A 54,561-nucleotide genomic window follows, 5' to 3' on the forward strand; every position below is an offset into this window, starting at 1 on the left:
ATGAGGTCTCGGCCTATGGCGTGGCGAACTCGGTCTATTCCGTGCAGGATCAGGCTACGTTCCAGGCCCAGAAGAAGTCTCTTGAGCCGTCCAAGGCGTGGGTCTATCTCGGCGGCTATCGCTATACGTCGAAATACCTTCAGGCGAACGCCACCGTCTATCACGCCAGCCTGATCCATCCGATCCTGGCGGCCGCGGTCGGCTCCCTGACCAATCCGGTCTCGCAGGTCATTGATTTCGGCCATATCTCCATGACGGGTGCGAATGGTGACATCACCATCACGCCGATCGACGGCCTGAGCATCAGCAACAACCTGAGCTACAACAAGGGGACGTACGACCGGAACGTTGATACGGTCGGCGGCTATTACGCGCTGGCTGGCAAGAATATCGTCAACTATCCGGCGTGGATGTACAAAACATCCGTGGCCTATAGCTGGAAGGGCATGACGGCGCATTTCGACGCAAATTACTACAGCCGCCGCTACTACAGCTTCATGAATGACACTTCGATCGGCGGTTACTGGCTCGCCAACGCCGGCGCACAGTACCGTTTCGGCAAGTTGAGCGTCCTCAAGGACGTCACGGCAAGCTTCAACGTCTATAACCTGTTCAACACCAAATACATCTCCATGATGGGTGAGAACGACAATCCTGCCGTAGGCGATTACCAGTCCATGGAACGCGGTCCCGTCCGCGAATTCTTCGGTACCATCAGCGCGTCGTTCTGACAGGCGCATAACAAAAACGGCGGGGTCTGTGCCCCGCCGTTTTTTGATTCAAACCAACTGTTTTTCATCCCTGAGGAATACCTAGTTCGGCGCTCAGATCGCTGATGAACTGCGAGGCCACACGACCCGAGCGGCTGCCTCGCGCCATCGCCCATTGCAGGGCTTTCCGGCGGAGCTCATCGCGCGGAACCGGCAGCTTGTAATAAGCCGCATAGGCTTCGACGATCGCCAGATAATCGTCCTGCGTCGCACCATACAGCCCGATCCACAGGCCGAACCGGTCCGAAAGCGAGACCTTTTCCTCAATCGCCTCGGATGGATTGATTGCGCTTCCCGTCTCGTTCTCGATCATGTCCCGTGGCATCAGGTGACGCCGGTTCGACGTCGCATAGATCAGGACATTTTCCGGCCGGCCACCGATCCCGCCATCGAGAACGGATTTGAGCGACTTGTAATCCGCATCCTGGCTTTCGAAGGAAAGGTCATCGCAGAACAGGATGCAGCGGCGTTTCGTGGTGCGCAGGACGGCCAGCAGCTTCGGCAGCGAAGACAACTCGTCCCGCTGGATCTCGATCAGCGCGAGTGTGCCCCCGCCCTTTGCCCGCTGCTCTTCGTTCACTGCTGCGACGGACGCCTTCACCAGCGAGGACTTGCCCATTCCGCGCGCGCCCCAGAGCATCACGTTATTGGCGCTGAAGCCTTCCGCGAAATGCCGGGTATTGGTCATGACCTGATCCATCTGCCGTTTCACGCCCTGAAGCAGCGACAGTGGTACGCCCGAAACTTTCTCCACCGGTGTCAGAACACCCAGAGCGGCCTGCCACAGGAAGGCGTCATGTTTATGCAGGATGTCCGCACTCGGCGGGGGCGGGCTCATCCGCTCCAGACTGTCGGCAATACGTTCGAGAACACTAAGCAGGGCATGGTCGGTCATGGAAAACGGTCCCGAAACGAAAGGAGTTGAGATCAAAAGACATCGGCGCCGTGCTTGACGGGCAGCCCCCGGACGATATGGTCCCCGCCAGCTTCACTCAAGACTGGACCCTTACATCCATGAGCAGTCTGTTCATTTCTTCCGCCCAGGCCGCCGATGGTGGTGGCCTGCTGTCCAATCCGCAGGTGCTTCAGTTCGCCCCGATGATTTTCATCTTCGTGGTGTTCTATTTCCTGCTCATCCGTCCCCAGCAGCAGCGCGCCCGCAAGCTGCGTGACGAGCAGGGCTCCCTGCGCCGCGGTGACCGGATCGTGACGGCAGGCGGTATCGTCGGCGTCGTACAGGCCACCCGTGATGACAGCGACGAAGTGGATGTCGAGATCGCCCAGGGCGTACGTGTGAAGATCGTCCGCAGCACGATCACGAACATCATGCCGCGCGACAAGCCCGCCAACGATTCCTGATCCGGTCTTTCAAAAGGCCCGTTCATGCAAAACGCCCCGCCCGGAAAACCGGACGGGGCGTTTTTTTTATTCTGATGGACCCGGAAGGGATCAGGCAGACTTCAGCTCGGCTTCCGCGAACTCGTAGTTGGCGAGCTTGTCCAGATAGTTCGTGATGTAGTCCGGACGACGGTTGCGGAAATCGAGGTAGTAGGCGTGCTCCCACACGTCGAGGCCCAGCAGCGCCTTGCCCTGACCTTCGGCCAGCGGGTTGGAGCCGTTTGCCGTCTTCGTGACAGCCAGCTTGCCGGTCTTGTCCAGCACCAGCCAGGCCCAGCCGGAGCCGAACTGCGTCGTGGCGGCCTGCTTGAAGAGCTTCTTGAACTCTTCGACGGAACCGAAGTCTTCAGCGATCTTCTTTTCCAGACCGGTCGGGATCTGACCGCCCTTGGGGGACAGGTTCTTCCAGAACAGGATGTGGTTCCAGTGCTGGCCTGCGTTGTTGAAGACCGGAGCGATCTCGGGCTTGCCGTAGGAGAACGCGATGATCTCCTCAAGCGTCTTGCCAGCCAGTTCCGGCTTGCTCTCGACGAAACCGTTCAGCGCCGTGACATAGGCCTGATGGTGCTTGTCGTGGTGCAGTTCCAGCGTTTCCTGGCACATGCCGGCACCGGCGAGAGCGTTTTCTGCGTAGGGCAGGGGGGGAAGTTCGAAAGCCATGATGTCACTCCTTGGCAGAATAAGACGAGGAGACCGTCCTCAGGGACGGTCGCTCCTGCATATCGTTCTCATTTATGGGGAAGATTGGCAACGCTGTGTTCCATCGCACCGATGAGGGCCGAATAGTCCTCATTTGCATGCTGACGGTTTGAAAGGGCCAGCGCCTGATCGGCAACCGCCATGCCCGGCATGAATGCGCCGACCTTGCGTCCGGCATCCAGCAGCAGTCCCATATCCTTGGACATGAGGCGGGTCGGGAACTGGGACGGGAACTCGCGGTTCTGGCCCATCTTCAGCTTGCGCTTGTGATGCGGGCTGACAACGGCCACCTGCTGAAGCGTCTCGAACACGACATCGCGATCCAGCCCTGCGGCAAGTCCGTAGGTCACACCTTCTGCGATGATGTTGAGCGTGGCGCCCATCACGCCGTTCACAACCAGCTTCAGTCGGGCGGCAGAACCGGCAGGACCGGCATGGATCGTCAGTTTTCCAATCACGTCCAGGACCGGCTGGGCGCGCTTGACCACGGCATCATCGCCGCCGACCAGCATGACCAGATCACCCGTCTCGGCTTCAGGCGTGCTACCGGACATGGGAGCGTCGAGCAGTGAAAACCCATGTTCGGCAGCAAGCCTTGCAAAAGCGTCGGCCTGATCGGGAGAAACAGTGGAGGTATCGAGAACGAGCTTGTCGGGTGTCAGTCCGGCAAGGGCACCGTTCTCACCATGAAGCGACTGGTTTTCCGCAGCGTCATTCGGCACACAGAAAATGATGACATCCGCTGCCTCTGCGATGGCGCGTGGCGATGGCAGCATTTCCGTCTCGTCTTTGCCGCCCGATGGGGCAAACGCCACAACCGGATAACCGGCTTTCCGAAGATTGGCCCCCATACGCTGGGCCATGGCACCGTAACCGATAAAACCGATCTTTGGACTGGACATGGAAACTGGCTCCTTGTGATGCGTTGCAACAGACTCACGCATCATGGGTGCCAGAGTTTCGCAAAATCCGGAAATTGATCATGGTGCTTTTTCGCTATCCCCGTCCTCTGCCATCCGAGATCACTCCAAAGGAGATGTATCTCTCCCGGCGCAGTCTCATTGGCGGGGCTGCAGCCTTTGGGGCTCTGACGACTGCGGCGCGTGCCGCCGCGCTTCAGACGCATCCCGGGCCCTATTCGGGGGGCCTCACGCCAACGCCTCACGATGACGTGACCCACTACAACAACTTCTATGAATTTGGCATGGACAAGGGCGATCCGGCTGCACATTCGCAGGACTTTCATCCCCTTCCATGGACGCTCGAAATCACCGGGCTGGTCCGAAAGCCCGTTCGGCTGGACATCGACCAGCTTTTGCATTCTCCGGCGATTGAAGAGCGCATCTACCGCATGCGCTGCGTGGAAGCCTGGTCCATGGTGATCCCCTGGGATGGCATTCCGCTTGCATCTCTTTTGAAAGACGCGGACCCGGACCCCAGAGCCACGTATGTCGCTTTCGAGAGCGTTCTGCGCCCGTCAGAAATGCCCGGTCAGAACGAAGGTCTCTCAGGCATCCAGTGGCCGTATGTCGAGGGATTGCGGCTGGACGAGGCCATGAACCCGCTGACTCTGTTGGCGCTCGGTATCTATGGGGAGACCCTGCCGAACCAGAACGGCGCGCCCATCCGTCTCGTTGTCCCGTGGAAATATGGCTTCAAGGGCATCAAGTCGATCCAGCGCATCCGCCTGCTGGACCACGAGCCCCCGACAACGTGGAACAGACTTGCTTCGGACGAATATGGCTTCTACGCCAACGTCAATCCACAGGTTGATCATCCCCGCTGGAGCCAGGCGACAGAGCGCGTTATCGGGTCACACTCCCTGTTCGGTGCTACGCGACAGCCAACCCTGATGTTCAATGGTTACGGTGAACAGGTCGCAGATCTGTATCGCGGCATGGATCTGCGGAAAAACTTCTGATGCCGACTGACGGAGTGCGCGTCATTTCTCCTATGGGCGCAAAGCTGAAGAAGCACTGGCGTGTCGTTTTTTATCCGCTTGGCATGACACCAGCGGTCTGGCTTGTCTGGCAGGGTCAGCACGGCGCACTTGGTGCGGATCCGGTCAATGTCTTTGAGCGGTCACTGGGCCTGTGGGCTTTCCGATTTCTGCTAGTCTGTCTGGCTCTCGCACCCTTGCGGCGTTTCACTGGCCTGAACCTGCTTCGGTATCGGCGTCTGACCGGCCTGCTGGCCTTTTTCTATGCCACCCTGCATCTGCTGGCCTATGCAGGGCTGGACCATGGATTTGACTGGGCTGTGCTGTGGACGGATGTCACGCACCGCTATTTCATCATTTTCGGAATGAGCGCGCTCATCATGCTCATCCCCCTGGCGCTGACATCCAACCTGTTCTCCATGCGTCTGCTAAAGCGGCGCTGGAAGCTCCTGCACAGTCTGATTTTTCCCGCTGCCGTTCTGGCCGGGATACATTTCTTCCTGTCCTTCAAGACGCTGAACAGTGTCTCCGCACCATACCTTGCCGCATTGGCCATCGTCCTGCTGAGCCGCTTCCTGCCGCGTTTGCAGGCAGGAAGCAGGATCTAGACAACAGTTTTTCAGCAGAAAGGTTCAGGTTGTTGGACGTAATGCTGCGCGGATCTTGGGGGACAGTTCCGTCAGCGCCGAACGACGCTGGGCCAGCATGTCGGACGGGAACGGCTTTGTTGGGAAATGACACCCATCTGCCAGAAGCAGCCCATCGGGCAGGTGGGTAATTTCGCCGGGCCGGAAATCAAGTCGCGAAAGCGGAATTCCGCAAGCACCCAGAACGGCAATATGGGCGCTGATCCCGAGCGTCAGGACCAGTTTGAGTCTGTGCATGTTCTGCAGCTCCTTACAGAGCGCGGTGCTGCAAGTTTCCAGCTCGGAAGGCAGAGCTAAAGGCTGGGGAGAAAGCGGCTGCATGACGGTCGTAATTCGCCCTATGATGGAGTCCGGCCCGGCGTTCGCAGCATCGAAAACGATCTGGTTGGCTTTAAGGAAGGACCCCAGGGTGCTCGTGGCTTCTTCCGGATCAAGACAGACGATCAGCAGTTCTGCCGATAGTGGCCCGATGCCCGGCCGTACACCTTCCGACGCGGCAGGAGGTGGAGGCGGGGCGGTGATCGTTCCGGTAGAAGCCCGAGGTGTCATGAATCGCTGGTCTCGTCACTGTTGATATCGGCCGGATGACGAACGGGCCCCTGCCGCGGGGAATTGCGCGGCTCTGCCTGACGGCGTGTGAACGACGGTGCAATATCTGCCAGTTCAACGAACTGGTCTGCCTGACGTCGCAGGTCGTCCCCGATCATCGGGGGCGTCGAGCGCATCGAGGAAATGACCGTAACCCGGACCCCGCGCGCCTGCACCGCTTCCACGGCGCGCCGCAGGTCAGAGTCACCACTCACGATCACGGCGTGATCGAGGCGGCCGGCCTGCTCCAGAAGATCCACTGTCAGTTCGACATCCATGTTCCCCTTGATACGCCGTCTTCCTGAATGATCCGTAAACTCCCGCGCATTTTTCAGCACGAGATGATAGCCGTTATAGGCCAGCCAGTCGGTCAGGGGACGGAGCGGGGAATAATCGTCCGTCTCGGGCATGGCAGCGTAATAAAAGGCACGCTGGAAAAGACATTCGGATTCAAACAGTTTGCGCAGGCTGCGGAAATCGACTTCGAAACCCAGGTTGCGGGCTGCGTGGTGGAGGCTGGCGCCGTCGATGAAAAGGGCTGTGCGTTCGTTCTGGCGCAGAAGCATAATGGTAATCCTGGTATGTAAAATGTTTTCCCCTGTGCGACAGGGGCAAAAGCTGCCTTCCAGCTGCGAACGAGCTTGGATACACTCAGGTTCAATTCCGGAGGTGAGGCAGGTGCGGATTGCAATCGCATGAACCGCATGTTATTGCCAGCATTCTCTCTTATTTTATTCCTTAGTCTTACCCGAAGGGGGCCTGTCGCATGGCGCGCGTAACCGTCGAAGATTGCATCGAGAAGGTTCCTAACCGTTTTGAACTGGTTCTGCTCGCTGCCCAGCGTGCACGCGGCCTGTCGCGCGGTGAGGAAATCCGTCTGGATCGTGAAAACGACAAGAACACGGTCGTTGCCCTGCGCGAAATCGCCGAAGACAAGGTAAGCCTGCCCGTTCTTCGCGAAGGTATCATCCGTTCCCTGGCCCGTGCGCCGGAGCCGGAGCCTGTTGACGAAGAAGTGCTGGATCTTATCCCGACGGACCAGAATATTTTCGGTCTGCAGGATGTCTCCACCGAAGAAGAACACGCCCATATGGCCGAGAACATGTCCGCTGACGAAGCGGCAGCCATCGAAGCCGAACTGGGTGGCCGGGGTCGCCGCTGATTTCTGCCAGGGTTCATTGAAAGGAGGACATGCTTCATGCCTGATGCATCTCCTCCAAATGCGCTCTCGCCCGTGGCATCCGGCGATTTCAAACCGTCCATTGCCGGACTGCTCAGACGGATTGAAAGCTACGATCCGTCAGCCGATCTGTCCCGGATCGAAGCCGCCTATGATGTTGCGGCCAATGCTCACAATGAGCAGCGTCGCGACAATGGCGACGCCTACATCACCCATCCCATCGCTGTCGCCAATATCCTTGCCGGTTTCCGCATGGACGCGACGTCCATCATGGTGGGTCTGCTTCACGATACTGTTGAAGATACCGGCGTCTCCTGTGACTCCTTGAAAGCCCGTTTTGGCGAAGATGTTGCAGCGCTTGTTGATGGTGTAACCAAACTTACACGTCTTGAGCTCCAGTCCGACCGTACCAAGCAGGCCGAGAACTTCCGCAAGCTCGTTCTCGCCATGTCGCGGGATATCCGTGTCCTGATCGTCAAACTGGCCGACCGTCTGCACAACATGCGCACGCTGCATTACGTGCAGCGCATGGATCGCCGGCAGCGTATCGCGCGCGAGACCATGGATATCTATGCGCCTCTGGCCGAGCGCATCGGTATGGATCGCGTCAAGACGGAGCTTCAGAACCTTTCCTTCGCCCAGCTTGAACCCGAAGCCGACGCGACGATCCGTGCCCGTCTGAACTTCCTGCGGGGGCAGGGGGCAGATGTCATCGAGCAGGTCCGTCAGGAACTGATGGCCCTGTGCGCCGAAAGCGGGATCGACAAGGTCGAAGTAACAGGGCGCGAAAAATCGCCCTATTCGATCTGGGAAAAAATGCAGCGCCGGAACGTGGCGTTCGAGCAGCTCTCGGACATCATGGCGTTTCGTCTGCTCGTTCCCACACGCGACGCCTGTTACATGGCGCTGGGCGCGATCCACGGCGCCTATCCCATGATCGCCGGGCGCTTCAAGGATTACATTTCCACGCCCAAGGCCAACGGATACCAGAGCCTTCATACCGGCGTGACTCTGCGTCATCCGCGCAACCAGAAGATCGAGGTCCAGATTCGGACCGCCGAAATGCACGATCTGGCTGAAAACGGTGTGGCGTCGCACTGGGCTTATAAGGAACATGCGACCCCGAGCGAGCGCGAAGCCGCGGCCCTGTCTTCGGCCTTTGGCGCACCGACCCGCAAGCTGCGTTGGGTGCAGGATCTGCTGGAAATCCTCGAGGATAGTCAGGCGCCTGACGAATTCCTCGAAAACACCAAGCTTGAACTCTATCAGGACCAGGTTTTCTGCTTCACCCCCAAGGGGCAGCTGATTTCCCTGCCGCGTGGCGCAACGCCCGTTGACTTTGCTTATGCCGTGCACAGTCAGGTCGGCGATACCTGCGTGGGTGCAAAGGTCAACGGTCGTCTGATGCCTCTGCGGCACGAGCTACAGAACGGCGATCAGGTCGAGATCATGACGGCCCGTGGCGGCACGCCATCCCCGTCCTGGGAGCGGTTCGTCGCAACCGGCAAGGCGCGTGCCCGTATCCGGCGCTTCGTGGCGCAGCAGCAGCGTCAGGTCCATCTGGATAATGGCCGCGCTGCCATTGCCAAGGCGTTTCGTCAGGAAGGCGTGGACGGCTCTGAAAAAGTTCTCGACGGCATCCTCAAGGAACTGCGTCAGGCGTCGGTGGAAGACCTGTACGTCTCAGTTGGAAATGGTCAGCTCGGCCCCAAGGATGTGGTCAATACGGCCTATCCGGAACTGCGTCAGAGCGTGCGTGCGCCGAGAATGGTGCCGGGCCTGTCCCCGCGTTTCGGCCAGTCCCTTATGCTCGGCGCAGGGCATGCCGGTTCCAAGAATACGGCGGCCCATTCGGGAAGTACGATCAAGGGAATCGGTTCGGGTATCGCTGTCAGCTTTGCGGGATGCTGCCGTCCACTGCCGGGTGATCCGATCGTCGGGATCATTGCACAGGGCAAGGGCGTGACCATCCATCGTCGTGGCTGCCAGAACCTGTCCAGCTTTGCCGATACGCCCGAACGCTTTCTGGAAGTGGACTGGGATTACGAAGCCCTTGGCCGCCGTCAGGGTGCAGAACCCTATACAGCCCGCCTGTCTGTCGTGGCTGCCAACGAGCCTGAAGTTCTTGCGACGCTGACCAATGTTGCGGCCAAGCATAATGGCAGCGTCATCAACCTCAAGATCGTGAACCGCCAGCTCGATTTCATGGAAATCCTCGTGGATCTTGAAGTGAAGGACCTGCGTCATCTGTCGTCTCTGATCGCAGCGTTCCGCACGGCCGTGGGTGTCATGCAGGTCGAGCGCGCCAAGGGATGAACACGTGATCCTCGGCATGGGAACGGACCTGTGCATGATCTCGCGTATTGAACAGAGCGTTGAACGTTTTGGTGACCGCTTTCTCAAACGTGTTTTCACTGAAGCCGAGCGAACCCACGCTGATCGTCTTTCGGGCGCTGCGCGGATGGGCAGCTATGCCAAGCGCTGGGCTGCGAAAGAAGCCTGTGCAAAAGCGCTGGGAACCGGTTTTGCGGACGGCGTTCAGCTTCAGGACATCGGGATCTGCAATGGCCCGAGCGGCGCCCCGGAACTGCGTCTTTCGGGAGGCGCGCAGGAAGCCCTTCAGCGACTGACGCCAGCAGGACAGGGCGCACAGCTTCTTGTCAGTCTGACCGATGATCCTCCCTTCGCACTTGCGCAGGTCATCATCCAATCCGTTCCTCCGGGATCGGCTGCGCCGATTGAAGCGCTCGCCAATGCCGTCAAGCTGCGTTAAGAGCGTCTCATGACCAAGGAGAACAGGCCCGTGCAGGGTTCAGAAAGCGCTGGCGACAAGCCCGCACGCCGCGAAGAGACGCTGGGCGAGAGCATCCGCTATTTCTGCGTGCTGCTTCTGGCTGTCTTCGCCGTGCGGTCGCTTGTGGTGGAGCCTTTCAACATCCCGTCCGGCTCGATGATCCCAACGCTTCAGATTGGCGATTTCGTACTGGTTTCGAAGTTCAGCTACGGGTACTCGCGCTTCTCGTTTCCGTTCTCCCCAAACGTCTTCAGCGGCCGGATTCTGGGTTCCGAGCCTCATCGCGGCGATGTTGCGGTCTTCCGTTTTACGCGTGATACGTCCGTGGATTACATCAAGCGTATCATCGGCCTGCCCGGCGACCATATTCAGGTTACGGGCGGCAAGCTGATCCTCAACGGTATCGAAGTCCCCCGTACGTCACTGGGTCACTACGAAGTTCTGGACGAGAACAACCGGCTTCTCAGCGGCGACCGCTACCGCGAAAGCCTTCCCGGAAGCGCCGGACGTCCGACCGTCGAGCACGACATCCTCAAACTGACGGATGAGGGCTTTGCCAACGACACGCCTGAATATGTCGTGCCGGAGGGATCGTTCTTCGCCATGGGCGATGACCGTGACGACAGTGCCGACAGTCGTTTCCAGGGCGATGGTCCGGAGGATCTGGGTTTTGTCCCCATGCAAAATCTCGTCGGTCGCGCGCCTATCGTCCTGTTTTCCATGGATATGCGGCATCCGGCCTGGCAGTTCTGGTACTGGCCGACCGAGATCCGCTGGAACCGTTTTCTGCACTCTGTCACATGAAACTCACTTCTTCCGAAGCCCTCGTCTCCATGCAAACGGCGCTTGGGCATAAGTTCTCAAAACCCGAACTGCTGAATGAAGCCCTCACGCATCGTTCCGCCGTTTCCGGGCGTGATCCGCGTCGCTCGCGTCGGAACCAGCGGCCCAAGGGCAGCGGCTCAAATGAGCGCCTCGAATTCATCGGGGATCGGGTTCTCGGTCTGCTGATGGCCGAATGGCTGCTGGAACGCTATCCCGACGAACAGGAAGGCGCCCTCGGTCCCCGTCACGCTCATCTGGTATCGCGCACCGTGCTGGCTGAAATCGCCGATCAGGTCGGTCTTTCGGCCTCGCTCCAGATTTCCCCGCATGAAGAAGATGCCGGCATCCGGCGCCTGTCCAGCATCCGTGCGGATGCGATGGAAGCCCTTCTTGGCGCGCTCTATCTGGATGGCGGTCTGGAGCCGGCCCGCCGAGTGGTGCGCCAGTACTGGCAGTCCCGCATCGACAGCGCCGACCGACCTCACAAGGAGCCCAAGACCCTTTTGCAGGAATATATGCTCTCACAGGGCCTGCCGCTTCCGAACTATGAACTCCTGTCCTCGGAAGGCCCATCCCATGCGCCGGTATTCCGTGTCAGCGTCACGACAATGGGGCATACGGGAACGGGAGAAGCCGGCAGCAAAAGACTGGCGGAAAGTGCTGCGGCGACTGCGCTATTGAAACTCCTCGGTCAGAATGTGGCATCCTGAGATGTCATCAACAAAGGATCAGAACATGACCACGCGCTGCGGTTTCGTGGCTCTCGTCGGCGCCCCGAATGCGGGGAAGTCCACCCTGCTCAACCGGATTGCCGGAGCCAAGCTGTCCATCGTCAGCCCCAAGGCCCAGACGACCCGCTTCAGGACGCTCGGCATCGTCATGCAGGACAATGCCCAGATCATCCTCGTGGACCTGCCGGGTATCTTCAAGCCGCGCCGCCGCCTCGACCGGGCCATGGTCAACGCGGCCTGGTCGGGTTCGCAGGATGCGGATCTAACCCTGCTGCTGGTGGATGCAAAATCCGGCCTGCGAGAAGATGTCCGCGAGATCATCGCCAAGCTGTCTGAAAGCAAGGGCCGCATCTGGCTTGTGCTGAACAAGACGGATCTGGTGGAGCGTGGTGAACTGCTGCCCCTGACGCAGGAAATCAGCGGCCTCATTAAGGTCGAGCACGTCTTCATGCTGAGCGCGCGTTCGGGCGAGGGTGTCAGTGACCTGATGGCGCGTCTGGCGACCGAACTGCCCGAAGGCCCGTTCCTTTATCCTGAAGACGACCTGACGGACCTGCCGGACCGTCTGCTTGCCGCCGAGCTGGTTCGCGAGCAGATCTTCATGCAGACGCATGAGGAAATCCCCTATCAGGCTACGGTCGAGACCGAGAGCTTCCAGGAGCGTCCGGATGGTTCGGTACGGATCGAGGTGACGATCTATGTCTCCCGTCCCGGCCACAAGGCGATCCTGATCGGCGAGGGCGGCCACAAGATCAAGTCCCTCGGCGCCCGGGCGCGGATGGAGCTTCAGGAGCTTCTGGACCGCAAGTGCCATCTGTTCCTGAACGTCAAGGAACGCGCGGGCTGGGACGAGGAAAAGGCCCGTCTGCGCGCCATTGGCCTCGATGACTGAAAAAGACAGGTGCCGGAGCGTTCGAAATCCGGCATCCTGACATCGCTTGTTCCAATCCCGCCACGTCTGTATGACAGGCGCACGTCAAGACACATCCAGCCAGAGACGGGCATGATGACCGAAAATCGAGAACAGAGCCCCTCCTACAAACGCGTCCTGCTCAAGGTGTCCGGTGAGGCACTTATGGGCGACGGACCGTCAGGGGTAGACCCCGTAATGGTGGACATGGTTGCCGCCGACATCGCCGAAGTGGTGGCTTCCGGAGTGGAAGTCTGCCTCGTCGTCGGTGGTGGCAACATTTTCCGCGGCCTCGCAGCCGCAGCCAAGGGTATGGACCGCGCGCAGGGCGATTATGCCGGCATGCTGGCAACCGTCATTAACGCACTGATGCTGCAGAACGCGCTTGAGCGTCGCGGCATGGAAACGCGCGTTATGACGGCAATCCAGATGGCCGCCATTGCCGAGCCCTATATCCGCCGCCGCGCCGTACGCCATATGGAAAAGGGCCGCGTCGTCATTTTCGCAGCCGGCACCGGCAATCCGTTCTTCACGACGGACACTGCCGCCGCCCTCCGCGCCAACGAGATGGAATGCGATGCGCTCTTCAAGGGCACACAGGTGGACGGCGTCTATTCCGCCGATCCGCGCCGCAACCCGGACGCCCAGCGCTATGACCAACTGACCTATCTCGAGGTCCTGGCCCGTGACCTAAACGTCATGGATGCCGCCGCAATCAGCCTTGCGCGCGAAAACAGATTGCCCATCGTGGTCTTCAACATGCATGCTCCCGGCTCCTTCAGTGCCGTGCTGCGTGGCGAAGGGCTCTTTACCAAGATCATCGAAGCGGACTGAGCTCCGTATTTTCAACGAAATTTTCAGGATATGTCCTGAGACCAACGTCGAACTGAAAGGAACAGCCCGTGCCTGCTGACCTGAATGACCTTCTCGCCGATCTGACCCGCCGCATGGACGGCGCAATCGAAAGTCTGCGCCGGGACCTCTCCGGTCTGCGTTCGGGCCGTGCCAGCCCGAACCTGCTGGAGCCGGTGCGCGTCGAAGCCTATGGCTCCGAAGTCCCGCTTTCGCAGGTCGGTTCCATTGCCGTTCCCGAAGCCCGCATGCTGACCGTCTCCGTCTGGGACCGTACGGTTGTGGGCGCCGTCGAGCGTGCCATCCGTGACAGCGGCCTCGGCCTCAACCCGGCTACGGACGGTCAGACGGTTCGCGTTCCCATTCCGGCCCTGACCGAAGAGCGCCGCAACGAACTGGCCCGTGCCGCCAGCCGTTATGCCGAAAACGGCAAGATCTCCGTGCGCGGCGTGCGTCGTGACGGGATGGAGCAGACCAAGGCACTGGAAAAGAAGAGCGAGATCAGTCAGGACGACATGAAGACCTGGACCGATGCCATCCAGAAGCTGACGGACCAGTACATCAAGAAAGTGGACGATATTTTCGCGGACAAAGAACGCGAGATCAAACAGGTCTGATTGCGCATTTGTCTGCAGGCTCTCTTCCTCGTCACGACCGCATTGTCTCTTCTCCGGCAGGAGGCGGTGTGAACGTCGTCCCCGTCCATGTCGCCATGATCATGGACGGGAACGGCCGCTGGGCGCGTGCGCGCAAGCTTCCCGTGGCCGCTGGTCACCGCCAGGGCGCGGAATCCGTACAGCAATGTGTCCGTACGGCCATCCGTCAGGGTGTGCGTTACCTGACGCTCTATGCGTTCTCATCGGAAAACTGGCGTCGCTCGGCCGAGGAAGTCGGGGATCTCACATCCCTGCTGCGGTTCTATCTGCGGCACAAGATCAACGAACTGCATGCCCAGGGCGTGCGGCTGCGGATCATCGGTGAGCCGGAGCGGTTTGAAAGCTCCCTACGCGAGGAACTGCGCCGCGCCGAAGCCCTGACCCTGCACAACACGACTCTGACGCTGACGCTTGCCCTGTCCTATGGCGGGCGAGCGGACATCGTTCAGGCCGCCCGCCGTCTGGCTGAAGACGCTGTTGCCGGAAAGATCACGGCCGACAGCATCAGTGAGACCATGCTCGACGACGCTCTCCAGACCGGTGACATGCCCGATCCGGATCTTGTCATCCGCACCAGCGGCGAGTGCCGTCTTTCCAATTTCCTGCTCTGGCAGAGCGCCTATGCCGAACTGGTCTTTATGGACGTGCTCTGGCCCGATTTTGGTGAAGCCGAGTTTCTTGACGCCCTTGCGCGCTTTGCAAGCCGTCAGCGCCGTTTTGGCGGACGTCCGGCATGAGCGCCGCCTCCGCCAGATGGTCGGACCTGCGTCTGCGCCTGCTCTCCGCCGCGGTGCTGATCCCGGTCGCAGCCTTCTGCATCTGGAAAGGCGGCCCGGTCTATGATGGCCTGATCCTGCTGGCGATGTTTGGTCTGGTCTGGGAGGGTGAAACCCTTATCCGCCAGCCGCTGAAAACATGGCGTGGCATCCTTCTGCTGGCCTGGCCTGTCATCGCCGGTCTGGCTGCCCTGAAAGGGGAGTGGAGCGCTGCATTCTGGATGATCTGGCCCACACTGATCTTCGGCTTCCCGGCCAGTGTTCCTGTCGTTATCGCCATAATCGGTGGCCTGTCGCTCCTGTGGCTGCGTCACCTGCCCTTCGGAATGGCCTCTGTTCTTTTCGTCCTGTCTGTCGTCATCGCGAGTGACAGCTTTGCCTATCTGACGGGACGCATTTTCGGCGGGCCCAAACTGGCTCCTTCCATTTCTCCCGGAAAAACCCGTTCCGGTGCGATCGGCGGCCTTCTTGGTGCAGCTATTGCTGGTGGACTGGTCGCCTGGTTGACTGCATCCGGGACCCAGTGGGGCGGCCTGATCTGCGGTGCTGTCCTTGGTATTTTTTCCCAAAGCGGCGACCTACTGGAAAGTGCCGCCAAGCGGCGCCTTGGCGTCAAGGACTCCGGCCGCCTCATTCCCGGGCATGGCGGCCTTCTGGACCGGTTCGATGGCCTTCTCGCCGCGGCTCCTGCCGCAGCCCTGCTGTCGCTTCTGGTGGCGGCACAACCCTTCTGGTCCATTCTTCCTGCAGATCTGACTGGCGGCTCTGCACATCCATCCATTTCTCAGGGGAGCATTTCTCATGACTGACGGTTCTGCACGTCGTCGCATCACGGTGCTCGGCAGCACCGGCAGCATTGGAACGTCCACGGTCGATCTGCTCGCCCGTATTCCGGACCAGATCGAAGTGCGCGCGCTGGTTGGTGGCTGTAACGCTGCGCTGCTCGCCGAACAGGCCAAGCGTCTGAATGCCGAAGTCGCCGTCATTCATGATGAACGCCGCCATGAAGAGCTGAAATCCTGCCTCGCCGGCACGGGTATCCGGACCGCCGCCGGTCGTCAGGCCGTCATCGAGGCCGGCGCCATGGAAGCCGACTGGACCATGGCGGCCATTACTGGTGCCGCAGGTCTGGAGCCAACGCTTGCTGCCGCCCGCAATGGTCATGCTGTGGCCCTCGCCAACAAGGAAGCCCTTGTCTGCGCTGGTGACGTTATGCTCCGCGCTGTTGCCGAAGCGGGTGCCACGCTTCTGCCGGTCGATTCGGAACACAACGCCATTGCGCAGTCCCTTGGTGGCTGTGACATGGACAGCGTCGAGAAGATCATCCTAACGGCTTCAGGCGGTCCGTTCCGCAAATCCTCCATCGAGGAAATGCGCGCCGCCACGCCTGAGAAGGCTCTGAAGCATCCGACCTGGTCGATGGGTGCCAAGATCACGATCGACTCCGCCTCCATGGCGAACAAGGGGCTGGAAGTCATCGAAGCAGCCCGTCTTTTCGGTCTGACCGAGGGCCGGATCGACGTTCTGGTTCATCCGCAGTCCGTCGTGCATGGTCTGGTCCAGTTTCGCGATGGCAGCCTTGTCTCCCAGATGGGCTCGGCCGATATGCGTATTCCCATCGCTCACACCCTTGCCTGGCCAAAGCGCATGGCCACGCCCTGCGACCGTCTCGATCTGGCCGCTTATGGCCGTCTGGAGTTCGAGGCGCCTGATGAAGTCCGCTTTGCCCCTCTGCGTCTTGCGCGTCAGGTGCTCAGGGCAGGGGGCGCTGCACCGGCTGTCTTCTCGGCTGCAAACGAAGTCGCGGTGGATGCCTTCCTGAACCGTCGCATCGGTTTCCTCGGTATTGGCGAGACCATCGACGCAGCCCTTCAGGCCATGGACGAAAATCCCGAGCTCACCACCCTCGATGAGGTGCTACATTGGGATGCGAAGGGCCGGGCTCTTGCGGAAGCACATATCCTGCGGGCGAGCGGTCACTTGCGAAATGATGTGAGCGAGACCGCCCTGAATGCATGACCTTTTACGTACCATTCTGGCCTACGTCCTGATTCTGGGCATTCTCGTTTTCATTCATGAACTCGGGCATTATCTTGCTGCGCGCTGGCGTGGTGTGAAGGTTGAAACCTTCTCTATCGGCTTTGGTCCCGCCATCCATCGCTGGCACGACAAATCCGGTACCGAATGGCGGATCAGCGCCATCCCGCTTGGAGGGTTCGTCAAGCCGCATGGCTTTGAGGGCCCCGAAGATGCGACCGAAGAACAGAAGGCCGCCTGGATTCCGGGCCGGACGTTTCATGACAAGCCGGTTGGCTCGCGGGCACTCGTCATCGTCATGGGACCGGTCTTCAATTTCATTTTCGCGATCCTGGCTTTCACCGTCCTGTTCGCGGTCGTCGGCAAGCCTGAAATCCATGGTGACATTTCCCAGGTCACTGCCGGAAGCCCGGCGGAACATGCAGGCGTAAAGCCTGGCGATGTCATTACCAGCATCGGCAACACGCATATTCTTGGCGCCGAGGATGTGATGTCCACCGTTGCAGCCCATCCCGGTCAGCACACGACCCTTGGTATCCATCGGGGCGCCGAGGATCTGACCCTGCCTGTGACACTGGATACCCTGAAGAACAATGGCCACGAGATGGGAAGTCTGGGCGTTGCCTTCGCGATTTCCCGTGGCCGACCTGTCTCACTGCCCTCCGCTTTCATCATGGGAATGCAGGAAACATGGGACAAATCGGTCATGACGCTTGAAGGCGTCTGGCAGATCATCAGCGGTCAGCGAAGCGCGAAGGAACTGGGGGGTACGATTCGCATCGCGCAGCTCTCCGGACAGGTCGCAAGCTATGGTCTGGCGAGCATCATTTCCTTCATGGCGCTGCTTTCCATCAATCTTGGCCTGATCAATCTTTTCCCAATTCCCGTGCTCGATGGTGGCCGTCTCGTGTTCTATGTCTGCGAGGCGATCCGCGGGCGGCCGGTCTCCCGGCGGGTCCAGGAAGTGAGCATGCAGGTCGGAATGGCCCTGATCGGCGCGCTTTTCCTCTTCTCAACGGTCAATGATCTGACCAACATCGGACTGTTCCACTGGCTCTTTCACGCAGTAAGCTAAATATTCTGAAAAGACTTGTGATACAGTTGAACACGTCAGGGCATCTTGCGCGGGACAGGGGTTATCGGATACCTCCGCCAATGGCATGACGTGTCAGTCGCCTGCAAAAAATATGTTACAAGGAAAGCCGGTTTGTCAGGATCACGGTCAAGAGGTTCCCGGTCTTCGAACATGCGCTTGATGCTGCTTGCATCAGCCTGTCTGCTGCCGACGGCCCTCGGAGTAGCCGAGGCGCGCTCCGTTCGTCATCAGGCGCCGACAGGGGCCTCTGCTCCGGGTGGAAACATCATTCAGGCTATCTCGGTAAAGGGTAACACCCGCATCGAGACGAGCACGGTGCTGTCCTACATGGTCGCCCAGCCGGGTGATACGTTCAATCAGGACGATCTCGACCGCTCGCTGAAGACACTTTACGCCACCGGCCTTTTCAAGGACGTGACGCTGCATCGTGACGGCAACACGCTTCTCGTGGACCTAGTCGAAAACCCGATCGTCAACCGTATCGTGTTCGAGGGGAACCATGCGCTGAAGGACGAGGATCTCCGCAAGGAAATCAGTCTGCGTCCCCGCGCCGTGTTCTCATCCCAGACGACCGCCGCCGACCGTCAGAAAATCCTGAACCAGTACGCCGCAAAGGCCCGCTTCGGCGCGACCGTCACCCCGCAGATCGTCAAGCTGTCCCACAACCGCGTGGACGTGGTCTTCAATATCAATGAAGCCCAGCAGACGCTCATCAAGAAGATCGTCTTCGTCGGTAACCATGCTTTCAGTGAAGCACGCCTCGCGCAAGTCATTTCCTCCAAGGAGTCGATCTGGTACCGTTTCTTCTCGTCTTCGGATGAATACAATCCGGAACGCGTGAAGTACGACGCCGAGCTTCTGCGTCGTTTCTACCTGCATAACGGCTTCGTCGACTTCCATATGGTCGATGCGACAGGCGAACTCGCACCTGATCACAAATCCTTCTACATCACTTTCACGCTTCATGAGGGTGACCGCTATCGTCTGGGCAAGATGGATGTGCGCTCCAGTGTCCGTCACGTGACGCCGGAAATACTCCGTCCGCATATCGAGCTGTTCAAGCATCAGTGGTATGATGGCACCGCGATCCAGAACAACACCAAGAACATGCAGGAATGGCTGCAGGCCACGGGGCATCCGTTCGCCATGGTGCGTTCGGAAATTGCCCGGAACCCTGAAAAGCATCTCGTCAACCTGCTGTTCGACGTGACCGAAGGTCCGCATGTCTATGTCGAGCGTATCGACATTAATGGCAACACCATCACCCATGATGACGTGATCCGCCGGAACCTGCCGATGGCGGAAGGGGACCCGTACACCCCGTTCGACCGCAAGTATTCCAAGCTTGGTCTTCAGGATCTCGGGTATTTCAAGTCGGTCTCCGTCGACCAGACTCAGGGCTCTGCGCCTGATCGTGTGAACGTATCTGCGAACGTGCTCGAAAAGCCCACCGGTGAGTTCTCCCTGGGGGGCGGTTACTCGACGGACGTCGGCGTCCTTGGCAACGCCTCGATCAAGCAGCATAACCTGCTCGGAACGGGTGTGGATGCCGGTATTTCCGGAACGGTCGCCTACTATGAAAAGCAGGCCAATATCTCCATTACCGATCCATACTTCCTGAACCGTAACCTTGTGGCGGGCGCGGACTTCTATTTCATCCAGAACAACTATCAGACATATCAGAGCTATAAGGAATCTCAGTACGGCATGAGTCTGCGACTGGGTTATGCCTATAACCGATACCTGTCGCAGTCCTGGAACTACACCCTCGTTGATCGTCAGGTCGGCAATTTCTACGACGCTGCCGCTGTGGCGCAGGATCCCAGCCTGATCCAGTGGGTCCCGTCGATCTACGTCCAGCAGTCAGCCGGCTGGTCGCTGCTGTCCCAGCTCAGTACATCCATTACCTATGACCGCCGCGATCGCCGCATGAACCCGCATACCGGTTACATGTTCAAGATCGCCGGTGACTTTGCCGGCATTGGCGGAAACTCCAAATACGGCCGTGTAAAAGCAGATGGTGCCTACTATCTTCCGCTTGACGATCTGACCGGCAACCATGACTGGACTTTCCAGTTCAAGGGTGGCGTCGGTTACATGGGTGACTGGAGCTCCAGCGGTAACCGTAACATCATCGATAACTTCTATCTTGGTGGTGAAAACCTGCGTGGCTTCCTCCAGGGTGGTGTCGGTCCGCGGTCGGGCCACATCAAGATCAACGGCCAGTATGTTCCAACTCAGGGACAGGAAGATCTTCTGGGTGGCCGTTTCATGTATACGGCGTCTGCACAGCTCAACTTCCCGCTGCCTATGGGTGATGATCTGGGTATTTCGGGACGTGGCTTCATTGATGCCGGTAGCCTTGCCGGTATCCGTGTCAAGCATAACTACCGGGATTTCGCCCGTTACGGCCAGCCGAATTACTACTTCACCCCGATTACCGGCGATAACCTGATCCCGCGTGTCTCGGGTGGTCTTGGTGTGTCATGGAAGAGCCCGTTCGGTCTCGTCAACATCGATGGCGCCGTGCCGATCCGCAAGGAACATGGTGACCGTCTGTATCCGCTGCGTTTCGGTTTTGGCCAGCAGTTCTGATCTGAACTGTTCGAGACCTTGCCGTCCTGTTCTTCAACCCCTTCCCAAGAGGTGGTCATGACCCTTACTTCCCTGATGCGCACGGTCTCGGCCGGCGCGCTTCTGGCTGCGACGATTCTTGTCTCCACATCGGGCGCCCATGCCCAGGCTGCTGGTGGCAATGGCGGCTGGTTTGTTCCCAAAGCCGCCCATCCCAATGCTCCGGCGCCCCGCCCCGTGCAGCGCCGTGTTCCTGTTTCGGTTCCTGAGGAAGAAAACGACTCTGCTCCGGTTGAGCAGCAGCAGGCGCCTCCGGTTCTTCCGCTGCCTCCGATCCCGGCACCGCCGACCATTGCCAAGGCCTCGCCTCCGCCGGCAGCTGTCATCGGCGTGATCAATGTTCAGGCCGTCATGCAGATTTCCAGCGCCTGGCAGGAAATCCAGCAGGTTCTGGGTGCACGTCGTGACCGTCTGGCTCAGGCTGTCCAGCGTGAGGAAGCCGCATGGCGTGGCGAGCAGCAGAAACTGCAGGCACAGGCCCGTACCCTGACATCGGATCAGATCCAGCTGCGTGAGCGTCATCTTCAGGAGCGCCGCGCCAAGGATCAGCATGATTTCGGCAATCAGGCCCGCCTCATCCAGGAAGCTGCCCAGGTCGCTATGCACCAGATCGAGCGTGAACTGGAAGAGCCCAACGGCATCATCGCCGCGGTCGCTGCTGCCCACAACATGAACCTGATCCTGCATGCAGAGCAGGTCGTGTTGCATGTTGGAGGTCAGGACATCACGGAGGAAGTTGGCACGCAGCTCAACAAGACGCTGCCGCATGTCTTTATTCCCGATGATGGCGTTGATCCCGAGCAGCTTGCCCGTTCCGGCAAGATGCCCACCACAGCCGATGAACAGCGACAGGCCCAAGGGCCCCAGCAGGAACCTCCGGCCGCCGCGCCGAACGAGTCCGTTCTTCGCCAGCATCACTGAGGCGACAGGTCGTGTCTGATATTTCAGCGAAGGAAAGCCGCCCGGGCGACAGCCGTTTCTTCCAGCGCTCCGGGCCCTTCGGTCTGGAGCGTCTGGCAGAGGTGTCGGGCAGCACGATCGTTCCGGCAGCATCGGGGAAGGGGCTCTCCGAGTTCCGTGGCGTAGCGCCCTTGCATGTCGCTGGCCCGGACGAGATCAGCTTTCTCGACAACCGCCGCTATCTGCCGCTTCTGGCCGAAACAAAAGCCGGGGCAGTCATCCTTTCTCCGGCTTTTTCCGATAAACTTCCGCCCGATACGGCAGGGCTGGTCTGCAAGGCGCCCTATCTCGCCTGGGCCCGCATCGCCACGCTGTTTCATCCGGCGCCCTCATCCACTGGCGTCCGTCATCCGACGGCCTGGATCGCAGAAGATGCCGAGATCGGCGAAAATGTCGAAATTGGCCCTTTCGCCGTTATCGGCAGCGGTGTCCGTATTGGTCGTGACAGTATCGTCGCAAGCCATGCCAGCATCGGCCAGAGCGTTGAAATCGGTACCCGGTGCCGCATCGGTGCTCACGCCGCCATTTCCCATGCCCGGATTGGCGATCGCGTAACGCTCTATCCCGGCGTGCGTATCGGCCAGGATGGCTTCGGTTTTGCAGTCGGTCCCGAAGGGTTCGAGACTGTCCCGCAGCTTGGTCTGGTCGTGCTGGAAGATGGCGTGGAAGTCGGCGCCAATTCGACCATCGACCGGGGTTCCATGCGTGACACCCTGATCGGGGCTGGCACCCGCATCGATAATCTCGTGCAGATTGGTCACAATGCCCGTCTGGGACGCTGCTGCATTGTCGTCTCTCAGGCCGGGATTTCCGGCTCCACGGAACTGGGTGATTTCGTCACCATCGCGGCACAGGCCGGCCTGATCGGGCATATCAAGATCGGCTCGAAGGCCCGGATTGGTGCACAGTGCGGTGTCATGTCGGATGTTGATGCCGGAGCCGATGTCATCGGCAGCCCTGCGATGCCGTTTCGCGAGTTTTTCCGGAATGTCGCTACGCTGCGTAAACTTTCCCGCAAAAGCGGCGACTAGCCCTTCTGCGGCGCGGATGGTAACTCCCCCCCAGGTTTGCTAAGGGAAGCCATTCGCGCTGCCACAAGGCAGCTACTGACACAGACAACACCGCTTGAAGGGCATGGTGAAACGATGGACCGAGTGGACGCTCCAGCTGAACAGATGACTCCCGCGACAGACGCCGCTGCAGAAGGCCATCAGCTTCCCGAGAGCATCGACATTCTGCAGATCATGCAGTCGATCCCGCATCGTTATCCGTTCCTGCTGATCGACAAGATGGTCGAGATCCATGCCGGGCAGTCTGCGATCGGCATCAAGAACGTCACGGTAAACGAGCCGTTCTTTCAGGGACATTTCCCCTCTCACCCTGTCATGCCGGGTGTGCTGATCGTGGAAGCCATGGCCCAGACCGCAGCCACGCTGGTGGTCATGACGCTGGGCAAGGCCTTTGAAGGCAAGCTGGTCTATTTCATGACGATCGAAAACGCCAAGTTCCGTCGCCCCGTTGGCCCCGGTGACCAGCTCCGGATCCATGTGGACAAGGAACGGTCCCGCGCAAATGTCTGGAAGTTCAAGGGCGTGGCCCGTGTTGACGGGGTAGCCGTGGCCGAAGCGACCTTCAGTGCGATGATTATGGGTTGAGCCTGATGCAGATGGCAGGGAAACGTCCCGAAACCGCCGAAATCCATGCGACCGCAATCGTTGATCCGCGTGCGCGGATTGGTGAAAATGTGCGCATCGGGCCATGGTGCCTGGTGGGACCCAACGTCACGATCGGTGACGGTGTGTGCCTCCACGCTTCTGTTCTTGTGGATGGATACACGACCCTGCGTGAAGATGTGGAGGTCTATCCGTTCGTGACGATCGGTCTGGCTCCGCAGGATCTCAAATATGCCGGCGAACCCACGCTGTGCGAAATCGGCGCCAATACGGTCATCCGGGAAAACGTCACGATCCACCGTGGGACCGCGCAGGGCCATGCGCTGACGCGCATTGGTGCGAACTGCCTGATCATGGCCAATGCGCATGTCGCCCATGACTGCGTGATCGGTGACCGCGTCATCATCGTGAACAACGTCGTCATGGGCGGCCATGTCGAAATTGACGATGACGCGAAGATCATGGGCTCGGCTGCCCTGCACCAGTTTGTCCGGATCGGACGCGGAGCAGTGGTCGGTGGCGTCTGTGGCGTGGAAATGGACGTCATTCCTTACGGAAGCGTTCTGGGAAACCGCGCGCGTCTGGTCGGACTGAACTGGATCGGGCTCAAGCGTTCCGGCGTTGGTCCGGAAGAAATGCAGGCCATGCGTCGTGCGTTCCGCACGCTGTATCCACGTCACGGTGCCAGCGATTCTGTTCTGGAGAGCCGTATCGCCGAAGTCCGCAGGGAATACGGCCATCTTCCCCGCATCGCGGAAATGCTGGACTTCATGGAGGCTCCAAGCCGTCGTGGCCTGACCCGCGTTGCGCGTCAGGAAGGGCAATCCGAAACCGAAGGCGCCTGATGGTGGGCGATCGTGGCTGCATCGGCATTCTGGCAGGCTCGGGACCACTCCCCGCGCAGGTCGCTGCCGCAGCCATCGCCAAGGGTCGAAAGATCTTTATCGTCGGGTTCCGCGATTTCGCTGACCGTGCGCTCCTCGAACCCTACCCACACGAAATCATTCGTCTTGCCGCCGCCGGTGATATTCTCGGGGCTCTCAAACGGCACAACTGCCGCGAACTGGTCCTGATTGGTCCGGTACGGCGTCCCGCCTGGCGCGATCTCCGCCCGGATGCAGAAGGCGCCCGCATCCTTGCACGTCTGGGCCGCGCCATCTTCTCCGGCGATGACGGACTGCTCGGCGCTGTTGTCCGTGTCCTTGGTGAGGAGGGCTTCCATGTCCGTGGCGCTCACGAATTCCTCGAACATGCTACCGGCCGCTCCGGAACCCTCGGCCGCGTCTTTCCCGACGCCCAGGCCAAACAGGATATCGCCCGCGGGGTCGAAGTTCTGAAAGTCATGGCAACCCTGGATATCGGTCAGGGATGCGTTGTCCAGAACGGTCTCGTGCTGGCGGTCGAGGCTCTGGAGGGGACGGACGCCATGCTGGGGCGCTGCGGGCGGCTCATGCAGGCGGGAAGTGGCGGCGTTCTGGTGAAGATGCCCAAGACGGGACAGGACCTACGGGCGGACATGCCGACGATCGGGCCGGAGACACTGGAAAATGCAGCCCGGAACGGATTGCGGGGCGTTGCGTTCCAGCCCGGAGTGACTCTCATGACGGACCCTGCCGGCTGTGTGAAGCTGGCAGATCGTTATGGGCTGTTCCTGTATGGGCTGACGCCGGAAGATCTGAAGGACAAGTGATGAGTACGTTTCTGCATACGATGGTGAGAATCCGGGATATCGACCGGAGTCTAGCATTCTACAAGCTGCTCGGGATGAAAGAACTTCGCCGCAAGGAAGTGCGCGAAGGACGTTATACGCTGGTTTTCATCGGATTCGATGACAACGAACACGGACAGGCCGAGATTGAGCTGACCTATAACTGGGACCAGGAAACCGACTACGAAGTCGGCACCGGGTTCGGGCATTTTGCGATCGGCGTGCCGGATGTGGCGGCACTCGTGGAGACCGTCCGTACGGGTGGTGGCAAGGTGACGCGTGAGGCCGGTCCGCTGAAGTTCGGGACGATCATCATCGCGTTCGTAGAAGACCCGGACGGCTACAAGATTGAGCTTATCGAGAAGAAGTAGAGTTCTTCAGCAGTTTCAGGGCGTTTTCCAGCGCATCGATAATGGTCTGGGCGTTCTGCTGGACGGCTTCGTCGCTGTGAATGCTGAGGATGTCAGCGCAGAGCAGGGCCGGGGCCAGGGCGTTTCGCAGGTCGTGGCGGAAGTTGCTGCTGTCCTGGGGGCGCCTGCGGGCGGGAGCCGTAGCTGAAACTGCTGTGGGGCTGTTGCTGGACTCGGGCATGGGCTGAAGTTCCTTTAGGTCTGGCATTGACATGCAGGGCCTGCGTGCTTACAAGCCCGGGTCTCAATCACCGGGCGTTTCGTGCGCCCGATCGACGCGGATGTCCACAGTTGAGGCGTCCGCCTGGTTTTTAAGGATCAACGTCATGAAGCGCACGTATCAACCCTCCAAGCTGGTTCGCAAGCGTCGTCACGGTTTCCGTACGCGTAGCGAGACTGTCGGCGGCCGCCGCGTACTGGCCAACCGTCGCTCCAAGGGCCGCAAGAAGCTCTCCGCCTGAGCACGACCCAGATCGGTACGACCCATACACCGAGCCGTTTGAAAAAACGGCCGCAGTTTCTGCGTGTAGCCGGGAAGGGGCGCAAGGTCGCCACTCCCGGTATGGTTGTGCAGATCCTGCCGGATGACAAAGCGGCCGAAACCCGCGTTGGTTTCACGGTCACGAAAAAAGTCGGTAATTCTGTTATCCGTAACCGCACCCGCCGTCGCCTCCGCGAGGCCCTGCGCCTTGTCGCGCGGGAAGACGGTCTGCCTTCCGGCGATTTCGTCCTTATCGGACGGGACAGGACCCGGGGGCGCGATTTTTCCCTTCTCAAGGATGATCTGCGTCAGGCTCTTCGCAAGGGGCTGGACAGTAGTTTCAGGGAAAATCCTGGCAAAGGCCGGGATCGGGCGAAATGAGCGCGTCCATGCTCAGGAAAGCCGTTACGGCCCTGATGCTGTCGCTTATTGACGCCTACAAGCTTTTCATCAGCCCGTTCATTGGCAAAAACTGCCGGTTTGATCCGACATGTAGCACCTATGCGCTGACGGTGATCCGCGAGCATGGACCGATCCGTGGCGGATGGCTTGCACTGCGCAGGATCGGGCGCTGTCATCCCTGGTCAGAAGGGGGTGTGGACCTGCCTCCGAAGCCACACCGGCATTAAAAAAGCCCTCCGCCTATTGTTTTGAATGCGGTTTTCGGCCACTTGAGGCGCAAGCCCTATTCAGTGAGACGAAAGACCGGCATCCGCCCGATGGACACCAAACGCATTATTGCGGCCACACTTCTCTCGGCCCTTATCCTGATCGGTTTCGACTATTTCATGCCGAAGCCCCATCAGGACGATCCCCATCCCGTCACACATGCGCCTGCAGCACAGGTTCAGAACAGCGCGCCGACACCGGCTGCGCCGCCCGTCGAGGCTGCTACTGAGACGCAGGCGACTGCGCGGCGCATTCCGGTGACGGGACCGGACGTGCAGGGATCTCTCAACCTGAAGGGCGCGGTGCTGGATGATCTAATCCTCACGAAATATCGCGAGACCCTGGCCAAGGACAGCCCGCTGGTGCGGCTGCTGGACAAGGCGGGGAGTACGCATCCAACCTTCGTCGTGGTCGGCTGGACGAATGCGCCGGGCTCCAATGCCCGCATACCGGACCTGAATACGGTCTGGGAGAGCTCGGACGAGGCGCTGACGCCGGACCATCCGGTGACGCTGCACTGGGATAACGGACAGGGGCTGGTGTTCTCTATCCAGATCAGCCTGGACGAGCACTACATGTTCGCCGTGAGCCAGACGGTCGAGAACCATTCGGGTCAGCCGGTGGCCCTGGTGCCGTTCGAGCGCGTGCAGCGTGATTATGATGCGCCGGAAGGGGCTTTCACCGCGCATGAAGGGCCTATCGCCGTTATCGGTGGCCGGATGCAGGATGAGAGCTACAAGAACCTGCGCAAAGGCGCTGACCATCCGGATCACGTGTCCTGGTCGTCCACGGGTACGAATGGCTGGGATGGCATCAGCGACAAGTTCTGGCTGACGGCCGTGGCTCCTGCTGACGGCACGCCGGTTGCAGCGAGCTTTGCTTACGTGCCGGGAACGCCGGGGTCGTATCAGGTGGGGATGTCCACCCAGAACGCCCAGCAGATCATGCCGAACGGGTCCATCACCGAGAAGAGTCATGTCTTTGCAGGTGCGAAGGTGGTCAGCCTGCTTCAGGGTTACAGCAAGCAGCTTGGCATTCCCGATCTGGACAAGGCAATCGACTTCGGCTGGTTCAGCTTTCTGACCCGCCCGCTGCTGACGCTGCTGCACTGGCTGTATCTGCATCTGGGCAATTTCGGCCTCGCGCTGATGGCGCTGACGCTGATCGTCAAGATCGTTCTCTTCCCACTGGCTTCCAAGGCTGCCCAGTCTTCGGCGCGGATGCGTCTGCTGGCACCGAAGGTCAAGGAGATCCGGGAGAAGAACAAGGACGATCCGATGGCCATGAACCAGAAGGTCATGGCGCTGTATCGTGAAGAGAAAGTGAGCCCGGCGAGCGGCTGTCTGCCAATGCTGATCCAGGCGCCGATCTTCTTCTGCCTGTACAAGATCCTGAACATCAGCATCGATGCGCGTCATGCGCCGTTCTTCGGCTGGATCCATGATCTGTCGATGCCGGACCCGACGAACGTGTTCAACCTGTTCGGACTGCTGCCGTTCGATCCGACGCATTACTCGTCGTTCCTGCATGTCAGCATCTGGGGCACGGCGCTTGGTCTGACGTTCTGGCTGCTGCAGCGCCAGACCAGCTCGACGGCGAGCCTTGATCCGGCACAGGCGCGGATGATGCAGTTCATGCCGCTGGTCTATGTGTTCTTCATGTCCGGCTTCCCGGCCAGTCTTCTGGTCTACTACACCTGGAATAACCTGCTGACGGTTGCGCAGCAGATGTTCATCCAGCGCCGGACGGGTCTGCCCGTTCCGGTGTCACGGACCTGAGGCCAGGCAGAGGCATGATGAAAGAAATCCCGGGGCCGCCGACCGAGGCCCAGATCGAGGACGGGCGACTTCTGTTCGCGGGAGAATGTGAGTTCTTCTTCGGCTCCCAGAAGATCGACCAGCTTCCGCCTGTCGGGCGGCCGGAAGTGGCGTTTGCCGGCCGGTCCAATGTCGGCAAGTCGAGCATCATCAATGCGCTGACGGGGCGTCGTGCGCTGGCACGGGCCTCGTCCGAGCCGGGGCGGACCAAGCAGCTCAACTTTTTCAATCTGGCTGACCGGCTGTCTCTCGTGGATATGCCGGGCTATGGGTTTGCGAAAGCGGCGAAGTCGGTCAAGGAAGACTGGCAGGACATGATGTTCGCCTATCTTCGCGGCCGGACGACGCTGGAGCGGGTCATCCTGCTTCTGGACGCGCGGATCGAGCTCAAGGCCTCGGACAAGGATGTCATGGAGCTGCTGGACCGGGCGGCCGTAGTGTTCCAGATCGTGTTGACCAAATGCGATCAGGTGAAGCCGAAGGCGCTGGCGGCGAAGATTTCAGAAGTCGAGGCGCTGGCGCTTAAGCACGCCGCCGCTTATCCGCGCATCATTGCCACCAGCAGCGAGACCGGTTTCGGGATCGAGGATCTGCGGGCGGAAATCGCCCGTTTTGCCGTGCCACTCCAGACGTCAGGGGAAGGACAGTCCGGATCATGACCAGTAAGACACACAGCGACAAGCTGCCTGAAGTCCCGCCCTCCGTTGACATGGAAGAGGCACAGCAGCAGGCGGCCATTCTTTCCAGCGCGTTGCCATTCCTGCGCCGCTATGCCGGCGATACGATCGTCGTCAAATATGGCGGTCATGCGATGGGTGAGGGCAAGCTGGCGCATGCGTTCGGCTATGACATTTCCCTGCTCAAGCTGGTCGGAATCAATCCGATTGTGGTGCATGGTGGCGGGCCGCAGATCAGCGCCATGCTGGACCGGCTGAAGATCCGTTCGGAGTTCATCGACGGGCTGCGTGTGACCGACAAGTCGATGGTCGATGTGATCGAGATGGTCCTGTCGGGCAGCGTCAACAAGCAGGTGGCAGAGCTCATTAATCGGGCCGGGGCGCTGGCTGTCGGCATTTCCGGCAAGGATGGCGGGCTGATCCAGGCGCGCAAGCTGACCCGGACGAAGCGCGATCCGGGAAGTGAGATCGAGAAAGTCATCGATCTCGGTTTTGTCGGGCAGCCGGAAAAGATTGATCCGCGCGTGCTGTATGCGCTGCTTGGCGCCGGGCTGATCCCCGTGATTGCACCGGTTGGTGTGGGTGCGGAAGGCGAGACCTATAACATCAACGCGGATACTGCGGCTGGCGCGATTGCCGGTGCGGTGCATGCGTCCCGTCTGCTGATGCTGACGGATGTGCCAGGTGTGCTGGATGAGAACGGGAAGCTCATTGAAGAGTTGAGCGCTGATGAGGCCCGGCGACGCATTGCTGACGGGTCGATTTCGGGCGGGATGATCCCCAAGGTCGAGACCTGTCTTGAGGCGGTGCAGAAGGGTGCGAAAGCCGCTGTCATTCTGGATGGCCGCGTGCCGCATAGCTGCCTGCTGGAACTGTTCACGCGGGCCGGCCCGGGAACGCTCATCAAGGCATAAGCGGCCGACACAGAAGAACTGGACTGAGGATTATGGCGCTTCGTGTGAGAAGCGCCATTTTCTGTTTTCAGCCACTCCTTCCTGAAGAGCCTGTATGCCGCGCTCGAGAAGGCTCTCGGCTGTTTCGTCGGCATTAGCTTCCCGGGAGACCAGTCCCAGTTGCAGCGGTAGGTGGACCGGCGGGTCAATCAGGATAGGCATGCCATGCGCCGTCATGCGCTCGGCCCGTTCTGCGGCGGCGAAACGGTCTCCGCCATCCATCCAGAGTGCGAAGGTATTGTTGCTGATGCGGGCGATGGCGTCGGTCGGACGAACGGCCGTGCGCAGGAGGGCAACGCACTGTCTCAGGGCTTCTTCGCCTGCTTCGAAGCCGCGCGTTCTGGAAAGTTCGGTCAGGCCGGGGACGCGGGCGATGATCAGGGTAGCCGCCATGGATTCCTGATCCAGACGGCGCGCGCGACGTTCGATTTCCGCTTTCAGCCCGTTCCAATTCAGCAGGTTCGACGAAATATCGTAGTCGGAATCGGTCAGGATACGGCGATGGATGCTGTCGAGTTCCCAGAAACCGGCCAGCAGGGAGCAGACTGTCTGACAGATCTGCCGGTCCTGCGGCGACCAGGGTTCAGGACGCCAGAGAACCAGACAGAGCTGTTTGAGACTGCGGATATTTTCCCGACAGATCATGACATGACAGGTGCCGGCCCTGAAGGTCGTGGTCCCGGTCTGGCCGGGCTGTGTGGCCAGGAGAGGTTCGATGTCCTCGGGCAGGGAGGATGAACTGAACAGGAGGCTCTTCGGGACAGCCGTATCCAGCAGTGCACCTTCCGTGGACAGGGGAGCCAGGAGGGCTTCCATTGCGGCGGCGGAGGCCAGTCTCGGGACAATGGCCTTGCGCAGGGCTCTGGTGACGGTGGCGAGAATTGCGACCCCATCGCTTTCGGGAAGGGGATTGGGGGCGGCTTCTGGCGGGGCGGCAGGGGTAGGGACCGTGCTGGAAAGACCCGGAGAGACGGCTTTAAGGGTGCCGCGTGTTCCGGTGATCCGGCCTTCATTATCGGTAAACGGGCAGGATGACAGGATGACTGTCAGCGGTGTGCCCTGCGGGGTCGTGATCTGAACGGGGGTGCCGGTGTGGGGCCTGAGAACATCTACGGTGCCGCACAGGGCGCTGAAAGATCGTCCGATCAGGGAAGTCGTGGGTTGGCCGAGCCATGTTTCGGGAGAGATCAGAATGATCCGCCCACGATTGTCGGTTTCGAAGACCAGGTCCACGGCCTGATAGAGCAGGGAGCGCCATCGTTCCCGGCTTTCCAGCGTTGATGCCAGCATGTTCCGCAGTTCCTGCGGAGTTCTGTCAGGCGAGGGTCCGTTCATGAACTGGGACAGCAAGGCACGCATATCAGGCAAGGGTGACACATCCCGCAGAAAGCTCTTGATCGGGCTATTTGGTCAAAGCCCCATGCGTTTTCATAAGCGTGGTGGGTTAAGAAGTCATTAACAACGCGCGGGTATGTGCAGGGCATGGTCTGAGGTAAAGATCCGTTGACATGAAACGCCCTGAACCGCATGGTCCGGCGGATTTCTGCTTCTTCTTACCGGACCGACATGATGCCGAATGCACCTCTTCGTAATGCCATCGAAGCTCTGTGGGAGCGCCGCACGACTCTCAGCGCCCGTACGGAAGGCGAAGACCGCGACGTCGTGGAAAAAGCCCTTGCAGCGCTGGATTCCGGCACGCTGCGTGTGGCCGAGCCTTCCGAAAACGGCTGGATCGTTCATGAATGGCTGAAAAAGGCTGTTCTGCTCTCCTTCCGTCTGAAGGACAGCCGGGTCATGGAGCGCGGTTGCGGTGGTGAGCCGGCCTTTGACAAGGTTCCGCTGAAGTTCGATGGCTGGGACCAGTTCCGCTTCGCCGAGGCTGGCTTCCGCGCGGTTCCCGGGGCAATCGTGCGCCGTTCCGCATTCATTGCGCCGAATGTGGTGCTGATGCCGAGCTTCGTGAATGTCGGCGCGCGCGTGGACAGTGGCACGATGATCGATACCTGGGCGACGGTCGGGTCCTGTGCGCAGATCGGCAAGAACTGTCATATCAGCGGTGGCGCGGGCATTGGTGGCGTTCTGGAGCCGCTGCAGGCTGCTCCGGTCATCATCGAAGACGACTGCTTCATCGGTGCACGTTCGGAAGTGGCCGAGGGCGTGGTTGTCGAGAAGGGTTCTGTTCTGTCGATGGGTGTGTTCCTGGGTGCATCCACGAAGATCGTGGACCGTGCGACGGGCGAAATCTTCATGGGCCGGGTTCCGGCTTATTCCGTGGTTGTGCCGGGCACGCTGCCGCCGAAGGAGCCGGGCATGCCGTCTCTGGCCTGTGCAGTAATCGTCAAGCGTGTGGACGAGCGGACGCGGTCCAAGACCTCCATTAACGATCTGCTGCGCGACTGATCCGATGTCGGTCCCGTCCTTTCCTGTCGATCCGGTGGCACTGGCGCGGGATCTGCTGCGCTGCCCATCCGTGACGCCTGCCGATGGTGGTGCTCAGGCGCTGCTGGCGGACGTGCTGGAGGGGATGGGGTTCGAGGTGTTCCATTTGCCTTTCGGGCCTTCGGATGCGCAGACGCCCAATCTTTATGCACGGCTGGGCGAAGGACACCCTTCGCTCTGTTTTGCGGGACATACCGATGTCGTGCCGCCGGGCAAGGGTTGGGCGCATGATCCGTTTGCGGCCGTGGTTCAGGACGGCCGGCTTTATGGACGTGGGATCGCGGACATGAAGGGCGGGGTGGCCTGTTTCGTGGCAGCCGTTGCGCGGCGTCTGGAGCAGGGGCCGCTTAAGGGTTCCGTCTCGCTGCTGATTACGGGAGATGAGGAAGGTCCGGCGCATTTCGGGACGAAGCCGGTCATTGAATGGCTGGCAGAGCGGGATGAATTGCCGGATTTCTGTCTGCTGGGTGAGCCGACGAACCCCGAGGCTCTGGGTGATGTCATCAAGATCGGCCGTCGGGGCAGCATGAATGCTGTCGTGACCGTGCACGGGACGCAGGGACATGTGGCCTATCCGCATCTGGTGGATAATCCGGTTCATCGTCTTCTGGCGGCATTTTCCGAGCTGACGGCGCGGGAGCTGGATACGGGGAGCGAATGGTTTGCACCATCTTCCCTGCAGGTCACGAGCATCGATGTCGGGAATGGTGCGACCAATGTCATTCCGGCGCAGGCCGTCGGACGGCTGAATATCCGGTTTAATGATCTGCATACCGGGGCAGCGCTGACGGCGTGGATCAAGGATGTGGTCGGGCGTCATGCCCCTTCGGCGGACGTGCAGGTGTCGATCAGTGGCGAGGCGTTTCTGACGCAGCCCAGAGAGGCGGTCACGTGCCTGTCGGACGCCGTGCGGCAGGTGACGGGTCAGACGCCTCGGCTTGATACCGGTGGCGGGACGTCGGATGCGCGGTTCATTTCGCAGCACTGCCCGGTCGCAGAATTCGGGCTGGTGGGCGCGACCATGCACAAGCGTGACGAGCATGTGGAGCTAGGGACGTTGGAAGACCTGACGCGGATCTATCTGACGTTCATGGAAGGATACGGATTGTGAATTCCGGACGGCCAGGTCCGTTTCCTCCTACCGGAAACATGGCCATTCCGCTGGGTGTATGGCTGCTGGGACGGGGGCGGTCCGAAGGGATCAACTGTTTCGCACCCGGAGCAGGAGCCCTGTTCGCGGCTCTGGCGCCGACGATTGCGTTGGCGGTTATCGGGGTGTGGATGGCATTCATGCTGCCGCCCGCCGAACGGCTCATGGGACTGGTGCGGGCTGTGGTACCGCTGGTCTGCACGCTATTGCAGCTCGTGGTGTCGGAACTTTATGCAGGCGCCCTGAGCCGCAAGGGTCTGTGGACGCGCTATGCCACGGCCTCGCTGTGGTGCGGGTGGCTGCCACTGGTCATGCTGATCATGGCCCAAGGCGTGCTGCATCTCGTGCTGCCGGGGGCCGCGGCGTCCAGCCAGGCTCTGGGTGGCCTCGCTTTCGGAGCGCAGCTCTATACGCTGTGGTTGACCTGGTATGTGACGAAGGTCGGGCTTGTGACGACGGGCTGGCAGGCTTTTGTCATGACCGTTCTGCAGACCCTGCCGGTGGGGGGACTGCTCTGGGTCCTGTGGCTGCTGCCGCCGCATTACAATGCGGTTGTCGATCTGCTCGGGCTGTCGTCCTAGAAGCGGTTGAAGGGATCGTCGGGATAGCCGACATCCATCAGGCAGAGCCCCTCGGGCGGGGCGGTCTGTCCGGCCGCGCAGCGGTCTTTTGCTTCCAGAATTTCAATGATCTTTTCGACCGGCCACTGACGTGAGCCGATCATCATCAGGGTGCCGGCCATGTTGCGGACCTGATGGTGCAGGAATGAGCGCGCCTTCGTGTCGATCATGACCAGTTCGCCATCGCGGTGGATGTTCAGAACGTCCAGCGTGCGGATGGGGCTTTTGGCCTGACAGGCGACGGCGCGGAAGGATGTGAAGTCATGCGGGCCGAGGAGATGGTTCGCGGCCTGCTGCATGAGGTCGACGTCCAGCGGGCGCTTGATGTGCCAGACACGGTTTTCCATCAGCCCTGGACGGGCGGGACGGTTGAGGATCGTGTAGCGATAGCTACGCCAGGTCGCGGAGAAACGTGCGTTCCATTCCGGGCCGACTTTCGCCGTTTCCAGCACGACGACGCGGTGCGGCTTGAGATGATAGCCCATGCCATCGCGGATCTGCCGGGCGTCGATCGGGGCGTCATCCGGAAAATCGAGATGGATGACCATGCCTGCCGCATGCACACCAGCATCCGTGCGTCCGGCGGTAATGCTGGGGACGGGACGGTTGCGGACCAGTTTCGAAGCGGCGGCTTCGATCAGGCCCTGAATGGAGGTGCCGTCGTTCTGCTTCTGCCAGCCGAGATAGCCGGTGCCGTCATATTCGATCCGCAGGGCCCAGCGGTTCAGACCCGTGGGCTCGGCGGCAGGTTCAGCGAGAGGCTCCGCAACCTGCGTGTCAGACAAGGCGCGTGCCTTTCGGCACGGGCTGGCCGCGCAGGAAGTCGGAAGCGGACATCATGCTGCGACCGGGTTTCTGCAAACGGTCGATGCGCAGGGCACCGGTGCCGCAGGCGATGGTGAGGTTGTCATCGAGCGTGGTGCCCGGGGCAGCGTTATGGCTTTCGGCAGGGAGCGGGGTAGCTGCGCCGATCTTGAGGACGACATCGTCGAGCGTGGTGAACGCGCCGGGCCAAGGCGTCAGGCCACGGATCTGGCGGTCGATCTCGGCGGCGCTGCGCGTCCAGTCGATACGGCCGTGATCGCGGGTCAGGCGCTCGGCATAGGTGACGCCCTCTTCGGGCTGCGGAACAGGTTTCGGCTGTTCGGCGAGCGCACGGACGACCAGACGGCCACCGATTTCGGACAGGCGGTCATGCAGCGTGCTGGCAGTGTCGGTCGCGCTGATAGGGGTGGATTCTTCCAGCAGGACAGCGCCGGTGTCGAGGCCCTCATCCATCTGCATGATGGAAACACCGCTCTGGCTGTCGCCTGCGACGATGGCGGACTGGATGGGCGACGCGCCACGCCAGCGGGGCAGGAGGCTCGCATGGATGTTCAGGCAGCCCAGACGCGGGGCGTCCAGCATCGCTTTTGGCAGGATGAGGCCATAGGCGGCGACCACGGCGGCATCGGCATTCAGGGCGGCGAAGGCTTCGTGTTCGGCCGTGTCGCGGCGGACGCGTGCGGGCGTACGCACCTTGATCCCGGCGGCTTCGGCGGCTTCATGGACCGGCGAGCGGCGAAGCGCCTTGCCGCGTCCTGCCGGGCGGGGCGGCTGCGTATAGACCGCGACCACGTCGTGACCAGCGTCGAGCAAAGCGTGCAGCGCCGGGACCGAAAAGTCCGGCGTTCCCATAAAGATCAGCCGCATCGGGGATCAGTGCCTTCTGAGTTTCTGCTCTTTGGCCAGGCGGCGCATGATCATGTTGCGCTTGAGCGTCGAGAGGTGATCGACGAACAGGATGCCGTCGAGATGGTCCATCTCGTGCTGGATGCAGGTGGCGAGCAGGCCGGATGCATCGCGCTCGATCGTTTCGCCCGCAAGGTTGCGGTAGCGTATGCGGATCGATTCGGGGCGGACGACTTCGGCATACTGGTTCGGCAGGGAGAGGCAACCTTCCTCACGCGCGGCAAGCTGATCGGAATCAGAAATGATTTGCGGGTTGATCAGCAGCATGGGCTCACGCGGTGCGTCTTCCTCGGCCACATCCACCAGGGCGAAGCGCATGCCAAGCCCGACCTGAGGGGCGGCCAAGCCGATGCCTGGAGCCTTGTACATGGCGGAAAACATGCCCGGAAGCTGATCGCGGATGAAGGCGATGTCTTCGGGGCGCACGTCGCGGGTGACCTCCCGCAGCACGGGCTGGGGGGCGATCAGGATTGGGGTGGGCGGCACATCGTCGATGCCGGACAGGAAATCGAATTCGCTCATGTCCTGCGATGTAGCGAGCGAAGGCGCCGAATGCCAGTCCAAGATAAGGTTTGAGTGCAGGTTTTCCATACGGTCCCGCATGGGCAGAACTTGCATCTGTATGCTGTGACACCATATCGTAGGGTCAGCCGGTTGCCGCAGAATGGGACCGGCCCTGTCTACGTCTCGCTCATGGAGGAGGCATAAGCCCTATGTCCGGTCGCCTGTTCACGTCCCCGATGTTCCTCGGTTTCGATCACCTCGAGCAGATGCTTGAGCGTGCCGCGAAATCAACGTCTGACGGGTATCCCCCTTACAATATCGAGCAGCTCAGCTCCACGGCCCTGCGCATTACGCTGGCAGTGGCAGGGTTTGTCATGGACGATCTGCAGATCACGCAGGAAGACAATCAGCTCGTGATCCGCGGGCGTCAGGCAGACGACAGTCAGGGACGCATTTTCCTGCATCGCGGGATTGCGGCGCGGCAGTTCCACAAGGCATTCGTGCTGGCGGAAGGCATCGAAATCGGCGGCGCATGGCTTGATAACGGCCTGCTGCATATCGATCTTCTGCGTCCGGAGCCGGAAGTGCGCGTGAAGCGGATTGCCATTTCGCAGGGGCGGCGCAGCCCCGCACCAAGGCCGACGGTCCATCATGAAGTGGTGCCCCCTGTTGTGAAGACGCGGCGTACGACGCGGCCGGCCCGCGATATCGACGACGAATAGGTCCGGTACGCGCCTCTGCCGGCCAGATTTTCTATAGACTGAACCCCAGGGCCAGGCGGCATGAACCGCCATGGCTTCAGAAGGAACCTGACTTGAACAATCCCTTCGAAAACGGTGATCGTTCGGACGATAAACTCCCCGCGGATCTGCGACGCATCACGGAGCCGCAGCTCCTGACGCTGGGCATGTCCCACCTCGCCTATGTCAAATCCGTCATGCATGACGGAGAACTGATCGTGGCCATCCATGCTGCCGACGGCACGCCCATGGCGGTCGCGGACGATGAGGAGAGCGCCCTTGATGCGATCCTCGAGCATGAAATGATCCCGACCCTGCTTCAGTAACTCCAGCTAAAAGGTCATGCCCGTGAGCAAGAACGCCGATATTTCCCGTCACCTCGAAGAAGAGCGCCTTGCGGGCGTAGTGGTCCATAACGGGCTCGCCTATCTTGCCGGTCAGGTTGCGGATGACGCCAGCCTCGATACAGAAGGGCAGACGATCGACATCCTGCGCCAGATTGACGCACTTCTGGCGTCTCTGGGAACAGACAAAAGCCGGATCCTGTCGGTGCAGATTTTCCTGACGGATATCGGAGAGATTGGCGCGATGAACCGGGCTTGGGACGCCTGGCTGGACCCGGCGAGCAAGCCGGCGCGGGCCACGGTTGAGGCAAAGCTGGCGGTGCAGGAATGGCGCGTTGAGATGACGGCGATTGCGGCGCTGAAATAATCTGCGTTTTCGGGTTTGTTTGGAAATAAAAAAGCCGCCCTTCTGGTTTGGAAGGGCGGCTTTTTGCGTCCAGATATCTGTTGTGTGGTGCCGCATTTCAGGGAGGCGACGATTTTTCGGAACGATCTGCTTCAAGAAAGCCCTCGACAGCCTGTGAGAAATTTTCAGGCTGATCCAGCATGATGAAGTGGAAACTGCCATCGATCCGTCTGAAACGGGCCTGTGGAGACGTGGCATAGGCCGTGTGAAAGAGCGCGTCGATCTGCGATGCGGGAACCCCGTAAAGCGGGTCGTATGCATAGACGACATCCACGGGAACAGTAATGTGGCTAAGTTCCGGGCGCAGATCGGTCGTCATCAGTTCATAGATGGCATCCGCCACGGTCTTGCGATCTGAAGCGAGGGATGCTCTGACCAGAGCGGGTCTGACTGCTTCGGTTTTGGCGAGACGTGCGATGGTAGCGGTCTGAGAAGCTTCCATCTGCGCGTCGGGTGTTGCAAGCAGCGCTGCCCGGAATGCTGTTGCACGTGGCCTGGCGGTCTCGCTGGTAGCCGCAGGATCAAGCAGCAAGGCGTAAAAAGGCAGGGCGTCCACGATGATCAGGCGGCTGATCAGTTTCGGGTGGCGCGCGCCCAGCATGAGCGCCACTTCACCGCCAAGGGAATGGCCGATGATGACTGGCATCCTGATATGCTGGTGCTGGATGTAATCTGCGATCGCTTCAGCGGCAGACGCTGCGACCTGCGTATTCTGGCCGGGTATGGCAGGAGAACCGGCAAAGCCTGCCACCTGAATCAGATGCAGGCGGTAATGCCGGCGTAATCTGCTGGCAAGACCAGCCCAGACGTCGCGCGAGGAAGCAAGTCCGGGGACAAGGACGATATCCGGTCCGGTCCCTTCGGTTGCAACTGAGATGTTGCCGTATGTCCGGACGGACGGCAGGGAAAAGACTGGGCCTGCTGTGGAGCTGAGTGGCATGGAAATGGCAATAGGCCTGCGGCAAAAAGGGTTCGGGCGTGCAGTGAGTTTTTCATGCTGTCACGGTTCCGGCTGGAAAATGTCTTCGATCCGCAGACCGAAAACTCTTGCGATGGTGAATGCCAGTGGGAGGCTGGGATCGTATCGACCGTTTTCGATGGCATTGACGGTCTGGCGCGAGACCGACAGCGCTTCGGCCAGATCGCCCTGACTCCAGTCGTGGTCGCGCCTCAGTTTCCTGATCCGATTGATCATCAATAGCGCCGCCGGGCAATTACAAGCCCTAGGACCCAGAGGGCACCCATGATGGGCCAAACCTGAAAAGCCCGCAGATGGGGAAGGCCCGCGCCCTCGGCAAATCCCCAGCCGAACGTGATGAGGGCCGTTCCAAGGAAAGAGATTGCGATGGCGTCGAACTGGATGCGCCGCTGCATCTCGTCCATCCGCCATAACTCGCGCAAAATGGCCCATGCTGCGGCAAAGGCGCCGAGCATCGGCACCAGATTGATCAGCAGTCTGGGAATACCCACAGGGTGCAGCGCATACTCGAGGGCTGCGGCAGCGATCAGCAGGCCCGCATAGAGTGCCAGCGCGCAGCCAAGCCCGAAAAGATACTGTCTGGATCGAAACATGAGACCCTCCCTGTAAAGGGTCCTTTACTCAAGCAAGATCTCTAATGTCAAGTTTCCTTTACATGTCGCGACAAGAGTCGGTTCAGGCTTCAAGCCGTTCATGAAAGGATAATGATCGTAGGCACTCTTGAGGTTGTCCTGCACGCCCCGAAAAGACAGATGGCTACCCGAAGGGTTTGCAGGACTGTAGAAATCAGTCCTGAAGCTCGGACTGAATCTTCTTGATTTCGGCTTTCAGGGCGTGGATGCGTTCCGGGTCTGATTTCTCAGCGCGGGCGAGGTCGCGTTCGACTTCCTTCAGGCGATGTTCGAGTTTCTGCTGCGAAGGAAGTTCGTGGGAATGGCCGGTCATGGTCTTACTTTCTGGTCAGGATCTGGGTGGCGAGGGCGCTGATGTCGGAGCTTTCGACGCCTTCGGGATTGTGCAGGGCGCGTTTGGCGATTTCTTTCTGTGCCTCGGTCGCGCCTTCGGCACCCTTGAGGACGAAATGGGCCAGTTCCTCGACTTCGCTTTTCGTCAGCAGCTTGGGCTGGCGATGCGCTTTCTCGGCGAGGTGGTGCAGGCTGAAAGATTCATGAGGGGCATGGTCACTGGACATTGGAAAACTTTCTGCTGTTTTGTGCGCTGCTGGAGAACGCTGTCAGTCCATTAAACATGGTTTGACACATATGGTTTTCAAGTGAATTCGGGAAAATTGAGATCTTCTGTTCCCTGAGGGGCAGAAGACCTTCCGTATTCTTATGAAGCGGGACTGGTCGGCCGTTTTACGAGGTGCGGCGAAGTCTTTTGCGCTGACTGGATTTCGCAATGCCAAGACCTTCGCGATATTTGGCGATGGTGCGGCGCTGGATGGAAAAGCCTTCCTTTTGCAGGAGGGCTGTCAGGGCATCGTCGGAGAGAACGTTGTCACCTTCGGCGGCCACCAGCGCTTGGAGACGGTGCTGGATGGCATGGGCGCTCTGGCTGGTGCCACCTTCGGATGTGAGCGCTGTCGAAAAGAACAGTTTGAGCGGGACAGTGCCCTGCGGGGTGTCGATATATTTGCTGTTAACGATGCGGTTGACGGTGCTTTCATGCAGTTCTGTGCGTTCGGCGATTTCGCGCATGGTCAGAGGGCGCAGAGCGGTCGGGCCGTCGCGCAGGAAAGCGGCCTGATGCTGGACGATAGTGCGGCCGACAGTCAGGAGGGAGTGTTTGCGGCTGTCTAGCGCACGGATCAGGGCCGTGGCTTCGGTAGCGTAAGCAAGGAGGGCTTTTCCGGCCTCCGTGTGGTTGTCGAGATGCGCACGCATCGTGTCGTCAAGGCGGAGTTTCGGCAGCAAACGCGTGTTGAGGGTCAGCCGGAAGCCGGTGCCGTTGGGCCGGACGATCAGGTCGGGTTCAATAGGCGGTGCGGGTGAGGACAGGCTGAGACCAGGGCGTGGATCGAGGGCCTGGATTTCGGCGAGCATATCCAGCAGGTCATCCTGCTCAAGGGCACATTTCTGGCGGAGTCTGCGCCAGTCCCGCCGGGCGAGCAGATCCAGATTATCGAGCAGGGTCTGCATCGCAGGATCGAGGCGGTTGCGAACCCGAAGCTGGGCAGCCAGACACTCTTCAAATGAGCGCGCGAAAAGACCCACGGGTTCAAGATGCATGAGGGTCTGGCGGATCTCCTCGAGGTGAGATGCGTCCACGTCAAGTTCGGCGGCGAGGTCCGTGACGGAGACGGGCAAACGGCCGCTTTCGTCGAGACTGTCCAGAAGATGAAAAGCCGCGTTCTGGTCGGCTGGCAGGATGGAGAGGCGGATCTGGAGGATCAGTTCGTCACGGTCTGACAGAGGCGGGGTAGCGGCTTCTGGGCGGGCAGGGGCTGTAGTGAAGCGGTCCGGATCGTCGTCGTGAAAATCTTCCGACGCGGGTGTGGCCTCAGGGACTGTGTCGCCGGGCTCCAGAATAAGGAGTGGGTTGGTTTCACAGATCTGGCGGAGATGCTGAGCGAGATCGGTCTGCGTATATTGCAGCAACGCAATCGCCTGACGCAGCTGGGGCGTCATGACGAGAGACTGCGACTGACGCTGGATCAGGCCTGGGACAAGCATCCCCGCATGTTACAGCGAGAAATTCTCTCCGAGATAGACCCGGCGAACGTCTTCGTTCGCAACGATGGCTTCGGGAGTGCCTTCCATCAGCACCTGACCGCCATGCATGATATAGGCGCGGTCGATGACTTCAAGCGTTTCGCGGACGTTATGATCCGTAATCAGCACGCCGATGCCACGATCTTTCAGATGCGAGACGAGATCACGGATTTCCCCGACAGCAATTGGGTCAATGCCAGCGAGAGGTTCGTCGAGCAGGATGTAGTTCGGCTGGCTGGCGAGAGCGCGGGCGATCTCCAGACGGCGACGCTCACCACCGGACAACGCAAGCGAGGGCGAGCGGCGCAGATGGGTGATGCCGAACTCGGCCAGCAGGCCGTTGAGCATCAGGTCGCGCTTTTCCGGATCGGGCTCGACGACTTCGAGGGCTGCCATGATGTTCTGCTCGACGTTCAGCCCGCGGAAAATACTGGCTTCCTGCGGCAGATAGCCGACGCCGAGCCGGGCGCGGCGATACATCGGAAGCTGGGTGATGTCGGCGCCGTCCAGCGTGATGGTGCCGGTGTCAGGCTGCACGAGGCCCACGATCATGTAGAAGCTGGTCGTCTTGCCCGCACCATTCGGACCGAGAAGGCCGACGGCTTCGCCGCGCTGGACCTGAAGCGAGACATTTTTGACGACCGCGCGCTTCTTATAGGTCTTGCCGATGCCACTTGCGACCAGACCGGTCGATGGGGGCGGAGGGGGAGTATAGCTGTCTGTCACTTGGGTGCCTGGCTGCTGTTGGCCTCGTTCGGCACGACGAGCCCCTGGATGGGGGATTCCGTGCCCGGCAGCATGGTTGCGATGCCGGTCTTCATGTTCACGATGGCCTGCGAACCGTTATTCTGGTTCTGGCCCTGCGTGACATGCACATGTCCGATCAGGCGGGCGATCTGCGTATCGAAAACATAGACGCCACGATCGCCAGTGCCGGTCTGGGTCTGGGTGCGCAGGACGACATGGCCCCAGCCATAAGCACGGTCGAGCTTTGACGAGCCGCCGCCCAGCGGATTGTCTCCACCGCCTGCGGGTGTGGTTTGGGATGCGGCTTGCGGCGTGCCAGGTGCCGGGGCGTCGTTGGGTTTGCTGAAGGAAACCAGCACGTCCGCCTTGACCTGCTTGCCGTCATTAGTGGTGACGGTAGCGTCGCCACGGCCAACCGACATGCGCGTCTTGGAGTGATATTCCATCACATCGCGCGCGGTCAGGACGTCCTGCGGGGTCGTCAGCTTCAGATGCTTGCCGGTCATGACCATGACGGCCTGATCCATATCGTACAGGGCATGATCGCCCCAGCCCTGATCGGTCTGGTTATAGATATGGACGTTGCCACGCGCCTCGATCCGGTACAGCTCAAGAGATCCGCCCATCGGATCGCCGCTGTTGTTGCCCTTGGCGTCAGCTGGCTGTGGGGGAGGCGCGGGCTGTCCCGGTGCAGGAGCTTTCTTGCGCAGATAGCCGATCAGCGTGTCCGCATCGACCGTTACATCGCCGCGCACGGCGCGGGCACCACCCGTAAGCGTGACGGTCTGGGCGTTGCGGTCGTAGATCTCTTCTTTTTTCCAGAAGAGCTGGACGGCTTCGCCGTGGGACATGTCCAGTCCGTCCGCATGCGCCGGGGCGGGGGGGAGAGCGAGTGGCAGGGCGATGAGGAGGGGGAGGAGGGCTGCGGGGCGGGGCGTCATTTTTCGGTCTTCAGTCCTTGCAGGTGCAGGCGGGCCGCCGCACTCGGAGGGCCGTTGTCATCGTTGCGGACCGTCAGGCCCGGTCCCGTAAACTGCATGATACCTGCATGCTGGTCCAGAAAATAGCCTTGGGCGTCCTGCCGGCCGAAAGGGCCTTCCGCATGGACCCAGTCGCGCGAGGCGATGACGTCGGCCTTGAGGTCCATGTCGGCGGAGGGGCCGTTCATGAGGAGGCCGTCATCGCGGTAGAGCACGACGTTGTCGTCGAGGGTCAGGGTCTGTTCGTGCTGCATGTAGACGCCGCGGTCGGACCTGATATGCGCCCAGGAATTGCCGGAGAGCTGGATGTCGGCCACGGGATCGACGAGGTCCACGCGGTCGGGGCCCTGCTGGTGCGTGGTGCGGGCGGTGATCATGTAGAGATGGTCATGGGCGTCCAGACCGCGATAGGTGGCCTGTTCCATGTTGCCGCTTTCCACGCGCAGGCGGGCCATTTCTTTCAGGGCGGCACGGTTCTGGTTCATGAGATGGGAAATCTCGGGCCAGGCGGCGATGGAGCTGAGGAGGACGAGGGCCAGACCCGGCAGCGCCCATTTGGCGAAACCCAGCAGGGAGCGGCGGCGGGCGAGCTGTTCGGCGTCGGGGGCCTGACGGATGCGCTGGAAGGCCGCGCGGCGCAGGCTGTCCAGCCGGGCGAGGCTTTCGGTGCGGTTGGGATCGAAATCCTCGCGCCGGACGCGCTGGTCACCGTTATCGGGTGTGCTCATGACAGACCGCTTCGCAGGAGGTCATGAACGTGGACGATTCCCATGGGGCGACGGGCCTCGTCCACGATGAAGAGGCTCGTGATGGGGCGCTCGCGCTGGTTCATGAGTTCCAGCACGTCCTGCGCCAGCGTCTGTGGGGTCGCGGTGACGGGGGCGGGGTTCATGACGTCCTCCGCTCTGGTCGTATCGAGGTCACCGGCCATGGCACGGCGCAGGTCGGCGTCCGTGATGAGGCCCTGAAGTACACCTTTGTCATCAATGACACCCATGCACCCGAATGACTTGTGTGTCATCTCGAGAATGACGGAGCGCAGCGGGAGGCTGCCCTGTCCGAGAGGCAGGGCCCTGCCGGTATGCATGAGATCGCTGATGGGACGCAGGCGCGCACCGAGCAGTCCGCCGGGGTGGAAGGCGCCGAAATCGCGGGCGGTGAAGCCGCGTTTTTCCAGCAGGGCGATGGCGAGCGCATCACCGAGCGCAAGCTGCAGCAGGGTGCTGGTCGTGGGTGCCAGGCCCATCGGACAGGCCTCGGTGCTGGTGGGGAGCACAAGAGGGATCTGTGCGGCGCGGGCCAGTGCGGAGGTGGCGACCGAGGTGATGGCGATCACGCAGTGTTTCTGGCGGGTGGCATAGGTCAGGACGGCTGCAAGTTCGGTCGTCTCGCCGGAATTGGAGAAGGCGAGGATGACGTCGCCCGGTGCGATCATGCCGAGATCGCCATGGGCGGCCTCGGCGGGATGCAGGAACAGCGAGGGCGTGCCGGTCGAGGCGAGGGTGGCCTGGATCTTGCGGGCGATATGGCCGGATTTGCCGATTCCGGTGACGACCAGACGGCTGCGGCTGCCGGCAATGCGGTTCACGGCCTGAACGAAGGCCTCGCCGAGTGGGCCGGAGAAAGCCTGTTCGAGGGCCTGGAGGCCCTCTCGCTCAATGGCGAGGGTGTGGATAGCCGAGTCGAGGGGGGCGCGTGCGGAAGAGGGCGACGGGCGGTGCATGAAATGTCAGCCGGGCCGGAAATTACGCGCGGTGCGAGAAAATATCGGGCTCGTCATAGCCCAGAAGGTCAAGCTTGCAGCGGGCCGGAAGGAAATCGTAGCAGGCCTGTGCGAGGTCACGGCGGTTTTCACGGATCAGCATGGCTTCGAGCTTATCCCACAGGGCATGCAGATGCAGCACGTCCGAGGCGGCATAACGGAGCTGTTCCGGGGTGAGGGTCGGCGCGCCCCAGTCCGAACTCTGCTGGTGCTTGGAGATTTCGACGCCGAGAAGGTCGCGGCACAGATAGGCCAGGCCATGACGGTCGGTGAAGGTGTAGACCAGCCGGGCGGCGATCTTGGTGCAGATGACCGACGGGATTGTGATGTTGAAGGCGTTCTGCAGGACTGCGACGTCAAAGCGTGCGAAATGCATCAGCTTGGTGACGGAATCGTCTGTCAGGAGGGCCTTGAGATTCGGGCAGTCATAGCCGCGGCCGCCCATGGAGACCGGTTTGATCTGAACGAGATGGGCTTCGCCATCGCCGGCTGAGAGCTGGACGAGGCAGAGGCGGTCACGATGGGGATTGAGACCCATGGTCTCGGTATCAATGGCAACAAGGGGGCCGAGATCGAAATCGTCTGGCAGATCGCCGTCATAAAGATGGATGGCGTTCTGCTGGCTCATTTTATTGTCACCAAGTTTTTTTGATCACCAGAAGATCGAGGCGCTATGTCGCCTGATCGTCTGTGGTGCCCAGAAGAAGACTCGAACTTCCACGTCCTTTCGGACACAGGTACCTGAAACCTGCGCGTCTACCAATTCCGCCATCTGGGCTCAGAAAGCACCGGGTTTTTTCAGTTTCCTGAGGCATCCCGGCTCGGTGAAGAGGCGTTTACCCCTGCACGTATGGGGCGTCAACAGCCAAACTGAAAGAAAAGCAAAAATGCGTACGAATTTTTCTGTGGACGGGACCGGTGGCGGCACGGGCAATGGAGGCGGAACGGGCAGTGGTCCGCGCTCTGTCGGGCGGACAGTGGCCGTTCTGGGCGGGGGAGGCTTTGTCGGCCGCGAACTGGTCGGGCGTCTGGTGGCGTCGGGGCATGTGGTGCGCGTCGGGAGCCGGAATCCCGACAGCGATCAGGCGCTGGCCCGGTTTCCGGGTGACGGGCGCGTGGAATTCCTCAAGGCGTCAGTGAATGATGCGGAATCGCTGGAGCGGCTTTTCAACGGGGCGGATGCGGGGATCAATCTCGTCTCGATCATGTCTCCGGACGTGAAGGCGATGCATCGGGTCAATGTGGAAGGGGCGCGGCTGGCGGCACTGGTGGCCCGGCAGGAGGGTGTGGAGCAGTATATGCACATGTCCGCCATCGGGGCGTCCTTGCAGTCACCGGGGAATTACGGGCGGAGCAAGGGGCTGGCGGAGCAGGCGGTGCGGGCGGTGTTTCCCGAAGCGTCTCTGTTGCGGCCTTCGGTGATTTTCGGGCCGGAGGACAGTTTCTTCAATATGTTCGCGCTGATGGCGAAGCTCTCGCCGGTCTTGCCGGTCTTTGCGCCGAACACGCATTTCCAGCCGGTTTATGTGGGGGATGTGGCGAAAGCCGCGATTGCGCTGGTCGAGCCGGGGCATGAAGGCATGACGGTCGAGGCTGGCGGGCCGGATGTGCCGACCATGAAGGAGCTGATGGAGTTCGTGCTGGAGGCGTCCGGGCGTCATCGGCTGCTGGTGCCGGTGCCGGATTGTGTGGCGCGGATGGAGGCGGAAATCCTTGAGCCGCTGCCGGGGCATCTGCTGACGCGCGATCAGGTGGTGATGATGGGGCTGGATAATGTGGTGCAGCCGGGGCCGGACAATCTCCAGTCACTCGGGATTACGCCAACCGCAATGCGCAGTGTGGTGCCGGATTATCTGAAGGGCAGCGTTTGTGAGAGCTGGCGGCGGTTCCGGAAGTGATTGGTCCGGTTCGGTCCCAAAAAACTCTGTAAAAAATGACCCATGCAGCGGAAACATGCGTCATTTCTCATGAAAGGTCAGTGTTACTGACTGTTATTGGATAAAGTGACGGAATAGCTGCATTCGGACAGGTCTGATGTGCGTCCGGGATTTGTGGTCGGGCGGGCATGTTTTGCAGGAGACACGACGCATGGCCGAACGCATGTTGCAGTTCGTCACCCACCCCCAGGTGCTTCCCGAGAAGCGCGATGCGGCTGAACGCCGTCAGGATTTCGGGGAGATTTACCGTGGGTTCGCGCGCAGCCGTGCGGAAGAGCAGGCGTCGCGTTGCTCGCAGTGCGGGATTCCGTTCTGCTCCGTACATTGTCCGCTGGGGAACAACATCCCCGACTGGCTGAAGCTGACGGCTGAGGACCGGCTGGAGGAAGCGTATGAGATGTCGTCCGCGACGAATACGTTTCCGGAGATCTGCGGGCGGATCTGTCCGCAGGACCGGCTGTGCGAAGGCAACTGCGTTATCAACAAGGGCTTTGAGAGCGTCACGATCGGTGCTGTCGAGCGGTTCATTACCGAAAATGCGTTCGAGCAGGGCTGGGTGAAACCGGCACTTCCGGATCGTGATCTGGGGCGGAGTGTCGGGATCGTGGGGTCCGGGCCGGCGGGTCTGGCCTGTGCGGAGCGGCTGCGGGCTCAGGGCTATGAGGTTCATGTCTATGAGCGTCAGGACCGTGTGGGCGGGCTGCTGACTTACGGCATTCCGAGCTTCAAGCTGGAAAAGCATGTGGTGGCGCGCCGTCATGCGCTGTTGGAAGAGCAGGGGATCGTGTTCCATCTCTCCACGCCAGTTGGTTCGGGCGAGGGCGAGACGGCGCTTGAGGATCTGCGGGCGCGGCATGATGCGGTGTTCCTCGCGACGGGTGTGTATCGCTCGCGCGATGTGAAGGTGCCGGGGGCCGGGCTTGAAGGTGTTGTCGATGCGATCGACTTCCTGACGGCGTCGAACCGTCGGGGCTATGACGAAGATCCGGGCGAGGATGCAGCGCTTCATGCGAAGGGGCGTCGGGTTGTGGTCATTGGCGGTGGTGACACGGCCATGGACTGCGTGCGCACGTCGATCCGTCAGGGTGCCGAGCGTGTGACCTGCGTTTACCGTCGTGACCGGGCGAACATGCCGGGGTCGCGGCAGGAAGTTTACAATGCCGAGGAAGAAGGCGCGCATTTCGAATGGCTGGGCTCGCCGGAGGCATTTCTGGGCGATGGCAGCGTGTCGGGTGTGCGGGTGCTGAAAATGCGGCTGGGGGCTCCGGATGCGTCGGGGCGCCGGTCCATTGAAGGCACGGGACAGCATGACGTGATCGAGGGCGATCTGGTCATCAAGGCTCTGGGGTTCGATCCTGAAGATCTGCCGGGGCAGTTCAATGCGCCTGAACTGGCCGTGACGCGCTGGGGCACGCTGACGGTACCGCCGGGGGGCTTTGCGACGAGCCTGCCGGGTGTGTTTGCCGGCGGCGATATCGTGCGCGGGGCGAGCCTGGTTGTCTGGGCGATCAAGGATGGCCGGGATGCGGCCGATGCGATCCATCATCATCTGACTGAAACAATGACCGGTGCTCTGGAGGCCGCGGAATGACACAGAATAACGATTTCATCCGCGAGTATGCCGGGAACGTCGAGCGTCTGAAGGGGCTGTATGACCCGTCGCAGGAACGCGATTCCTGTGGTGTGGGTCTGGTTGCCTCGCTGGATGGCAAGCCGTCGCGCAGTGTGGTTCAGGCGGGTATCGAGGCGCTGGGCAATATCTGGCATCGCGGTGCGGTCGATGCGGATGGCAAGACCGGTGATGGTGCGGGCATTCATGTGGAAATCCCGCAGGATTTCTTTGCCGAGGCGATCCATAACGGTTCCAGCGACGATACGATTGACGGGCGCATTGCGGTGGGCATGGTGTTCCTGCCCAAGACCGATCTGGGATCGCAGGAGCGCGGCCGTCAGATCATCGAGACGGAAATCCTGAACTTCGGGTACGGGATCTATGGCTGGCGTCAGGTGCCGATCGATACGGCGTGTATTGGCGAGAAGGCCAACCAGACGCGGCCGGAGATCGAGCAGATCATGATCCGCAACCGGCTTGGCCGGTCCGAGGACGAGTTCGAGCGCGACCTGTATGTTCTGCGCCGGCGGATTGAGAAGCAGGCGACGGCGCAGCAGGTTGATCTGTATGTGTGTTCGATGTCCTGCCGTTCGGTGATCTACAAGGGCATGTTCCTTGCCGAGAACCTGACGGACTTCTATCCGGATCTGCTGGATGAGCGGTTTGTGTCGCGGTTTGCGATCTACCATCAGCGGTATTCGACCAATACGTTCCCGACCTGGAAGCTGGCCCAGCCTTTCCGCAAGGTGGCGCATAACGGCGAAATCAACACGATTTCGGGCAATACGAACTGGATGCGCTCGCATGAGACGCGGCTCGCGCATCCGGAGTTGGATCCGTACATGGCGGATCTTAAGCCTGTGGTGCAGGCGGCGGGGTCGGATACGGCGGCGCTGGATAATGTGTTCGAGCTGCTGACGTTTGCCGGGCGTGATGCGCCGATGGCGAAGACGATGCTGGTGCCGGCGTCTGGTGGTGCGAACTCGGCAATGTCGGATGCGGCGCGGGCGTTGTTCCGGTACTGCAATGCGGTGATCGAGCCCTGGGATGGTCCGGCGGCGCTGTGTGCGACGGATGGGCGCTGGGTTGTGGCCGGGCTGGACCGTGCGGGTCTGCGTCCGCTGCGGTATAGCATCACGCAGGATGGTCTGCTTATTGTGGGCTCCGAGACCGGGATGGTACGGGTGCCGGATGCGCGGGTCAAAAGCCGCGGGCGGCTTGGGCCGGGGCAGACGCTGGCGCTGGATCTGAAGGAAGGGCGGCTTTACCAGTCCGAGGAGCTTCTGGAGATGCTGGCGTCACGTCAGGATTTCCGGGGCTGGGTGAAGCGGATCCGCGATATCGAGCCGATTGTGCGGGATGTGGTCGAGCCGGAGGCGCTCGATCCGGATCTGCTGCGGCGGCATCAGGTGGCGGTCAGTCTGACGCATGAAGAGCTGGAGACCATTCTGCACCCGATGGTGGAGAATGCGGCTGAAGCTCTGGGCTCAATGGGCGATGATACGCCGCTTCAGGTTCTGTCGACGATCTATCGCGGGCTGGCGCATTATTTCCGTCAGGGGTTCAGTCAGGTTACGAACCCGCCGATCGATTCCCTGCGTGAAACGCGGGTGATGAGCCTGGTCACGCGGCTGGGCAATCTGGGGAATATTCTCGATCAGGCGCCGGAACAGTGTGACCTGTTGCAGCTGCCGAGCCCGGTGCTCACGATTGGTGAGTTCGACGAGCTGCTGAAGGTCTGTGGCGAGAATGCAGGTGTGATCGACTGCACCTTCCCGGCCGAAGAGGGTGAGGAAGGTCTGCGGGCGGCGATTGCGTCCATCCGGGCTCAGGCGGAGGATCATGTCCGTGGCGGATGCACGCATCTGTTCCTGACGGACGACAATACGGATGCGACGCGGGTTGCGATTCCGATGATCCTTGCCACGGCGGCCGTGCATATCCATCTGGTGCGCAATTCGCTGCGGACGTTTACGTCGCTGAACGTGCGGACGTCGGGTGCGATTGATGTTCATGCGATTGCAGTCACGATTGGTGTGGGTGCGACGACGGTAAATCCGGCGCTGGCGCAGTATTGCGTGGCGGACCGGCTGCGGCGCGGGCTGTTTGGCAAGATGTCGCTGCGTGAGGCGATGGAGCGGTATCGCAAGGCCGTGGACAAGGGGCTGCTCAAGATCATGTCCAAGTCGGGCATTTCGATCATTTCGGCCTATCGTGGTGGGTATAATTTCGAGGCGATCGGGCTGTCCCGTGCGCTTGTGGCGGAGTTCTTCCCGGGCATGCCATCACGGATTTCGGGGATTGGTCTGCCGGGGATTGCGCGCAACATTCTTGGCGCACATGCGGCGGCGTGGGACCGGAAGGTCGAGGCGCTGCCTGTCGGCGGGCGTTACAAGCTTCGCCGTCAGGGTGAGACGCATGCGTTCTCCGGGCAGCTTGTGCATATGCTCCAGAGTGCGGTGACGGCGAACAGCTTTACGCTGTACCGGCGTTATGCGGATGCGGTGCGTCAGATGCCGCCGGTGGCGCTGCGTGATCTGCTGGATTTCAAGCCGCTTCATGCGCCGGTTCCGGTGGATGAAGTAGAGAGCATCACGCAGATTCGCCGTCGTCTGGTGGCGCCGGGGATTTCGCTTGGCGCTTTGAGCCCCGAGGCGCATGAGACGCTGGCGATTGCCATGAACCGGATCGGCGCGAAGTCCGATTCCGGTGAGGGCGGCGAGGATGCCGAGCGGTCCAAGCCGCGTCCGAACGGGGATAATGCGTCTTCGGCGATCAAGCAGGTGGCGTCCGGGCGTTTCGGCGTGACCGCGCAGTATCTGAATGACTGCCGCGAGATCGAGATCAAGATGGCGCAGGGTGCGAAGCCTGGTGAGGGCGGGCAGCTTCCGGGCTTCAAGGTGACGGAGCTGATCGGGCGTCTGCGTCATGCGACGCCGGGGGTGACGCTGATTTCGCCGCCGCCCCATCATGATATCTATTCGATCGAGGATCTGGCGCAGCTCATTTATGATCTCAAGCAGATCAATCCGACGGCGACCGTGACGGTCAAGCTGGTGGCGCGGACGGGCATCGGCACGATTGCGGCTGGTGTGGCGAAGGCCAAGGCGGATGCGATCCTGATTTCCGGTCATTCGGGCGGGACGGGTGCGAGCCCGCAGTCTTCGATCCATTATGCGGGTCTGCCTTGGGAGATGGGGCTGTCGGAAGCGCATCAGGTGCTGATGCTGAACCGGCTGCGTCATCGTCTGGTGCTGCGCACCGATGGTGGCATCAAGACGGGTCGTGATGTTGTCATGGCGGCGATGCTTGGCGCGGAAGAATTCGGTATTGGTACGGCCGCACTCGTGGCGATGGGCTGCATCATGGTGCGTCAGTGCCACTCCAACACCTGTCCGGTGGGTGTGTGTGTGCAGGATGAGAAGCTGCGGGAGAAGTTCGGGGGATCGCCTGAGAAGGTTATCAACCTGTTCACGCTGATTGCGGAAGACATCCGGCATATTCTGGCGGATCTGGGTGTCCGGTCGCTCGAAGAGGTGATCGGGCGGACGGATATGCTGCGTCAGGTGTCGCGTGGTGCGGATTATCTGGATGATCTGGATCTGAACTCGCTGCTGGTTCAGGCTGATCCGGGTGGTCATGCGCGGTTCTGCACCCGTGAGGGGCGCAACGAGGTTCCCGAGACGCTGGACGGGCAGATCATCCCCGATGCGACGGCGCTGTTCGAGCGCCGGGAGAAGCTGCATCTGCATTACACGGTGCAGAACACGCATCGTGCGATCGGTACGCGGGTTTCGGGGCTGATTACGCGCAAGTTCGGCATGAAGGAGCTTCCGGAAGGACAGCTTACGCTGTCGCTGCGGGGGTCTGCCGGGCAGTCGCTGGGTGCGTTTGGTGTGCAGGGGCTCAAGATCGAGGTCGAGGGCGACGCCAACGACTATGTCGGCAAGGGGCTTTCGGGAGCGACGATTGTTGTCCGCAAGTCCCCGGCGGCGCAGTGGGCGTCCGAGCAGAGTGCGATCATTGGCAATACGGTCCTGTACGGGGCAACGGCGGGAACGCTGTTTGCGGCCGGGCAGGCGGGTGAGCGCTTTGCGGTGCGTAACTCCGGTGCGACGGCTGTGGTCGAGGGCTGTGGCTCGAATGGCTGCGAATACATGACCGGCGGGACGGTCGTGATCCTTGGGGAAACGGGCGACAATTTCGGCGCCGGTTTCACGGGGGGCATGGCCTATGTGCTGGACGTGAAGGGGCGGTTTGAGGCGCAGATCAACCCCGATACGGTGATCTGGAACCGTGTGCAGGCCGGCAGCCGCTGGGATCAGGAGCTTCGGGCGCTTGTGGAGCGGCATGTGGCGGAGACGGGCAGCACCTATGCCGCGGATCTGCTGCATTGCTGGGAGCGGACGCTGGAAGGCTTCTGGCATATTGTTCCGCGCGATTATGCGCGGATCATCGGCTACGTGCAGGAAGACCTGTCGCAGCTTTCGGCCTGAGGCGCGTTACCCCTGTCTGGGACGGAGTTTCAGGCAGGGGCGTTCCACCAGGCGCCATGACAGGATCGCACCGCCGATCGTGGTCAGGATTGTGAAGATCACGGCGTGTCTGCGACCGAGGCCGTAGCGGACCTGAAGGTCGCCGGCCATCATCACCAGTGGGAAATGGCACAGATAGACCGCATAGCTGTGTGTGCTGATGCTGCGGATTGCCGGGCCGATCAGGGGCGGGAGGGTCCGTACCTGCATCATAGCGGGCATGCAGAGCGCATAGCCCAGTCCCACAATGTCGAATGAAGCCATGGCCCCGAAGCGGGACGACCATGGCGTGGGACCTCCCGTGCTGGTCCACCAGACTGTCAGGATGATTGCGGTGCCGAGGGCGGCGAGGATCGTGCTGTAGCGGGTCAGTGCGGGCCGGTACCGGTACAGCCAGGCTGCGGCGATGCCCCAGGCAATGGAGTCGAAGCGGCAGGGGACGATCTTGCTGGTGACCTCGTTCCAGTTGACGTCCGCAGGCAGGGACAGGCGCCAGCAGAGCGGGCCGATGAAGAAGGCTGCGAGGGTGGCTCCCAGCGCTGACGCGGGTTTCAGGCGGCAGGCGAGGAGTGTGAGCAGCAGGGTGGGGAAGGCGATGTAGAACCATTCCTCCACGCAGAGCGACCATGTGACGCCGTACCAGCCCGAGACCATGGGCCAGCCGAGATTCTGCGTCAGGGTCAGGAACCAGGGCAGGGCGTGCCGGGCTTCGTCCCACGGCACGCCATAGGGGCCGAAGTAGGCGAGCGGGATCAGCAGCGCGAACAGCCAGAAATAATAGGCGGGAAGGGTCCGCAGCCAGCGGCGGAGCAGGAAGATGCCCCAACCTCTGAGGGATGTTCCGCGCTCCAGCAGGTCCAGTATGATCGTGCCGATCAGAAAGCCGCTGAGGACGAAGAACAGCATCACGCCGTGGAAGCCGAGGACTGCCAGATGCGCGGGCAGGGTGCGGTGCCACCATGAGCAGAACAGGCTTCCTTCATGATAGATCAGGACATCGAGCAGGGCGACGGTGCGGACCAGATCGGGGCCTGCGATCCGCTTTCGCAGGTTTTCAAAGGATGTCAGGTGCGCTGATGCCTGGGAGGGGTATGGGTGCATGAAGCGGGGGCAGATCCGGGTTGGGGCTTTGTCGTGGTTTTACACTACGGATTTGTCATCAACATCCCGTTTGACGGGGGGGATTGTGGGTTTAAGGTCAGGATATGACCATGCTCTTTTCTGCCGCTGACGGCACCCCGCATTCGTCCTCGCATTCATCCTCCGGGGAGCAGACGCCTCCACGCTGGGATCTTTCCGATCTTTATGCGTCGCCGGAAGATCCGGTTCTGGCGTCGGATTTTGATCGCTGGGCCGGGGCGGCGCGCAGTTTCTGCGAAACGTATAAGGGGCGTCTTGAGACGCTGAGCGGCGCGGAGCTTGCGGAGGCGTTCGCGGAGTATGAGGCGATCGAGGAGGGCCTGGGGAAGATCGGGTCTTTC

At 60.9% G+C, this 54,561-nt stretch carries 61 protein-coding genes and 1 tRNA gene (2 of these 62 cut by a window edge); 39 read left to right on the forward strand and 23 right to left on the reverse strand.

Annotation, left to right across the window (positions count from 1 at the left end; genetic code table 11):
- Positions 1-731: the end of a TonB-dependent receptor gene (locus HKD24_RS00570; protein WP_194258547.1), read on the forward strand. Its footprint begins 1,804 nt before the window's first position; 731 of the gene's 2,535 nt are visible here — the last part of the coding sequence; its start codon lies beyond the left edge, outside the window; the stop codon is at positions 729-731.
- Positions 732-795: 64 nt separating this feature from the next.
- On the opposite strand, the gene HKD24_RS00575 is transcribed toward HKD24_RS00570, so the two are convergent.
- The gene (locus HKD24_RS00575) at positions 796-1,665 is read right to left on the reverse strand and encodes an ATP-binding protein (protein WP_194258548.1); all 870 of its coding nucleotides are present in this window, start codon (positions 1,663-1,665) and stop codon (positions 796-798) included.
- Positions 1,666-1,784: 119 nt separating this feature from the next.
- Between HKD24_RS00575 and yajC the strand changes: the two genes are divergently transcribed.
- Positions 1,785-2,129 (forward strand): preprotein translocase subunit YajC, encoded by a 345-nt coding sequence (gene yajC, locus HKD24_RS00580; protein WP_024716829.1) that lies wholly within the window; start codon positions 1,785-1,787, stop codon positions 2,127-2,129.
- Positions 2,130-2,219: 90 nt separating this feature from the next.
- Here yajC and HKD24_RS00585 read toward each other — a convergent pair whose 3' ends face one another.
- Complete coding sequence (locus HKD24_RS00585; protein WP_194258549.1) at positions 2,220-2,828, reverse strand: superoxide dismutase; 609 nt, start codon at positions 2,826-2,828, stop codon at positions 2,220-2,222.
- Between the two features lie 68 nt (positions 2,829-2,896).
- Positions 2,897-3,769, reverse strand: a complete 873-nt coding sequence (locus HKD24_RS00590; RefSeq protein WP_194258550.1) for an NAD(P)-dependent oxidoreductase — start codon at positions 3,767-3,769, stop codon at positions 2,897-2,899.
- 80 nt (positions 3,770-3,849) lie between these two features.
- Here HKD24_RS00590 and msrP point away from each other — a divergent pair, with 80 nt between their 5' ends.
- A complete protein-coding gene (msrP, locus tag HKD24_RS00595) occupies positions 3,850-4,788 on the forward strand; it encodes a protein-methionine-sulfoxide reductase catalytic subunit MsrP (RefSeq protein ID WP_194258551.1) in 939 nt (312 codons plus the stop codon).
- A complete protein-coding gene (msrQ, locus tag HKD24_RS00600; protein WP_228124070.1) occupies positions 4,788-5,414 on the forward strand; it encodes a protein-methionine-sulfoxide reductase heme-binding subunit MsrQ in 627 nt (208 codons plus the stop codon). Before msrP ends, msrQ begins: the two co-directional genes overlap by 1 nt.
- Positions 5,415-5,438: 24 nt before the next feature.
- On the opposite strand, the gene HKD24_RS00605 is transcribed toward msrQ, so the two are convergent.
- On the reverse strand, positions 5,439-6,002 hold the full coding sequence (locus tag HKD24_RS00605; RefSeq protein ID WP_194258552.1) for a uracil-DNA glycosylase family protein: 564 nt from the start codon (positions 6,000-6,002) through the stop codon (positions 5,439-5,441).
- Positions 5,999-6,607, reverse strand: coding sequence for a LabA-like NYN domain-containing protein (locus HKD24_RS00610; RefSeq protein WP_194258553.1), 609 nt, complete (start codon positions 6,605-6,607; stop codon positions 5,999-6,001). Before HKD24_RS00610 ends, HKD24_RS00605 begins: the two co-directional genes overlap by 4 nt.
- Positions 6,608-6,807: 200 nt before the next feature.
- Between HKD24_RS00610 and rpoZ the strand changes: the two genes are divergently transcribed.
- The 19 genes from rpoZ to gloA all read left to right on the forward strand — a co-directional run bounded on the left by rpoZ (position 6,808) and on the right by gloA (position 25,244).
- Entirely contained in the window at positions 6,808-7,203 is a 396-nt protein-coding gene (rpoZ, locus tag HKD24_RS00615) for a DNA-directed RNA polymerase subunit omega (protein ID WP_024716831.1), read from the forward strand.
- A 36-nt stretch (positions 7,204-7,239) separates the two neighbouring features.
- The gene (locus HKD24_RS00620; RefSeq protein WP_194258554.1) at positions 7,240-9,537 is read left to right on the forward strand and encodes a RelA/SpoT family protein; all 2,298 of its coding nucleotides are present in this window, start codon (positions 7,240-7,242) and stop codon (positions 9,535-9,537) included.
- Positions 9,538-9,541: 4 nt separating this feature from the next.
- The gene (gene acpS / locus HKD24_RS00625) at positions 9,542-9,994 is read left to right on the forward strand and encodes a holo-ACP synthase (RefSeq protein WP_194258555.1); all 453 of its coding nucleotides are present in this window, start codon (positions 9,542-9,544) and stop codon (positions 9,992-9,994) included.
- A gap of 9 nt (positions 9,995-10,003) precedes the next feature.
- The gene (lepB, locus tag HKD24_RS00630) at positions 10,004-10,819 is read left to right on the forward strand and encodes a signal peptidase I (protein ID WP_228124071.1); all 816 of its coding nucleotides are present in this window, start codon (positions 10,004-10,006) and stop codon (positions 10,817-10,819) included.
- Positions 10,816-11,550, forward strand: coding sequence for a ribonuclease III (rnc, locus tag HKD24_RS00635; protein ID WP_194258556.1), 735 nt, complete (start codon positions 10,816-10,818; stop codon positions 11,548-11,550). The genes lepB and rnc overlap by 4 nt, the downstream gene beginning before the upstream one ends.
- Before the next feature lie 25 nt (positions 11,551-11,575).
- Complete coding sequence (gene era / locus HKD24_RS00640; RefSeq protein ID WP_194258557.1) at positions 11,576-12,463, forward strand: GTPase Era; 888 nt, start codon at positions 11,576-11,578, stop codon at positions 12,461-12,463.
- Positions 12,464-12,574: 111 nt separating this feature from the next.
- Positions 12,575-13,315 (forward strand): UMP kinase, encoded by a 741-nt coding sequence (pyrH, locus tag HKD24_RS00645; protein WP_194258558.1) that lies wholly within the window; start codon positions 12,575-12,577, stop codon positions 13,313-13,315.
- A gap of 113 nt (positions 13,316-13,428) precedes the next feature.
- Positions 13,429-13,950, forward strand: coding sequence for a ribosome recycling factor (gene frr / locus HKD24_RS00650; protein WP_228124090.1), 522 nt, complete (start codon positions 13,429-13,431; stop codon positions 13,948-13,950).
- A gap of 95 nt (positions 13,951-14,045) precedes the next feature.
- The gene (gene uppS, locus HKD24_RS00655) at positions 14,046-14,726 is read left to right on the forward strand and encodes a polyprenyl diphosphate synthase (protein WP_407646336.1); all 681 of its coding nucleotides are present in this window, start codon (positions 14,046-14,048) and stop codon (positions 14,724-14,726) included.
- A complete protein-coding gene (locus HKD24_RS00660; RefSeq protein WP_194258561.1) occupies positions 14,723-15,574 on the forward strand; it encodes a phosphatidate cytidylyltransferase in 852 nt (283 codons plus the stop codon). The genes uppS and HKD24_RS00660 overlap by 4 nt, the downstream gene beginning before the upstream one ends.
- Complete coding sequence (dxr, locus tag HKD24_RS00665; protein WP_194258562.1) at positions 15,567-16,784, forward strand: 1-deoxy-D-xylulose-5-phosphate reductoisomerase; 1,218 nt, start codon at positions 15,567-15,569, stop codon at positions 16,782-16,784. The genes HKD24_RS00660 and dxr overlap by 8 nt, the downstream gene beginning before the upstream one ends.
- Positions 16,777-17,877 carry an RIP metalloprotease RseP gene (rseP, locus tag HKD24_RS00670; RefSeq protein ID WP_194258563.1) on the forward strand — a complete coding sequence of 367 codons (1,101 nt, stop codon included), beginning with the start codon at positions 16,777-16,779 and terminating at the stop codon, positions 17,875-17,877. The genes dxr and rseP overlap by 8 nt, the downstream gene beginning before the upstream one ends.
- A 171-nt stretch (positions 17,878-18,048) precedes the next feature.
- The gene (bamA, locus tag HKD24_RS00675) at positions 18,049-20,493 is read left to right on the forward strand and encodes an outer membrane protein assembly factor BamA (RefSeq protein WP_194258564.1); all 2,445 of its coding nucleotides are present in this window, start codon (positions 18,049-18,051) and stop codon (positions 20,491-20,493) included.
- Between the two features lie 57 nt (positions 20,494-20,550).
- Positions 20,551-21,453 (forward strand): OmpH family outer membrane protein, encoded by a 903-nt coding sequence (locus HKD24_RS00680; RefSeq protein ID WP_194258565.1) that lies wholly within the window; start codon positions 20,551-20,553, stop codon positions 21,451-21,453.
- Positions 21,454-21,464: 11 nt separating this feature from the next.
- Positions 21,465-22,523: a UDP-3-O-(3-hydroxymyristoyl)glucosamine N-acyltransferase gene (lpxD, locus tag HKD24_RS00685; protein WP_194258566.1), complete on the forward strand. Its 1,059-nt coding sequence runs from the start codon at positions 21,465-21,467 to the stop codon at positions 22,521-22,523.
- 144 nt (positions 22,524-22,667) lie between these two features.
- Positions 22,668-23,147, forward strand: coding sequence for a 3-hydroxyacyl-ACP dehydratase FabZ (fabZ, locus tag HKD24_RS00690; protein ID WP_141306749.1), 480 nt, complete (start codon positions 22,668-22,670; stop codon positions 23,145-23,147).
- A gap of 5 nt (positions 23,148-23,152) precedes the next feature.
- Positions 23,153-24,010: an acyl-ACP--UDP-N-acetylglucosamine O-acyltransferase gene (gene lpxA, locus HKD24_RS00695; RefSeq protein WP_194258711.1), complete on the forward strand. Its 858-nt coding sequence runs from the start codon at positions 23,153-23,155 to the stop codon at positions 24,008-24,010.
- Positions 24,010-24,855 carry an LpxI family protein gene (locus tag HKD24_RS00700; RefSeq protein ID WP_194258567.1) on the forward strand — a complete coding sequence of 282 codons (846 nt, stop codon included), beginning with the start codon at positions 24,010-24,012 and terminating at the stop codon, positions 24,853-24,855. Before lpxA ends, HKD24_RS00700 begins: the two co-directional genes overlap by 1 nt.
- A complete protein-coding gene (gene gloA / locus HKD24_RS00705) occupies positions 24,855-25,244 on the forward strand; it encodes a lactoylglutathione lyase (RefSeq protein ID WP_153431175.1) in 390 nt (129 codons plus the stop codon). Before HKD24_RS00700 ends, gloA begins: the two co-directional genes overlap by 1 nt.
- On the opposite strand, the gene HKD24_RS00710 is transcribed toward gloA, so the two are convergent.
- Positions 25,228-25,464, reverse strand: coding sequence for a hypothetical protein (locus HKD24_RS00710; RefSeq protein ID WP_228124073.1), 237 nt, complete (start codon positions 25,462-25,464; stop codon positions 25,228-25,230). The genes gloA and HKD24_RS00710 overlap by 17 nt on opposite strands.
- A 145-nt stretch (positions 25,465-25,609) precedes the next feature.
- Between HKD24_RS00710 and rpmH the strand changes: the two genes are divergently transcribed.
- The 6 genes from rpmH to argB all read left to right on the forward strand — a co-directional run bounded on the left by rpmH (position 25,610) and on the right by argB (position 29,841).
- Positions 25,610-25,744: a 50S ribosomal protein L34 gene (rpmH, locus tag HKD24_RS00715; protein WP_011253345.1), complete on the forward strand. Its 135-nt coding sequence runs from the start codon at positions 25,610-25,612 to the stop codon at positions 25,742-25,744.
- A gap of 38 nt (positions 25,745-25,782) precedes the next feature.
- Positions 25,783-26,145 carry a ribonuclease P protein component gene (gene rnpA / locus HKD24_RS00720; RefSeq protein ID WP_265589035.1) on the forward strand — a complete coding sequence of 121 codons (363 nt, stop codon included), beginning with the start codon at positions 25,783-25,785 and terminating at the stop codon, positions 26,143-26,145.
- The gene (gene yidD, locus HKD24_RS00725; RefSeq protein WP_228124074.1) at positions 26,142-26,393 is read left to right on the forward strand and encodes a membrane protein insertion efficiency factor YidD; all 252 of its coding nucleotides are present in this window, start codon (positions 26,142-26,144) and stop codon (positions 26,391-26,393) included. The genes rnpA and yidD overlap by 4 nt, the downstream gene beginning before the upstream one ends.
- A 90-nt stretch (positions 26,394-26,483) precedes the next feature.
- Complete coding sequence (gene yidC, locus HKD24_RS00730; RefSeq protein WP_194258568.1) at positions 26,484-28,211, forward strand: membrane protein insertase YidC; 1,728 nt, start codon at positions 26,484-26,486, stop codon at positions 28,209-28,211.
- Positions 28,212-28,228: 17 nt separating this feature from the next.
- Entirely contained in the window at positions 28,229-28,909 is a 681-nt protein-coding gene (gene yihA / locus HKD24_RS00735) for a ribosome biogenesis GTP-binding protein YihA/YsxC (protein ID WP_194258715.1), read from the forward strand.
- Positions 28,906-29,841 (forward strand): acetylglutamate kinase, encoded by a 936-nt coding sequence (gene argB, locus HKD24_RS00740; protein WP_194258569.1) that lies wholly within the window; start codon positions 28,906-28,908, stop codon positions 29,839-29,841. Before yihA ends, argB begins: the two co-directional genes overlap by 4 nt.
- A gap of 30 nt (positions 29,842-29,871) precedes the next feature.
- On the opposite strand, the gene HKD24_RS00745 is transcribed toward argB, so the two are convergent.
- Complete coding sequence (locus HKD24_RS00745) at positions 29,872-31,170, reverse strand: sensor domain-containing diguanylate cyclase (RefSeq protein ID WP_228124075.1); 1,299 nt, start codon at positions 31,168-31,170, stop codon at positions 29,872-29,874.
- Between the two features lie 279 nt (positions 31,171-31,449).
- Between HKD24_RS00745 and dapD the strand changes: the two genes are divergently transcribed.
- Genes dapD through HKD24_RS00760 form a run of 3 tightly spaced genes read left to right on the forward strand, consistent with a single transcriptional unit; the run spans position 31,450 to position 34,050 of the window.
- On the forward strand, positions 31,450-32,280 hold the full coding sequence (dapD, locus tag HKD24_RS00750; RefSeq protein ID WP_194258716.1) for a 2,3,4,5-tetrahydropyridine-2,6-dicarboxylate N-succinyltransferase: 831 nt from the start codon (positions 31,450-31,452) through the stop codon (positions 32,278-32,280).
- Positions 32,281-32,284: 4 nt separating this feature from the next.
- Positions 32,285-33,430 (forward strand): succinyl-diaminopimelate desuccinylase, encoded by a 1,146-nt coding sequence (gene dapE / locus HKD24_RS00755; RefSeq protein WP_194258571.1) that lies wholly within the window; start codon positions 32,285-32,287, stop codon positions 33,428-33,430.
- A gap of 38 nt (positions 33,431-33,468) precedes the next feature.
- Positions 33,469-34,050, forward strand: coding sequence for a hypothetical protein (locus HKD24_RS00760; protein ID WP_194258572.1), 582 nt, complete (start codon positions 33,469-33,471; stop codon positions 34,048-34,050).
- Here the strand turns inward: HKD24_RS00760 and truA are convergent.
- The 3 genes from truA to def are packed head-to-tail and all read right to left on the reverse strand — an operon-like array spanning position 34,047 to position 36,342.
- Entirely contained in the window at positions 34,047-34,874 is an 828-nt protein-coding gene (gene truA / locus HKD24_RS00765; protein WP_194258573.1) for a tRNA pseudouridine(38-40) synthase TruA, read from the reverse strand. The two genes, HKD24_RS00760 and truA, sit on opposite strands and share 4 nt — an antisense overlap.
- Positions 34,867-35,781 (reverse strand): methionyl-tRNA formyltransferase, encoded by a 915-nt coding sequence (fmt, locus tag HKD24_RS00770; RefSeq protein WP_194258574.1) that lies wholly within the window; start codon positions 35,779-35,781, stop codon positions 34,867-34,869. The genes truA and fmt overlap by 8 nt, the downstream gene beginning before the upstream one ends.
- A gap of 6 nt (positions 35,782-35,787) precedes the next feature.
- Entirely contained in the window at positions 35,788-36,342 is a 555-nt protein-coding gene (def, locus tag HKD24_RS00775; protein ID WP_194258717.1) for a peptide deformylase, read from the reverse strand.
- Positions 36,343-36,533: 191 nt separating this feature from the next.
- Here def and HKD24_RS00780 point away from each other — a divergent pair, with 191 nt between their 5' ends.
- The 3 genes from HKD24_RS00780 (at position 36,534) to HKD24_RS00790 (ending at position 37,775) form a co-directional block, all read left to right on the forward strand.
- Positions 36,534-37,046, forward strand: coding sequence for an Hsp20 family protein (locus tag HKD24_RS00780; RefSeq protein ID WP_194258575.1), 513 nt, complete (start codon positions 36,534-36,536; stop codon positions 37,044-37,046).
- A 92-nt stretch (positions 37,047-37,138) separates the two neighbouring features.
- Positions 37,139-37,390: a DUF1150 family protein gene (locus HKD24_RS00785; protein ID WP_062508757.1), complete on the forward strand. Its 252-nt coding sequence runs from the start codon at positions 37,139-37,141 to the stop codon at positions 37,388-37,390.
- 16 nt (positions 37,391-37,406) lie between these two features.
- Complete coding sequence (locus tag HKD24_RS00790; RefSeq protein WP_194258576.1) at positions 37,407-37,775, forward strand: RidA family protein; 369 nt, start codon at positions 37,407-37,409, stop codon at positions 37,773-37,775.
- Between the two features lie 97 nt (positions 37,776-37,872).
- Here the strand turns inward: HKD24_RS00790 and HKD24_RS00795 are convergent, their stop codons facing one another.
- From HKD24_RS00795 to HKD24_RS00850, 12 genes are all read right to left on the reverse strand, one after another.
- A complete protein-coding gene (locus HKD24_RS00795; protein ID WP_194258577.1) occupies positions 37,873-38,754 on the reverse strand; it encodes an alpha/beta fold hydrolase in 882 nt (293 codons plus the stop codon).
- A 60-nt stretch (positions 38,755-38,814) separates the two neighbouring features.
- Positions 38,815-39,009 carry a helix-turn-helix transcriptional regulator gene (locus HKD24_RS00800; protein WP_194258578.1) on the reverse strand — a complete coding sequence of 65 codons (195 nt, stop codon included), beginning with the start codon at positions 39,007-39,009 and terminating at the stop codon, positions 38,815-38,817.
- A complete protein-coding gene (locus HKD24_RS00805; RefSeq protein WP_194258579.1) occupies positions 39,009-39,386 on the reverse strand; it encodes a hypothetical protein in 378 nt (125 codons plus the stop codon). Before HKD24_RS00805 ends, HKD24_RS00800 begins: the two co-directional genes overlap by 1 nt.
- A 193-nt stretch (positions 39,387-39,579) precedes the next feature.
- Positions 39,580-39,738, reverse strand: coding sequence for a hypothetical protein (locus HKD24_RS00810; protein WP_167494560.1), 159 nt, complete (start codon positions 39,736-39,738; stop codon positions 39,580-39,582).
- Positions 39,739-39,742: 4 nt separating this feature from the next.
- On the reverse strand, positions 39,743-39,985 hold the full coding sequence (locus tag HKD24_RS00815; protein WP_194258580.1) for a hypothetical protein: 243 nt from the start codon (positions 39,983-39,985) through the stop codon (positions 39,743-39,745).
- Positions 39,986-40,151: 166 nt separating this feature from the next.
- Entirely contained in the window at positions 40,152-41,468 is a 1,317-nt protein-coding gene (rpoN, locus tag HKD24_RS00820) for an RNA polymerase factor sigma-54 (protein WP_194258581.1), read from the reverse strand.
- Between the two features lie 9 nt (positions 41,469-41,477).
- Complete coding sequence (lptB, locus tag HKD24_RS00825) at positions 41,478-42,233, reverse strand: LPS export ABC transporter ATP-binding protein (RefSeq protein ID WP_062508763.1); 756 nt, start codon at positions 42,231-42,233, stop codon at positions 41,478-41,480.
- Entirely contained in the window at positions 42,230-43,195 is a 966-nt protein-coding gene (locus tag HKD24_RS00830) for an LptA/OstA family protein (RefSeq protein WP_194258582.1), read from the reverse strand. The genes lptB and HKD24_RS00830 overlap by 4 nt, the downstream gene beginning before the upstream one ends.
- A complete protein-coding gene (lptC, locus tag HKD24_RS00835) occupies positions 43,192-43,962 on the reverse strand; it encodes an LPS export ABC transporter periplasmic protein LptC (RefSeq protein WP_194258583.1) in 771 nt (256 codons plus the stop codon). Before lptC ends, HKD24_RS00830 begins: the two co-directional genes overlap by 4 nt.
- Positions 43,959-44,957 carry a KpsF/GutQ family sugar-phosphate isomerase gene (locus tag HKD24_RS00840; RefSeq protein WP_194258584.1) on the reverse strand — a complete coding sequence of 333 codons (999 nt, stop codon included), beginning with the start codon at positions 44,955-44,957 and terminating at the stop codon, positions 43,959-43,961. The genes lptC and HKD24_RS00840 overlap by 4 nt, the downstream gene beginning before the upstream one ends.
- 22 nt (positions 44,958-44,979) lie before the next feature.
- On the reverse strand, positions 44,980-45,624 hold the full coding sequence (locus HKD24_RS00845; protein ID WP_194258585.1) for a ribonuclease D: 645 nt from the start codon (positions 45,622-45,624) through the stop codon (positions 44,980-44,982).
- Between the two features lie 63 nt (positions 45,625-45,687).
- Positions 45,688-45,774, reverse strand: a tRNA-Leu gene (locus HKD24_RS00850).
- A gap of 109 nt (positions 45,775-45,883) precedes the next feature.
- On the opposite strand from HKD24_RS00850, the gene HKD24_RS00855 reads away from it, so the two are divergent.
- The 3 genes from HKD24_RS00855 to gltB all read left to right on the forward strand — a co-directional run bounded on the left by HKD24_RS00855 (position 45,884) and on the right by gltB (position 53,041).
- Complete coding sequence (locus HKD24_RS00855; protein WP_194258586.1) at positions 45,884-46,894, forward strand: complex I NDUFA9 subunit family protein; 1,011 nt, start codon at positions 45,884-45,886, stop codon at positions 46,892-46,894.
- Between the two features lie 190 nt (positions 46,895-47,084).
- Complete coding sequence (locus HKD24_RS00860; protein ID WP_194258587.1) at positions 47,085-48,524, forward strand: NAD(P)-dependent oxidoreductase; 1,440 nt, start codon at positions 47,085-47,087, stop codon at positions 48,522-48,524.
- Positions 48,521-53,041 (forward strand): glutamate synthase large subunit, encoded by a 4,521-nt coding sequence (gene gltB, locus HKD24_RS00865; RefSeq protein ID WP_194258588.1) that lies wholly within the window; start codon positions 48,521-48,523, stop codon positions 53,039-53,041. The genes HKD24_RS00860 and gltB overlap by 4 nt, the downstream gene beginning before the upstream one ends.
- A gap of 6 nt (positions 53,042-53,047) precedes the next feature.
- On the opposite strand, the gene HKD24_RS00870 is transcribed toward gltB, so the two are convergent.
- Positions 53,048-54,181 carry an acyltransferase family protein gene (locus tag HKD24_RS00870; RefSeq protein ID WP_194258589.1) on the reverse strand — a complete coding sequence of 378 codons (1,134 nt, stop codon included), beginning with the start codon at positions 54,179-54,181 and terminating at the stop codon, positions 53,048-53,050.
- Positions 54,182-54,291: 110 nt separating this feature from the next.
- Here HKD24_RS00870 and HKD24_RS00875 point away from each other — a divergent pair, with 110 nt between their 5' ends.
- Positions 54,292-54,561: the 5' portion of a M3 family oligoendopeptidase gene (locus tag HKD24_RS00875; RefSeq protein WP_194258590.1), read on the forward strand. 1,551 nt of this gene lie beyond the right edge of the window; the window shows 270 of its 1,821 coding nt (coding positions 1-270); the start codon lies at positions 54,292-54,294; the stop codon falls past the right edge of the window.

Origin of the sequence: Gluconobacter vitians (genome assembly GCF_015244565.1) — a bacterium.
GTDB lineage: Bacteria > Pseudomonadota > Alphaproteobacteria > Acetobacterales > Acetobacteraceae > Gluconobacter > Gluconobacter vitians.

Excerpts from the sequence above, each read along its gene's own strand:
- HKD24_RS00575 (WP_194258548.1), bottom strand. The coding sequence starts at position 1,665 with ATGACCGACCATGCCCTGCTTAGTGTTCTCGAACGTATTGCCGACAGT.
- yajC (WP_024716829.1), top strand. The coding sequence starts at position 1,785 with ATGAGCAGTCTGTTCATTTCTTCCGCCCAGGCCGCCGATGGTGGTGGC.
- HKD24_RS00585 (WP_194258549.1), bottom strand. The coding sequence starts at position 2,828 with ATGGCTTTCGAACTTCCCCCCCTGCCCTACGCAGAAAACGCTCTCGCC.
- HKD24_RS00590 (WP_194258550.1), bottom strand. The coding sequence starts at position 3,769 with ATGTCCAGTCCAAAGATCGGTTTTATCGGTTACGGTGCCATGGCCCAG.
- msrP (WP_194258551.1), top strand. The coding sequence starts at position 3,850 with ATGGTGCTTTTTCGCTATCCCCGTCCTCTGCCATCCGAGATCACTCCA.
- msrQ (WP_228124070.1), top strand. The coding sequence starts at position 4,788 with ATGCCGACTGACGGAGTGCGCGTCATTTCTCCTATGGGCGCAAAGCTG.
- HKD24_RS00605 (WP_194258552.1), bottom strand. The coding sequence starts at position 6,002 with ATGACACCTCGGGCTTCTACCGGAACGATCACCGCCCCGCCTCCACCT.
- HKD24_RS00610 (WP_194258553.1), bottom strand. The coding sequence starts at position 6,607 with ATGCTTCTGCGCCAGAACGAACGCACAGCCCTTTTCATCGACGGCGCC.
- rpoZ (WP_024716831.1), top strand. The coding sequence starts at position 6,808 with ATGGCGCGCGTAACCGTCGAAGATTGCATCGAGAAGGTTCCTAACCGT.
- HKD24_RS00620 (WP_194258554.1), top strand. The coding sequence starts at position 7,240 with ATGCCTGATGCATCTCCTCCAAATGCGCTCTCGCCCGTGGCATCCGGC.
- lepB (WP_228124071.1), top strand. The coding sequence starts at position 10,004 with ATGACCAAGGAGAACAGGCCCGTGCAGGGTTCAGAAAGCGCTGGCGAC.
- rnc (WP_194258556.1), top strand. The coding sequence starts at position 10,816 with ATGAAACTCACTTCTTCCGAAGCCCTCGTCTCCATGCAAACGGCGCTT.
- era (WP_194258557.1), top strand. The coding sequence starts at position 11,576 with ATGACCACGCGCTGCGGTTTCGTGGCTCTCGTCGGCGCCCCGAATGCG.
- pyrH (WP_194258558.1), top strand. The coding sequence starts at position 12,575 with ATGATGACCGAAAATCGAGAACAGAGCCCCTCCTACAAACGCGTCCTG.
- frr (WP_228124090.1), top strand. The coding sequence starts at position 13,429 with ATGGACGGCGCAATCGAAAGTCTGCGCCGGGACCTCTCCGGTCTGCGT.
- uppS (WP_407646336.1), top strand. The coding sequence starts at position 14,046 with ATGATCATGGACGGGAACGGCCGCTGGGCGCGTGCGCGCAAGCTTCCC.
- HKD24_RS00660 (WP_194258561.1), top strand. The coding sequence starts at position 14,723 with ATGAGCGCCGCCTCCGCCAGATGGTCGGACCTGCGTCTGCGCCTGCTC.
- dxr (WP_194258562.1), top strand. The coding sequence starts at position 15,567 with ATGACTGACGGTTCTGCACGTCGTCGCATCACGGTGCTCGGCAGCACC.
- rseP (WP_194258563.1), top strand. The coding sequence starts at position 16,777 with ATGCATGACCTTTTACGTACCATTCTGGCCTACGTCCTGATTCTGGGC.
- bamA (WP_194258564.1), top strand. The coding sequence starts at position 18,049 with ATGCGCTTGATGCTGCTTGCATCAGCCTGTCTGCTGCCGACGGCCCTC.
- HKD24_RS00680 (WP_194258565.1), top strand. The coding sequence starts at position 20,551 with ATGACCCTTACTTCCCTGATGCGCACGGTCTCGGCCGGCGCGCTTCTG.
- fabZ (WP_141306749.1), top strand. The coding sequence starts at position 22,668 with ATGACTCCCGCGACAGACGCCGCTGCAGAAGGCCATCAGCTTCCCGAG.
- lpxA (WP_194258711.1), top strand. The coding sequence starts at position 23,153 with ATGCAGATGGCAGGGAAACGTCCCGAAACCGCCGAAATCCATGCGACC.
- HKD24_RS00700 (WP_194258567.1), top strand. The coding sequence starts at position 24,010 with ATGGTGGGCGATCGTGGCTGCATCGGCATTCTGGCAGGCTCGGGACCA.
- gloA (WP_153431175.1), top strand. The coding sequence starts at position 24,855 with ATGAGTACGTTTCTGCATACGATGGTGAGAATCCGGGATATCGACCGG.
- HKD24_RS00710 (WP_228124073.1), bottom strand. The coding sequence starts at position 25,464 with ATGCCCGAGTCCAGCAACAGCCCCACAGCAGTTTCAGCTACGGCTCCC.
- rpmH (WP_011253345.1), top strand. The coding sequence starts at position 25,610 with ATGAAGCGCACGTATCAACCCTCCAAGCTGGTTCGCAAGCGTCGTCAC.
- yidD (WP_228124074.1), top strand. The coding sequence starts at position 26,142 with ATGAGCGCGTCCATGCTCAGGAAAGCCGTTACGGCCCTGATGCTGTCG.
- yidC (WP_194258568.1), top strand. The coding sequence starts at position 26,484 with ATGGACACCAAACGCATTATTGCGGCCACACTTCTCTCGGCCCTTATC.
- yihA (WP_194258715.1), top strand. The coding sequence starts at position 28,229 with ATGAAAGAAATCCCGGGGCCGCCGACCGAGGCCCAGATCGAGGACGGG.
- argB (WP_194258569.1), top strand. The coding sequence starts at position 28,906 with ATGACCAGTAAGACACACAGCGACAAGCTGCCTGAAGTCCCGCCCTCC.
- HKD24_RS00745 (WP_228124075.1), bottom strand. The coding sequence starts at position 31,170 with ATGCTGGCATCAACGCTGGAAAGCCGGGAACGATGGCGCTCCCTGCTC.
- dapD (WP_194258716.1), top strand. The coding sequence starts at position 31,450 with ATGCCGAATGCACCTCTTCGTAATGCCATCGAAGCTCTGTGGGAGCGC.
- dapE (WP_194258571.1), top strand. The coding sequence starts at position 32,285 with ATGTCGGTCCCGTCCTTTCCTGTCGATCCGGTGGCACTGGCGCGGGAT.
- HKD24_RS00760 (WP_194258572.1), top strand. The coding sequence starts at position 33,469 with ATGGCCATTCCGCTGGGTGTATGGCTGCTGGGACGGGGGCGGTCCGAA.
- fmt (WP_194258574.1), bottom strand. The coding sequence starts at position 35,781 with ATGCGGCTGATCTTTATGGGAACGCCGGACTTTTCGGTCCCGGCGCTG.
- def (WP_194258717.1), bottom strand. The coding sequence starts at position 36,342 with ATGAGCGAATTCGATTTCCTGTCCGGCATCGACGATGTGCCGCCCACC.
- HKD24_RS00780 (WP_194258575.1), top strand. The coding sequence starts at position 36,534 with ATGTCCGGTCGCCTGTTCACGTCCCCGATGTTCCTCGGTTTCGATCAC.
- HKD24_RS00790 (WP_194258576.1), top strand. The coding sequence starts at position 37,407 with ATGCCCGTGAGCAAGAACGCCGATATTTCCCGTCACCTCGAAGAAGAG.
- HKD24_RS00795 (WP_194258577.1), bottom strand. The coding sequence starts at position 38,754 with ATGCCACTCAGCTCCACAGCAGGCCCAGTCTTTTCCCTGCCGTCCGTC.
- HKD24_RS00800 (WP_194258578.1), bottom strand. The coding sequence starts at position 39,009 with ATGATCAATCGGATCAGGAAACTGAGGCGCGACCACGACTGGAGTCAG.
- HKD24_RS00805 (WP_194258579.1), bottom strand. The coding sequence starts at position 39,386 with ATGTTTCGATCCAGACAGTATCTTTTCGGGCTTGGCTGCGCGCTGGCA.
- HKD24_RS00810 (WP_167494560.1), bottom strand. The coding sequence starts at position 39,738 with ATGACCGGCCATTCCCACGAACTTCCTTCGCAGCAGAAACTCGAACAT.
- HKD24_RS00815 (WP_194258580.1), bottom strand. The coding sequence starts at position 39,985 with ATGTCCAGTGACCATGCCCCTCATGAATCTTTCAGCCTGCACCACCTC.
- rpoN (WP_194258581.1), bottom strand. The coding sequence starts at position 41,468 with ATGCTTGTCCCAGGCCTGATCCAGCGTCAGTCGCAGTCTCTCGTCATG.
- HKD24_RS00830 (WP_194258582.1), bottom strand. The coding sequence starts at position 43,195 with ATGACGCCCCGCCCCGCAGCCCTCCTCCCCCTCCTCATCGCCCTGCCA.
- lptC (WP_194258583.1), bottom strand. The coding sequence starts at position 43,962 with ATGAGCACACCCGATAACGGTGACCAGCGCGTCCGGCGCGAGGATTTC.
- HKD24_RS00840 (WP_194258584.1), bottom strand. The coding sequence starts at position 44,957 with ATGCACCGCCCGTCGCCCTCTTCCGCACGCGCCCCCCTCGACTCGGCT.
- HKD24_RS00845 (WP_194258585.1), bottom strand. The coding sequence starts at position 45,624 with ATGAGCCAGCAGAACGCCATCCATCTTTATGACGGCGATCTGCCAGAC.
- HKD24_RS00855 (WP_194258586.1), top strand. The coding sequence starts at position 45,884 with ATGCGTACGAATTTTTCTGTGGACGGGACCGGTGGCGGCACGGGCAAT.
- HKD24_RS00860 (WP_194258587.1), top strand. The coding sequence starts at position 47,085 with ATGGCCGAACGCATGTTGCAGTTCGTCACCCACCCCCAGGTGCTTCCC.
- gltB (WP_194258588.1), top strand. The coding sequence starts at position 48,521 with ATGACACAGAATAACGATTTCATCCGCGAGTATGCCGGGAACGTCGAG.
- HKD24_RS00870 (WP_194258589.1), bottom strand. The coding sequence starts at position 54,181 with ATGCACCCATACCCCTCCCAGGCATCAGCGCACCTGACATCCTTTGAA.